Genomic DNA, 42,147 nt, shown 5'->3' with positions numbered 1-42,147 from the left:
TACACCGAGCAAGGCGAATGGTGTGGAAGGGCAGGCCAGCGTGCTGGTCAAGGATTATCGTTATGCGGCAATAGACAGTATCGTCTCCAAACGCAATAGGATACTCAGACGCAAGCTGGGCGAGTACTGGCTGGAAGTGGAGCGTGAGGGCCTGTACGAGGGTAGCTTGGAGCACGGAGAGCTGTTGAGTGAAACAAGCTACGTGTATATCCGATCGACATTGGATAACTTGCGTCATGGGCGTATCGAAAGCAAGAAGGTTGTGCGAAATAAGCATGAGACGCTGGTCACGTATGACTACGATCTTTTGACTGAACAGGCACATCCGATACTTGAAGAAACTCAGACTGTTATCGGCTATGACCATGGCGAAGCGATGGAGGGAGGGCAGTTACGCGACTCCAGCAAGGAGATTAAGGTTCAGCATTCGGTGTTGATAGGTGAACCCATGCTTAACCGTGATGATAACGACGTAAAAATCGCCTATGCGTATGATGGGTTGCGCCGCGTCGTGAAAGAGACCGTGTCACCTGATGACCCTGAGTATGTTGCCTCTCGCCGTTACGAATACTACCTCACTTCCACACTGGGCCAACAAGCCAGCCAGATTGAGTATGACGTGAAGGGCGTGGCCACGCAAACCTATGTCAATGGAAGCAACAAAGTTGTCAAAACCGAGCGGTATGACGCCGATGCGACGGAACACTCGCGTCAGGACACGTTCCGGGTCAACTATGAAGCTCACTTCGATCCGCTGGGCAATCTGATTGCCGAGGATGAATATGACTGGCTAGGGGATAAAGACCTGGTGCTTTCCAGTAAGATGCGGTTCGATGCCTGGGGCCAACAATATTGTGAAATTGGCCCTGACGACGTCTGGCATTACGAGGTGACGGACCTGATTGGCACAGTGGCATCGGGGAAAAGGCCAATCCAGACCATCTGGACGCAGACGAAAGATGGCAAGTTCAAAAGTGGCAAGAACATCACCTGGCTGAATGCGTTCGACAAACCTGTACAGGTGCAACGCGTGCGTCTGGATGGCGTTCAGGAAAGTCTGCATCGTTATTATTACGATGGCCTGGGGCGTACCGCACGCGAGGTTGATGGGCGTCAAGCGATTACACGCTTCGAGTACGATGCGTTTGATCGGCTTGTCAAGCATACACTGGCGGACAACAGTGTGGTATTGCGCGACTATGCGCTTTATACCGATGAGGATAAGCCGATCAGGATATCGGTGAATGGGAAGCTGTTGGGCGAGCAGGTGTTTGATGGGCTTGGCCGCATGATCACGTCCGTCACCGGCGGTCGTATCAAGCACTATCTGTATGAGAACGGCCAACTTAATCCTAGCCACGTGAAGACACCCAAGGGTTTTCTGATCGACTACGAGTATGTTCCACAGCTGTCTGAAGAGCCCGTCGTCCGGCGTTCGGTTGGGGTGGACGCCAGTTTTGATTACGACCCGAAGAATGCACGACTGATGAAGTGTGTTGAAAACGGTCTGGTCATGGAGCGCAAGTACTTCAGCACCGGCGAGCTTCGCTATGAAAGTCGCTCTGACGGAGGCATCGAGCCCTATGAAATGCACTATGAAAAAAGCCTGCGTGCACGTGATCTGTGCTACACCGATGTTCTGGGTGCCAGGCAGCATTATGAATACGACGCGGCGGGGCGCTTGATAAAGACGTCACTTGGCAACACGCATGCCGTGTTCACCTACGACGAATTGGGGCGCACGCGCAGCTTCAAGACCACCGAGGGTGAGCAATGGCTAGAGACGATTTTGAGTTACGACGATTTTCATCGGGAGTGTGAACGTACCTTCCGGATGCCGGGCGAAGTTCAAGTCCTGGTGCAGCGTTATGATGGCTGTGACGCACTGGTGGAGCGAAAACTGCTGGGTAATAACGCGACCTTGCGTGAGGAGCACTATGGCTATGACCCGCGCGCTCGGCTCATTAGTTATACCTGCAAGGGGGCGTTGCGGCCGGAGGATCCTTACGGCAAGACCATCAATAGCCAAGACTTTGAGTTTGACGAAGTGGACAACATCACGTTTGTCACCACGCGTTTCTTCGATGCTTCAGGTGCGGTCGAGCTCAAGAATGTGGCGAGCTATTTTTTTGAAAACTCACAGGATCCTGCGCAGCTCACGTCCTTTACCAATACGCATGAGGACTACCCATCTCATGTTGCACTTGAGTATGACGAAGATGGTAACCTCACGGTGGATGAGCAGCTTCGGAAGCTGGACTACGATGTCTTTGGGCGATTGAGTCACGTGTCGCTGCCTGATGGCCGCGTCAGCGATTATGGTTATGATGCTACAGACCGTTTGATCAGTCAGTCAGCTAATGATGCATCTGCCTGAAGTCCGCCCATCTTGACAGGCTGTGAATGAATTAGTTGACATTCTGAATGTGCCGCTATTTCTCGACTGTACGGTGTCATCATTGGATGCACTGGCAGGCGAGGGATAGCGGTTTTTTATTGTGTCATCGTTCCCGCAATGGACGTGGTGCGTTTGCTGTTGTCCAGTTTTGTCAAGCTGATAAAACTGCTAGTTGTGATAGGGGCGGAGTGGGGTCAGATTGGAGCACGTGATTCTTCAACCTCCACCACCGGAGCAATACCCATGAGTCGGTTTGGCAGAATCTTCAGTAAAGCAGAATTGAATCGCCGTGAAAATCGGAAACAGAAGCGAGACGGCATGCAGCGCAACGCCTGCGCGCTGGCTGATTCGGCACCGCGCGTGGATCCGAGCGCATTGGCGGACGCAGCGGATGGAACGCTCTGGGCAGACATTTTGAAGGACCCAGCGAAAGATCTCGTTATCGAAATCTACAAGTGGAATCTGGCGCCGCCTCCTGGTGAATTCGATGCGCTGTATGTTTATCATCAAATTGGCACTGCGGGGCCAAAAGAAGAAATTTATAGTGGGCAATTTGCAGCGGGTGATGCAAGTAAATTCCCGCTTCCTGTCAAGTTGGACAAGCATGATCAAAGTTACTTGGCCGATGGCGATCATCTGTTTTTCTATGAGATCGAACTCTATAGCGGTGTTCCGCCCCAGCCGTCAGATACCCTGAAGCTGCGTTTCGATCGCATGGGCCCGAATGAGGGGCAGCCACCCAAAGAAGTGCCATCACTCCCGGTCATCACCGACGCTAACGTGGGCAGTATTGAGCTGACGCTGCCAGATTATTCCGATAGGGCAACGGGCGATCAGGTGTTTTGGTGGATCAGCAAGGAGATCCCGGAAGGCGAGCCTACCCTGCCGCCCGAAGGCGACGCGCCAGTGACCCAAGCGGACCAAAAGCTCCCTGTGCGTCAGGCGTCCCTCCAGGCGCTTGGCGATGGAGAGGCCTGGGTGGCCTACCTGTTGATCGACAAGGCAGGGAACAAGAGTTTGCTTTCTCTGCTGACAAAGGTATCGATCACACTCGGTGCCTTGCCTACCGTCTTGCTGCCTCCAGAGGTGCCATTGGCCCAAGATGGTCTGGTCGACCGTGAAGACGCGATGCAGGGGATCATCATTGAGATCCCCGATATCACAAACTTCAAATCTACCGATGAGTTCAACCCACGTTGGGGAATTCAAGATCTGGGGTGGAGGCCCATTGGGCTTGGCGCCTTCCCGATACCTGTTTCGGTCGATTCAGCCGTTGTCCGCGAACAATACGGCCAGCCGGAAGTGGGCACAAAAGGTGTAAACGTCAGTTATCAGGTACGGCGCGGTATCGAGACTCAAGGTGATGCCTTTACCGTCGTGGATGTGAACTTTGAAATGATCGGGCCTGTTGATCCGGGGCCGGATCCAGATCCAGAATGGCCTGATCCTGTCAATCCGCGTTTGCCATTACCCCATGTATATGGGCAGGGCTCAACAACACCTGACCTCTTGGGCCCGGAACATGATCAGTTGGATGCAAGTTTGGAGTTCGAGCTCTATGAAGGGCTCATGGAAGATGATGAGGTGCAGTTCTTCTGGGGGGGCGAGCACATCGTTGGCGTCGATTATACAGTCCTCGACACCGACAAAGCCGGTGATCTGCGTTCGATAGAGATTCTGTGGGAGTATATTAATCGAACCGGCAATACGACGGTGCCGGTTCATTATGAAATCAAACGCACCACCGTGCCCAACAAGGGCATCTCAGGAAAACAGGGCGTTGTGGTTAATGCGATTGTCATTCATCCCGATGCCCCTGAATTTGTGGGCGTCAATGCAAGCGGATGGATGACGTGTAGCGCACTGGATGTACCCGCAGATCCTTCGATTCCGCCCGCTATCCTCGTCACCGTGGAAGACCTCAGCCAGTATGGATTGACGGACGGAAGTACGGTGCATCTTTACTGGTGGGCATTGCACAGTACTTCGGGTGATGACGAGGTCATCGACTGGGACGAGGAAATCACGTTGGGTGTGAATTACCCTGTCACCGGTTTCAATTGGCGAATCCCCTATGAAGACTACGTGCTGCCAATCTACGAATTCGATAGCAATGACCATAGTGGTCGCGGCTTTGTGCGTTATGAATTCGAGTCAGCCTTGACGGCTTCCGGGAAGCGAGTGCCGGTGATTTCGGACGAGGGCATGGCGAAGTTTGCAATGCATGGCACCACTGATCCTTGCGACTTGCCCTAGGTCCTTTTTGCTTAGGAGTAGCCAGTCGCAATCAGACTATTCCTACATAAACTTCGGAAATTGAGGCGTAGTTTCGCGAACTTCATTCGCCATGGGCGGCCACTTCGACACAGAGGCCGCCAGATTGAGGTAATTGCCCCATGTCTTTTTGCACCCTTGGTGTCAACATCCGTCCCCAGCGTTTCATGGCCTGGGCATTGCTGGCGCCGTTGACGCTGGCAATCGCTAGCCATGCCCAGGCGCTTTCCCAGGTTGAAGGGCAGCGCACCATTGGAGCGGGCACCCCGACCGATGACTACGAGCTGAAGCCCGGCGCCACCTTGAATGCCATTGGAGCAGACATGGGCTATGTGCTCCTGCGCTCCGGTGCCACCTTCAACATGAATGGCGGCACCGTGAACTCCGGCAGTGTGCGCAACGGGGTTGACCTGGCGGGCAGCAGCAGCGCCAGCATCAGCAACGGTGCCACGATCATCGCCGACTCCTACGGTGTGCGGCTCAACCACGATGGCAATGGCAACGGTGCGAGTGCAACCGTGAGTGATAGCCATGTGCAGGGCAACCTTGGCGCTGCCTATATCAGCCAGGACTCCACGTTGAATGTCACCCGCAGCACGCTGGTCGCTACCGGTGAAGGCCGTCCTGCGGTGGATATGTTCAAAGGCGGCACGCTCAATGCTCAGGACAGCACCATCACTGGCACTGGTGCGGGGCTGCGGGTGAATGGCTCGACGGCTACGGGTGCCGCCAGCATCAACTTGCAAGGCACGCGCGTTGAGGGCCTGGACGGTCCGGCGATTCTTGTCGGTCGTGCAGAGCTGCCAGGTGCCGAGGCTGACATTGTCGTGGGGCCTGGGTCCAGCCTGGTCGCAGGCAACGGCACCTTGCTGGAAGTGGTTGGCAGCTCACGGGCAGACATGCGCGTCGACGGTAGTCACTTCCAAGGCGACGTGCGCGCAGAAGCAGGCTCTACCGCCAATCTGACCCTGGATAACCAGGCAAGCCTGACCGGTCGGCTGGAGAACGTTGCGGGGCTTGCCCTCAACAACCAAGGGCGCTGGAACATGGTCGAGGACAGCCAGGTCGGCAGCCTGGCCATGAATGGCGGTGTGGTCAGCCTGGGCGAGCCAAAGCAGTTCCTTACCCTGGAACTGGGCACACTGAGCGGCAATGGCACGTTCATCATGGATGCGGATTTTGCCACGGGAGAAACCGACTTCCTGAAGATCGGGAATGCCACCGGTAGTCACAGTTTGCTGGTGGGAAGCAGTGGCAACGAGCCGGCAAGCGAGAACTCATTGCATATCGTGCATGCCGATGCGGGTGATGCACAGTTCTCGCTGGTCAATGGCCCGGTTGACTTGGGGGCATTTTCCTATGAGCTGCAACAGCGCGGTAACGACTGGTACCTGGATGGGTCGCGAAAGATCATCAGCCCTGGCACTGGCGCTGCGCTGGCGCTGTTCGGCACCGCCCCTACCGTTTGGTACGGCGAGCTCAGTTCGCTGCGCAGCCGCATGGGCGAGTTGCGCCTGGATGAGCGTAAATCTGGCGCCTGGATGCGCAGCTACGGCAACAAGTACAACGTATCCGAATCTTCGGGCGTGGCCTATTCGCAGAACCAGCAGGGTGTTTCGCTGGGGGCGGATGCGCCCTTGCCGTGGGGGGACGGGCAGTGGCTGGCAGGGGCCTTGGCAGGTTACAGCACGTCGGACCTCAACGTTGCGAGGGGCGCCTCTGGCGAGGTGAAAAGCTACTACCTCGGCCTTTACGCGACCTGGTTGGACGCAGTCAGTGGCTATTACTTCGACGGCGTGGTGAAACTCAACCGTTTCGACAACGATGCCAAGGTCAATCTGAGCGACGGTACGCGCACCAAGGGCAGCTACGACAACATGGGCGTAGGTGCTTCGTTGGAGTTCGGCCGTCACATTCCACTGGATGATGGTTATTTCGTCGAGCCTTTCACCCAATGGTCGGCAGTCAATATCCAGGGTGACAGTTATCGAATGAAGAACGGGCTGAAGGCCAGCAATGATGATACCCAATCACTCCTGGGCAAGGCGGGTGCCACGCTGGGGCGCAACTTCGACCTGGGTGAGGGGCGCGTGGCCCAGCCCTATGTACGCATGGCGTATGTGCATGAGTTCGCTACCAACAACCAGGTCAAGGTCAATCAGCATCGTTTCGACAACGACCTTTCCGGTTCGCGTGGAGAGCTGGGTGTGGGTGTTGCCGTTTCGCTGATGGAGCGTTGGCAGGTGCATGCCGATTTCGATTACAGCAATGGCGACAAGCTCGAGCAGCCCTGGGGGGCCAACGTGGGCGTGCACTACAGCTGGTAAGTCATCTCTTTGGCCACTGGCCCACTTGTGGAGAAGGCGTTATGAATAGTGCTTGTCGGTATTGGGTCCAGTTTCAAGCATGGGTATTTCGCCTCTTCGGGCGTCGGCCGGTTCAGCAGCGCAATGAAGTATTTGCACCTCCAAGAGTGGAGGCGATGCTGGAAGACATCACTGACGGGCAGCCTAACCTCCTTCCCGTTGACGCATTGGAAGATCCGCTGCGTGTAGAGATACCCATGTGGCCAATTTCGCTCCCCAGTGAGAATGATCCAGAAACCCTCAGGTTTTACTGGAATGGCGTTGTACACACGACGAAAACCTTCACATCGACTGTGTTGCCTGCAGATTTGATCATTGAAGTGGGAACCGAGTACCTGTTGCACGGCAGACCAACGCTTTATTACGAGGTTCAGATCTACAACGGGGAACACGGTCGATCGGGGGAATTGCAGCTGACAATCGACCGCGAAGCTCCAGTACTCGGGGGGGATGAAGGCATGTTGGTGTTCCCGGACGAGGTCGTGAACAACGGCGTTACAGCCCACTATCTGGAAGTCAATGACGATCAGTTGCAGGCCTTGGTGCCTGGCTACAAGACACCTGAAGTAGGTGACACGATCACGTACTTCTGGAACCGTAAACACAACGATGAAGAGTACGCGGGCGAGCTCACCCTGAAACAGGCGGATATTGGCGGCCCACTGACGCTGGTATTTGATGGCCAGATGATTCGTGACCGCGAGGACGGTGTGCGCTATGCGTATTACCGGATCAAGGACCGTGCGGGCAACCAAAGCCCCCGTGCACGTATTGTCGATCTTGAAGTTGCGGCAGAAATTGCTCCTCGGCAGTTACCGTGGCCGGAGCTACCGAAAGCGAGTGGAGCGGGAGCCACGCTCACGCTTGATCTGAAAAAATTGTCGGGTGACCTGGTTGGCATGTTGCCTGAAGCTGCGGAGATCTATCCGGAAGATACGCTCACGCTACAGTGGGGCGTGCCAGGTGAACTGGGTGCGGTGACTATTGCGGAGTCGGACGCCAAGGGGCAGTTCCTGATCCCTAGGGATAAGCTCGCCATGCAATCTGGCAAAACGTTGCCTTTTTATTATCAGGTAGCCACATTCGATGGTCAGGTACTTGAGTCGGTCACTCCGCATCGACAAGTGGAGGTATTGGCCTACATACCCTACTTCCCGATTCCGCAGATCAAGGAAGCGATTGTGGGTTACCTGAAATTAAGTGATGTTATTGGCAGCGCGCACTTTCGTATCGCGACGTGGACCTATGTCAGTACGGATCATCTGCTCAGGTTTGAACTCAAAGGCCATGACTTGAATGGGCAGGCGGTGGCCTATCCAGTGGAGGCCTACAAGGTGACTGAGGGTGACATCACGAGCCGACTGATTGGCGGTGATGATACGTTGTTCGTACCCAAGGCCTGGCTGGAGGCGCTCAAGGTGGGGACTCAATTGCAGCTGACTGCAACGGTCAGCTTCGATGGGGGCCATAGCTGGCCCCCTTCACCGAACCTGGGTACGCTCGATCTGCAGTTGTTGGCTTGATTTCATTCTTCGAGTTGCAGCGCAGTAGTAGTGGCGGCGCTTGCAACTCCATAGTCATTGATCGTGGAGAAGGTGAGCTGCAGCTTCGCCTGCAAGGGGTTGCTGTTCAGCCGGTAGATTTGTTCGCCGAAAGGAACGGCCATGGCCATGCTGCGCACTTTCTCGGTCTGCTCGCCGTTGGTCAATTCGAGGCGGCTGAAGGTGTAGTGGTAGGGGGAAGGATTGTTCACCACCAGATGCGGTACACCTTCAATCTTGCGTAGGGACCACTGCAGGTGCTTGGCATGGTCTTCAGGGCGGCCCTGTAGCTGGCTTGGACGATGGAACACCTTGATGCGCGTGCGCATCGCGATGTTCAGCATGTTTTCACCCTGGTCTTCTACTTGTGGAATCTCTTGCAGGTTGAAATAGAACAGGGATTCCCGGTCGGTCGGCAGGTCGTTTGGCACGTTTTGAATCTGAACAAGTTGCTCCATACCCGGGTCCAGGCGGAACAGGCCGGGGGTGGCAATCAGGGGGACAGGCGTGTCGGTATCGTCCTCTTGGGTATTGACCCACGTCTGGGCGGCGAAAACCTTGGTGCTCGGATTGGCGACCACAACCGAAGAATTGCGTGCATCGCTTGAATGAATCACGCGTGTATTACTGATAGTCAGGGCTGCCTCGGCGGCAGGTAGGCAAGCGGCCAGACAAATGCCGAGCATGGCTTGTCGCAAGCCGAGGGAGCGTTGGATGGATTTCATGTGAAGGCCCATGTGTAGCAGGTGGATCCAGGCGCACATCGTGCGGCCTGGAACGGTGTTACTTGAGGTCGAAGACGAAGCTGACGTCCGTGTTCGCGTCGCCTGCCGTGACAGGGATGGCGGTGGCGCGGTAGGCCGCGTAGAACAGCATGTCGGTCGGGTTGGCGTCGTCCAGGTCATAAGCCTTGGATTCGCTGCCGTTGGCAATCAGGGTTCCGGTATTGTCCTTGATGGCCAGCCCCAGGTTGGTTGCCCCACCTGCTTGCAGCGCGTGAAGCTCGCCAGCAGTGCCTGTATTGCCGTAGGCACCGGTGAAGGTTACATAGCCATCGTTGGTGGAGGTATCACACCCAGTGCCGGGGGTGACGCGCATGGCGAAAGGGCGAGAGTTGCCTTCGTCGTTAATTGCCTTGAAGCGCCCGTTGGCGGCATTACCCATTGGGATGCGATCCAGCTTGGCCCCGGTTGCCGGGTCGATGATGTCGATCGAGCAGGTGCCGCTGGTGATTTGGCCGTAAAAATGAATGGAGCCGGTGTTGGCAAATGCCGTGCTGCTCAGGCCCAAGGCCAGGGCGGCGGTTGCCAGTAACTTTTTCATGTCTGTTATCCCCGTTGTCTACATGAAGGCCTGACATCAAGACATGCATCAGGCCGGATCTATCGATACCGGCTGGTCTTGTGTAACCAGCCGGGACGGGGAGCTTAGGAGGGCGGAGGGGGCGGGTATGTAAGTTAAATCAGCATCTGCTGTGGATCATTCGTTTGCCTGTGAGTGCCACAGGTTTCAGTCATCGGTGGGCTGGCCTGCTTGGCTGAAAAGCTGCTTTTGCTGATGCCAGTCAAAGGGCTCACCGCGTTGCTCGGCTTCGTAGCGACGCTCTTCCAGGCTTTGATAAAGCGCCAGCTCTTCGTCAGGCATGAAGTGCAGGCAGTCGCCACCGAAGAACCACAGCAGGTCACGGGGTACCAGATGGGCAATTTGCGGGTAGCGCTGAATGACCTGGCAGATCAGGTCCTGGCCCAGATATTGGCTTTCCAGCGGGTCTTGAGGGAGCAAGGTGAGCAGTTCGTCGAAGCGTTCGAGGAACAGGGCGTGGCTTTCCTCTGGTACCTGGTCGGCTTCACCCAGGGCAACCAGAATAGTGCGCAGGTGGTGTAGCAGTTGCAGGTGATAGTCCAGGTTGGGGGTGGCCATGGTGAGGTCCTCGAAATGTTGAAACGGGCGCGAAGTATACGTGGGTTGTGGCCAGGTGGAAGGCTGACAAGGCCGCGTGGCGGCCCTGTCTGATGCCTGGTCAGCGTATCTGGCCTTGTATGGGCTGCAGCTGTTGTTTGTCGAAGGCATCCACTGCGATCACCGCTCGGCGTGCCTGCTCTGCGGCTTGCAGCTGCTGACCTTCTTGCTCTTGAAGCACGCCCGCTTGCACTGCAGCTTTGATCGGACACTGCCCTGGCGCGGGTTGCACGGCACCGTCCTTGAGTGCCTGGGACAACCGTTTGTGCAAGGGGGCAGTTTCGTCCAGTGCATCGCACGCACGCTGCAACGCAGCCACCGCATCGTCATCGGCCTCAGGCCGGAAACAGCCGGCCAGTAGCTGCTCCAGGGCGGGGTCGCCCTTGCGGCGCCCCAGCAACTCGGCCACTTCGGCATCCAGTCCGTCGCTCGGCCCGGTGTGGCGGCGTCCAAACGGGAACACCAGCACGCGCAAGGCGCAGCCGACGAAGCGGTTGGGGAAGTTGTCGAGCAAACGGTCCAAGGCGCTTTCCGCCTGCCCCAGGCTCTCCTCCATGGCCCAACGCAGCAACGGCTGCATGTAATCTGGCGAACCCAGGTCGTGGTAGCGCTTGAGTGCGGCGGACGACAGGTACAGGTAGCTCAGTACATCGCCCAGGCGGGCACTCAACCGCTCACGGCGCTTCAACGCCCCGCCCAGCAACATCATCGACAGGTCGGCCAACAGGGCGAAGGCTGCAGCCTGGCGATTCAGGGCGCGGAAGTAGCTTTGGCTCAACCTGTCGCCAGGTGCCTTTTCGAGCGCTCCAAGCCCCAGGCCAAGCACCAGTGTGCTGGCGGCGTTGCCGATTGCGAACAGGATGTGCTTCATCAACAGGTCATCGAATTCGCCAAGCGCCTGGTCATGGTCCTCACGCCCGGCGAGGGCCATTTCTTTGAGTACGAACGGGTGGCAACGAATGGCGCCCTGGCCGAAGATCATCAAGTTGCGCGAGAGAATGTTGGCGCCTTCGACCGTGATGAAAATTGGCGCGCCTTGCCAGTTTCGCCCCAAGTAGTTGTTGGGCCCCATGATGATGCCCTTGCCGCCATGCACGTCCATGGCGTGGCGGATGCATTCGCGGCCGCGCTCGGTGAGGTGGTACTTGAGGATGGCCGACAGCACCGAGGGTTTCTCACCCAGATCCACCGCCTTGGTGGTCAGCAGGCGAGCACTGTCCATCAGCCAGGCGTTACCACCGATGCGCGCCAGAGACTCCTGGATGCCCTCGAACGCGGCCAGCGGTACGTTGAACTGTTCGCGTATGCGGGCGTATTGCCCTGTCACCAGGCTGGTGTATTTGGCCGCGCCAGTGCCGACTGCCGGCAGGGAGATCGAACGGCCCACCGACAAGCAGTTCATCAGCATCATCCAGCCCTTGCCGAGCATATCCTTGCCGCCGATGAGGAAGTCCAGTGGTATGAAGACATCCTTGCCGCTGTTGGGACCATTCATGAATGCGGCACCGAGGGGCAGGTGACGTTTGCCGATTTCCACGCCCGGCGTATCGGTGGGGATCAATGCCAGGCTGATACCTAGTTCCACGCGATTACCCAGCAGGTGGTCCGGGTCGTAGGCTTTGAATGCGAGGCCCAGCAAGGTGGCGACGGGGCCCAGGGTGATATAGCGCTTCTCCCAGTTCAGGCGCAGGCCGATCACGGTTTCGCCCTGCCACTGCCCTTGGCAGATCACTCCGGTGTCGGGCATGGCGCCAGCGTCGGAGCCCGCCATGGGGCCGGTAAGGGCGAAGCAAGGGATCTCTTCGGCTCGTGCCAGGCGTGGCAGGTAGTGGTTGCGCTGCTCGTCGGTGCCGTAGTGCAGCAGCAGTTCGGCGGGGCCGAGGGAGTTGGGCACCATCACGGTAGATGCCAGGTCGCCGCTGCGGGTGGCCAGCTTCATCGCGACTTGGGAATGGGCATAGGCCGAGAAGCCTTTGCCGCCGTATTCTTTTGGGATGATCAGGGCGAAGAAGCCCTGGGACTTGATATGCGCCCAGGCCTCGGGTGGCAGGTCCAGGTCCTGGCCGATCTGCCAGTCGCTGACCATGGCGCAGAGCTGCTCGGTGGGGCCATCGATGAACGCCTGCTCTTCTTCCGTCAGCGTGGGTGACGGGTAGTCGAGCAAGGTTTGCCAGTGCGGGCGACCGCTGAACAGTTCGCCGTCCCACCACACGGTCCCGGCGTCGATTGCCTCGCGCTCGGTCTGCGACATGGGCGGCAGCGTGCGACGGAACCAGTTGAAGACAGGGCGGGTGAGCACCTGGCGGCGCCACTGCGGCAGCATGAGTAACGCGATTTTCAGCGCCAGCACCAGCGACAGCAGCGTCAACAGCCAGGCGGGTGCGTTGCCGAACAGGCCCATCAGCAGCACGTAGACCGCTACCGCGCCGAGTATCTGCAAGGGCGGCAAGCGCCGGTGAGTTAGATAGGCTGCACCTAGTACCATGACCGCCAACCACAACAGCAACATAGTCTTTTCTCCGTGACCGAGGGCTTCAAGCCGATGCAACAAGCGTAGACAGCCTTGCTGCAAAGGCCTGCTCAAAACAGTGACAGAGTATGGCTGGAGGAGTTCGCTGTGGTCCGGTGGCGCAGGCATGGTCGCCAGGTAATGTTGCTAGTCGCTGAAAAGCTCGAGCATGGCGTCTACCTCTATGAACGGGTGTGGAATGATGGTCATGGCCCAGTACCAGCTTTCTTTTTCCTCGGTCTTGTCCACATCCACGGCCATTATCACCGTGCAGAGTGACGGTGCGTCGCTGTCAGGCGTGAATAGTCCTTGGCTATTGACCTTGCCGTTGCCTGCCAGGACGTGCCAGCTGATGTTTGGCAATGGCACGGGCCTTTCAACGCCTGTCAACGAGGTGTAGTACATCGACAGCTGCAGTTTGCCCGATTTTTTCGTGGCCTTGAAATAGTGCGTTTGAGCGAAGTATTCCGATACCCAGGTGGCGTAGGCTTCACTGCTACTGGTGGTTGCCTTGACGATATCGGCCACTGCCGGCAGAGATATCTGTCGCGTGCTGCTCTTGAGCATGGCGGGGATGAGGGTCTTGCAATCGGGGTTGGCTATTGCGTTGGGGCTTAGGTCGCCTGGGGGCTGATAGTGCTGAGCGCCGTCAATGGTCTTGATGGATCCTGCGCTCGGCTGTTCGACACTCCAGCTAGGTTTGGCAGATTGCGGAGTGGCTGCCAGCTTCTGTGGCCCTGCTGTAGAGGAAATGATCGTGGCCAGCGGAACCGTTCGCAAGGGCTCAGGCGTATTGCCAAGGTTGCTGTCGCTCATGTTGTTGGGGTCGACACTAGCGAAGCTTGCCAGGAATAGATCCGTGTACATCATGCCACCACCCATATACACCCAGCCGAGGGGGGGCAAGATGATACCGGGGAACCAACCTATATCGATCGGTGGGGTGGAGGGCAATGTGTAGGCCAGCCACTGCAGGTCATCGTTTATGTTGAAATCAACGTAAATCCAAAGATTCAGTTTGCGCCTCCCCAGTGGCAGGCGGGTCAAGAGCGTTTTCTTCTGCTCTGCATAGTGTTTTTCAAAAATTGCCAAGTCCTGGGCGGCGCCGGTCCAGGACAGTCGGGGCGTCTTTTTCCAATGCCAACTCACGTCGGCGAGGTCGTTATATTCGAGTGTCAGGTAGCTGCTGTCCAGGTCGAGGATGAATGTGAGTGTGCTTTCATCTCTGGGCCCGTAGTCACTGAGTTCTTTGATGGTGCTTCCTTTCATCCCTTTGTTTTTAGTGGTCACGATACGGCTATCTTTTGCTACTCGACGGCGGATGGTGACGTTACGAAGGTAGGTGTCGTATTCATGTATTGTCGGCCCCAGGTGTATTGAGCTTCTTTCCCAGCGTTCACCTGTAATCAGGTCTCGTTTGGTGGTGATAACTTCATTATGTAGCGTGTTCGTTGAGTTGTTTTGATAAAAAGTTTTCCAACGCTGATGGACTGCGTCGATCGGGCAGAATCCATAAAGAACCCATTCTGGGTTAAGTTCTTGAGCGGGCGTGTTCATTGTGTAGTCTTCAGGTTATGTATTTCTGGAGTATTGGATTCTATGGATTGCGCGTCTACTGGCATTTTTACCAGTTAAACTCAAGCATGTGCTTTGCATGCTCTCGATTGTTGCATTCAATATCGATAATGAAGGGCGATTGCAGTACACTGCCGGCCTCTGCACTCATGCATAAGGACATTGCCATGCTGAAGATCTGGGGCCGCAAGAATTCGAGCAATGTACGCAAGGCGCTGTGGATCGCCCACGAACTGGGCCTGGATTTCGAGTCGATCGATGCCGGTGGTGCCTTCGGCGTGGTCAACGAGCCGCATTACCGTGCGCGCAACCCCAATGGCCTGGTGCCGATGCTCGAAGATGGCGACCTGACCCTCTGGGAGTCCAACACCATCGTCCGCTACCTGTGCGCTGAATACGGTGCTGAGCAGGGCTGGTATCTGGAAGACCCGCGCCAGCGCGCCCTGGCCGACAAGTGGATGGACTGGACCACCTCGTCCTTCGCCGGCCCGTTCCGCCCGCTGTTTTGGGGCCTGCTGCGTACCCCGGAAGACCAGCGCGACTGGGTGGCAATCAATGCCGCATACAAGCAATGTGCCCAGTTGCTGGCCATCGCTGACGAAACCCTGGCCAAACAGCCGTACCTCTCCGGTGACCAGATCGGCATGGGTGACATCCCACTGGGTAGCTTCGTCTACGCGTGGTTCGAAATGCCTATCGAGCGCCCGGCCATGCGCCACCTGGAAGCCTGGTACGAGCGCCTCAAGGCCCGCCCGGCCTACCAGGCTGCAGTGATGACGGCGCTGACCTGATCGAACACCTCGGCTGTTTCGATAGTCACTATCAATACACATGACTGTACTTGTGCGGCCAGGCCAAGCACCATTGGCCGCACTCACTGCGCCAGTGACTTTGCCTGGCGTGTCCTGCACCTTTTTCTTCGGTAAGTGACCCGCTATGAGTTCCGCCCTGTCCATCCGACAGCTGACCAAGACCTACGGCAACGGTTTCCAGGCCCTCAAGGGCATCGACCTGGACGTTGCCGAAGGCGACTTCTTCGCCTTGCTCGGCCCCAACGGCGCCGGCAAATCCACCACTATTGGCATCCTCTCGACCCTGGTCAACAAGACCAGCGGCACGGTCAACGTGTTCGGCCACGACCTGGACCGCGAGCCTTCGGCGCTCAAGCGTTGCCTGGGCGTGGTGCCGCAGGAGTTCAACTTCAACCAATTCGAGAAGTGCTTCGACATCGTCGTGACCCAGGCGGGCTATTACGGTATCCCGGCCAAAGTGGCCAAGGAGCGCGCCGAGCAGTACCTGACCCAGCTGGGCCTGTGGGACAAGCGTGATGTGCCTTCGCGTTCGCTGTCCGGCGGCATGAAGCGCCGTTTGATGATCGCCCGGGCGCTGATCCACGAACCGCGCCTGTTGATCCTCGACGAACCCACTGCCGGCGTGGACATCGAGCTGCGCCGTTCGATGTGGAGCTTCCTCACCGAGCTGAACCAGAAAGGTATCACCATCATCCTCACCACCCACTACCTGGAAGAGGCTGAGCAGCTGTGCCGTAACATCGGCATCATCGACCACGGCACCATCGTCGAAAACACCAGCATGCGCCAGCTGCTGGGCAAGCTGCACGTCGAAACCTTCGTGCTCGACCTCAAGCAGGACCTGACCAGCGCGCCTGTGCTGCAGGGGTACCCGTGCCGGCTGCTGACCCCGCACACGCTGGAAGTGCAAGTGGACAAGGACATCGGCATCACGGCGTTGTTCGGCCAGTTGGCGCTGCAGCACATCGAAGTGCAGAGCCTGCGCAACAAGACCAACCGACTTGAGGAGCTGTTCGTGTCCCTGGTGGAAAAAAACCTGTCGAAGGTGGCCGTATGAGTGTGGAACTGCGCACCAACTGGGTCGCCCTGCAGACCATCGTCTACCGCGAAGTGCGGCGCTTCCTGCGTATCTGGCCGCAGACCCTGCTGCCGCCGGCGATCACCATGGTCTTGTACTTCGTCATCTTCGGTAACCTGATCGGCCGGCAGATCGGCGATATGGGCGGCTTCACCTACATGCAGTACATCGTGCCGGGGCTGATCATGATGTCGGTGATCACCAACTCATACGGCAACGTGGTGTCGAGCTTTTTCGGCAGCAAGTTCCAGCGCTCGATCGAAGAGCTGATGGTGTCGCCGGTATCGCCGCACACCATCCTGGTCGGCTACGTGCTGGGTGGCGTGCTGCGCGGTCTGGCGGTGGGGGTGATCGTGACCATCCTGTCGATGTTCTTCACCGACCTGCAGGTGCATCACCTGGGCGTGACCGTGGTCGTGGTGCTGTTTACTGCCACCATCTTCTCGCTGCTGGGCTTCGTCAACGCGGTGTTTGCCCGCAACTTCGACGACATCTCGATCATTCCGACCTTCGTGCTCACGCCGCTGACCTACCTGGGCGGGGTGTTCTATTCGATCAACCTGCTGCCGCCATTCTGGCAGACCGTCTCGTTGGCCAACCCGGTGCTGCACATGGTCAACTCGTTCCGCTACGGCATCCTAGGGGTGTCGGACATCAGTATCGGCACGGCGATCACCTTCATGCTGGTGGCCACTGCGGTGCTCTACGTACTGTGCGTCCGACTGCTGGTCAGCGGCCGCGGCATGCGCGCCTGACAGCCGTTGTTTGCGCCGGCGCCACTGCCGGCCAATCCACCAGCGCCAGTACAGCAGGGTGGTGAAGTAGGCGACGATGCCCAGCACCACCCCGCATACCACCGAACCCAGTAAAAAAGGCTGCCACAAAGTGGCCAGCTGGTCGGTGATCCATTCGAAGGTCAGCTCGTCGGGCAGGGATCGCGGTGGGATCTGCATCAGCCAGGCGCCGGTCATGTAGGTGACGAAGAACACCGGTGGCATGGTCAGCGGATTGGTCAGCCAGACCAGGCTGACCGCGATCGGCAGGTTGCCGCGCACCGGGATTGCCAGTGCTGCGGCCAGCAGCATCTGCATGGGAATCGGGATCAACGCCGCGAACAGGCCCACCCCCATGGCCCGCGCCACCGAGTGGCGGTTGAGGTGCCAGAGATTCGGGTCATGCAGCAGCTTGCCGAAAAAGCGTAAGGACTTGTGTTCCCGAATGCTGGTCGGGTCCGGCATGTAGCGTTTGAAAAGACGGCGCGGCATGTAGGCTCCCGGAGCGTTGATCCGGGAAGTATGCCTTTATTCAGGTTCAGCCTCGTTTAGAGTTTGTGACAATTGTTGAGCAAGCGAGGCCAGCAATTGGGCTATGCCTCAGAAGGTGATTTGCTTTCTGGAGCTCTACCTCATGCGCACAGGGATGTTTGCGCTCGCGCTTGGGCTTTTGTGCCTGAGCTTTCTTCCCGCATTGCCATCGGTCGGATGGCTTTTGGTGCTGCTGTTTGGCGGCGTCGCCTGCTTGTGCTCGCGCCTGTGGCCACTGGGCTGTTTTCTGTTAGGGCTGTGCTGGGCCTGCTGGTCAGCGCAGCTGGCGCTCGATGATCGCCTGGCAGCGCGCCTGGATGGCCGCACGCTATGGGTGGAGGGGCGGGTGGTCGGGTTGCCGACGAGCACCGCGCAGGGCGTGCGCTTCGAGCTGGAGCGGCCGCATTCGCGTCGCGCCGAACTGCCTCGGCGTCTGCAACTGAGCTGGTTCGATGGCCCAGCCATCCGTGCTGGCGAGCATTGGCGCATAGCGGTCACGTTGCAACGCCCCGCCGGGTTGCTGAACCCCCATGGTCCGGACCGGGAGGCTCAGCTGCTGGCCCGGCGCATTGGCGGCACTGGCACCGTCAAGGCCGGCCAGCTGATGCACGCGCAGGCCCCCGGGTGGCGGGGCGCGTTGCGCGAGCGCTTGCTGAAGGTCGATGCCCAGGGGCAGCAAGCGGCCTTGGTAGCCTTGGTGCTCGGCGACGGGGCGGGCCTGGCCCGCGAACAGTGGCAGGTGTTGCAAGCGACAGGCACGGTGCACCTGCTGGTGATTTCCGGGCAACACATCGGCTTGGTCGCGGGCTTGTTGTATGCCTTGGTCGCAGGTTTGGCGCGGTGGGGGCTGTGGCCGCGTGGTTGGCCATGGTTGCCCTGGGCGTGTGGCCTGGCGCTGGCGGCGGCGTTGGGTTATGGCTGGCTGGCCGGTGCGGGCGTGCCGGTGCAACGTGCCTGTCTGATGCTGGCGGTGGTGCTGCTGTGGCGCCTGCGCTTTCGCCAGTTGGGGGCGATGTTCCCGCTGTTGCTGGCATTGAATCTGGTACTGCTGGTTGAGCCCTTGGCAGCGTTGCTCCCCGGCTTCTGGCTGTCGTTCGCGGCAGTGGCGATTCTCATCTACAGCTTTGCTGCCCGGCTTGGTGGCTGGCGACCCTGGCAGGCGTGGACGCGGGCCCAGTGGGTGATCGCCATCGGCCTGCTGCCGGTGCTGCTGGCCACGGGGTTGCCGGTCAGCTTGAGTGCGCCCGTGGCGAACGTGCTGGCGGTACCTTGGGTCAGCCTGGCGGTGTTGCCGTTGGCCTTGCTCGGAACGCTGTTGTTGCCGCTGGCGGGCATCGGTGAGGGCTTGCTATGGGTGGCGGGTGGCTTGCTGGACATGCTGTTCCACCTGCTTGGTTTGATGGCGGGGTGGCGACCGGTATGGATGCCGCCGGCCCTGCCGTTGTTGGCATGGTTACTGGTGTGTGGAGGGGCGCTGTTGCTGCTGTTGCCGCGTGGCGTGCCGTTGCGTGGGCTGGGCGGGGTCATGCTGTTGGCCCTGTGGGTGCAGCGGGCGTCCGTGCCGCATGGGCAGGTTGAGTTCTGGCAGCTGGATGTCGGCCAAGGCTTGGCGGTGCTGTTACGCACGCAGCATCACACCCTGCTGTACGACGCCGGGCCGGCCAAGGGCGAAGTCGATCTGGGCGAGCGGGTGGTGCTGCCAACCCTGCGCAAGCTGGGCGTGAGCCACCTGGACCTGATGCTGATCAGTCACGCCCATGCCGACCATGCGGGTGGCGCTGCGGCCATCCAGCGAAGCTTGCCGGTAAAGCGGGCAATGGGCGGTGAAGCGCTGGATGACCCGCAGTTGCAACCTTGTGCCACTGGCGAGCAATGGACATGGGACGGCGTGCATTTTTCGCTCTGGCGCTGGGTGGATGGGCAGAGCAGCAATGACCGTTCCTGTGTGCTGATGGTCGAGGCGCAGGGCGAACGGATGTTGCTGGCGGGGGATATGGAGGCTGGCGCCGAGCGGGCCTGGCTGGCGGACACCAAAGCCCCCCGTATCGACTGGCTGCAGGCGCCACACCATGGCAGCCGTACTTCTTCCACCGAGCCCTTCATCCGCGCTACTGCACCGCGTGGGGTGCTGATTTCGCGGGGGCGTAACAACAGCTTCGGGCATCCGCATGCAGAGGTGGTCGAGCGGTATCGGCGGCATGGGGTGGCCATTCACGATACGGCGGCAGAGGGGGCTTTGCGCTTTGTGTTGGGGAGCCAGGGTGATGTCGAGGGTGTGCGTCGGCAGCGGCGATTCTGGCGGGAGGCCGCTCCTGTCAATTGCCTGACCTCCGGCAGATGAGCCCCATGCGCTCCTGTGTTAGAGTGGCGGCCTTTTTCCAGAGGGGCGTTTACTGTGTGGGAATTGGTCAAGTCCGGTGGTTGGATGATGCTGCCGATCATTCTGAGCTCCATCGTTGCCATGGCTATCGTCGTCGAGCGCCTGTGGACCCTGCGCGCCAGCCGCGTGACCCCGCCGCACCTGCTGGGCCAGGTGTGGATGTGGATCAAGGACAAGCAACTCACCAGTGACAAGCTCAAGGCCCTGCGCGCTGACTCGCCGCTGGGCGAAATTCTCGCAGCGGGCCTGGCCAACTCGCGCCATGGCCGCGAGATCATGAAAGAGTGCATCGAGGAAGCCGCCTCGCGCGTCATCCACGAACTCGAACGCTATATCAGCACCCTCGGCACCATCGCTGCCATGGCCCCGCTGCTCGGCCTGCTGGGCACCGTGCTGGGCATGATCGACATCTTCAGCGCCTTCATGGGCTCGCAGATGACTGCCAACGCGGCCGTGCTCGCCGGTGGTATCTCCAAGGCCCTGGTCACCACTGCTGCCGGCCTGATGATCGGTATCCCGGCAGTGTTCTTCCACCGCTTCCTGCTGCGCCGCATCGATGAGTTGGTGGTGGGTATGGAGCAGGAGGCGATCAAGCTGGTGGAAGTGATCCAGGGCGACCGCGAAGTGGAAGTGGCCGGAGGCAAGGCGTGAAGTTCCGGCGCAATCGCCAGCGAGAGAACGTCGACATCAACCTCGCATCGCTGATCGATGTGGTGTTCGTGCTGCTGCTGTTCTTCGTGGTCACCACCACGTTCACCCGCGAAACCCAGTTGCGTGTCGAGCTGCCCGAAGCCGCCAGCGCCGAGCAGGCGCCGGCCGATCAGGGCAAACTGGTGGAAGTGACCATCAGCGCAGAAGGCGTGTACTCGGTGAACAACCACCTGCTGCCCAAGAGCGACCTGGCGACCCTGGCCGAGGCCATCGAGCGGGAGTCTGGCGGTGACAACAAGTTGCCGCTGGCCATCAGCGCCGACGGCAAGACCCCGCACCAGGCCGTGATCACCGCAATGGATGCTGCCGGCAAGCTCGGTTTCAGCCACCTGCGCATGACCACCGTCGAGGCTGCCCAGGGGACACCTTGATGGCGCTCGCCGACCGCTTGCTCGCTGCCTGGTACGCCGGGCATCCGGCCCTGGCGCTGCTGCGCCCGCTCGAAGCGCTGTACCGGCGCGTGGTGACGCGCAAGCGTGCGCGTTTTCTCAGTGGTGAAAGTGCCAGCTACCGGGCGCCGGTACCGGTGATCGTAGTGGGTAACATCACGGTTGGCGGCACCGGCAAGACGCCGATGATCCTCTGGCTGATCGAGCATTGCCGCCGCCAGCACCTGAAGGTCGGTGTGGTCAGCCGTGGCTATGGCGCCAAGCCGCCACACTATCCCTGGCGGGTAAACGCCAGCCAGCCAGCCGAACAGGCCGGTGACGAACCTTTGCTGATCGTCCAGCGCACCGGTGTGCCGCTGATGATCGACCCTGATCGCGCCGCTGCCGTGCAGGCGCTGCTGGCCGGCGAGCCGCTGGACCTGATCCTGTGCGACGACGGCATGCAGCACTACCGCCTGGCTCGTGACCTCGAACTGGTGCTGATCGATGCCGCCCGCGGCCTGGGCAATGGCCGCTGCCTGCCCGCAGGCCCGCTGCGCGAGCCCCGCGAGCGCCTGCAAGAGGCCGATGCCGTGCTGTTCAACGGTGCCGATAGCGACCGTGCGGACGGTTTTGGCTTCCGCCTGCAGCCGTCTGCGCTGGTCAATCTGCGCAGTGGTGAACGCCGCGAACTCGACTTTTTCCCTGCAGGCCAACGCCTGCATGCGGTGGCCGGTATCGGCAACCCGCAACGTTTCTTCAATACCCTGCTGGGGCTAAACTGGCAGCCGGTGCCGCATCCCTTTGCCGACCATGCGCAGTTCAGTGCTGAAAGCCTGGTTTTCAGCCCCGCGCTACCGTTGGTCATGACCGAGAAGGATGCGGTGAAATGCCGGGCCTTCGCCGCCGACGACTGGTGGTACCTGGCGGTCGAGGCGCAGCCCACGGCGGCCTTCAGCGCCTGGTTCGACAGCCAGCTGCAACGCTTGCTGCGCAAGCCCTGAGCCCCATTCACTTTTCGGCCTTCTGGCCTCAAGGACGCTTCCATGGACACCAAACTGCTCGATATCCTGGCCTGCCCGATCACCAAAGGCCCGCTCAAGCTCAGCGCCGACAAGACCGAGCTGATCAGCAAGGGCGCGGGCCTTGCCTACCCGATTCGCGACGGTATCCCGGTGATGCTGGAAAGCGAGGCGCGTACCCTGACCGACGATGAGCGTCTGGACAAATGAGTGTGAACTTCACCGTGGTCATTCCTGCCCGGCTGCGCTCCACGCGCCTGCCGGGCAAGCCATTGCTGCCGATAGCTGGCAAGCCGATGGTCCAGCATGTCTGGGAGCAGGCGCGCAAGAGCGGTGCCAACCGGGTGGTCATCGCCACCGATGACACCAGCATCTTCGAAGCCTGCCAGGCCTTCGGTGCCGAAGTGCTGATGACCCGCGCCGACCATGAGTCGGGCACCGACCGCCTGGCCGAAGTGGCCGCGCACCTGGGCCTGCCGGCCGATGCCATCGTGGTCAACGTGCAGGGCGACGAGCCGCTGATCCCGCCGGTGATCATCGACCAGGTGGCGGCCAACCTGGCTGCCCATTCGCAAGCCGGCATCGCCACCTTGGCCGAGCCGATCCATGAGCCGCAAACCGTGTTCAACCCCAATGCGGTCAAGGTGGTCAGCGACAAGAACGGCCTGGCCCTGAGCTTCAGCCGTGCACCGCTGCCGTGGGCCCGCGATGCCTTTGCCAAGGACCGTAACGTGCTGCCGGAGGGCGTGCCGTATCGCCGTCACATCGGCATGTACGCCTACCGCGTCGGCTTCCTGCAGGACTTCGTCAGCTGGGGCCCGTGCTGGCTTGAACAGACCGAGGCTCTGGAGCAACTGCGTGCGCTGTGGCATGGCGTGCGTATTCACGTCGAGGACGCCATCGAGGCGCCCGCGGTGGGCGTCGATACCCCTGAAGACCTGGAGCGCGTACGGCGCTTGCTGGAGGCCTGATGCGCGTCCTGTTCGTTTGCCTCGGTAACATCTGTCGCTCGCCCACCGCCGAAGGCGTGCTGCGCCATCAGTTACAGGCGGCCGGCCTGGCTGAGCAGGTGCATGTGGCATCTGCCGGTACCGGCGACTGGCATGTCGGCAAGGCCCCGGACAGCCGCACCTGCAGGGCTGCGCTGACGCGTGGTTACGATTTGTCGCGCCAGCGTGCCCAGCAGGTCAAGCCAGCGCATTTTGCCGAGTACGACCTGATCCTGGCCATGGATGAGAGCAACCTCGGCCACCTGCGTGCCATGCGCCCGCACAATGCCGCAGGCGAACTCGACCTGTTCCTGCGCCGCTACGGCGCGGCCCTGGACGAGGTACCAGACCCATACTATGGCGGCGCCGAGGGCTTCGAGCAGGTGCTCGACCTGATCGAGGCTGCGTGCCGCGAGCTGGTCGTGGAAATCAAGGGGCGGCTATGACAGCGGTTTGGCAGGAGCAGGTTTCGCTGAAGCCCTACAACACCTTCGGCCTTGATGTGAAAGCCCGCTATTTCACTCAGGCGCACAGCGATGACGAAGTGCGCGAGGCATTGGCCCAGGCGCGCCAGCGTGGGTTGGCGGTGCAGGTGATCGGCGGTGGCAGCAACCTGCTGCTGACCCGCGATATCAATGCAGTGGTGTTGCACATGGCCAGTCGTGGTCGGCGCGTGCTGAGCGACAACGGCGAGCGGGTGGTGGTCGAGGCAGAAGCTGGCGAACCCTGGCACCCATTCGTGCAATGGTCGTTAACGCAAGGCTATTGCGGCCTGGAAAACCTTAGCCTGATCCCCGGCACGGTGGGCGCTGCGCCGATGCAGAACGTCGGTGCCTATGGTGTCGAGATCAAGGATGTGTTCGCCGGGTTGACCGCGCTGGACCGGGAAACCGGAGAGCTGCGCGATTTCAGTCTTGAGGAGTGCGCGTTCGGCTACCGCGACAGCCTGTTCAAGCGCGACCCGGGCCGCTGGTTGATCTTGCGTGTACGTTTTGTGCTGAGCCATGCACTGCAGGCACATCTGGACTACGGTCCGGTGCGCCAGCGGCTGGCAGAGCAGGGCGTCGAGCAACCGACCGCGCAGGCGATCAGTGATGCCATTTGCAGCATTCGTCGCGAGAAATTGCCGGACCCGGCCGAGCTGGGCAATGCCGGGAGCTTCTTCAAGAACCCGGTGGTGGCGGCTGAAGTGGTGGAGCGCATCCGTGCCCAGTGTCCGGGGGTGGTCGCTTATCCCCAGGCTGACGGCCAGGTGAAGCTGGCAGCGGGCTGGCTGATCGAACAGGCGGGCTGGAAAGGTTATCGTGAAGGCGATGCGGGTGTGCATCGGTTGCAGTCGTTGGTGCTGGTCAATTATGGCCAGGCGAGCGGGGCGCAGGTACATGCCCTGGCGCAGCGGATCCAGGCAGATATCCTGGAGCGGTTCGGGGTTGAGCTGGAGATGGAGCCCAACCTCTACTGATTGCCGGTACTGGCAATACAGATAGCCAAGAAAAAGCCCCGCCAGTTTGCACTGGCGGGGCTTTTTCATTCAGCCTTGGCTATCAACCGTGATGAGGCTTGTGCTCATCGGCGGTTTCCAGCACGGGCTCGGCAGCTTCCTGGGCAGCCTTGGCAGCGGCCTCGGCTTCACGCTTGCGGCGACGCACTTCGCGAGGGTCGTTCGGCGCACGGCCGTTTGGCAGCATGACAGTAGCGGCTTCGACGGTTGCCGGAGCTTCTACCGAGGCTGGCTCGACAACAGACGGGGCAGCTTCGGCAGCGACAGGTTCTACCGCCACTTCTGGCTGGGCTTCGACGATAGCGACTGGCTGCTCGGCAACCGGTGCTTCTTCAGCAACAACCTGAGCCTTCTCGGCTTCACCGCCCTCGACCACTGGGGCTTGGACCGCTTCGGCTTCGACAGCAGGTGCCTCGACCGGGGCTTCGGCAATCACGACCGGCGCGACGGCAGGGGCCTCTTCAACCACTGGCTGCGGTGCAACTTCGACCACTGGCTCGATGCTGGCTTCGACCGCGGCGACCGGTTCGCTGACAGGCTGTTCGACCACTGGGGCGATGACAGCTTCTTCGGCTTGAGCGACCACTTCAACCTGTTCGGTCGGCTGGGCGACTTCGCTGTTTTCAGTGGTGACGGCTTCGGCGCTGGCGCGTTCGGCCTGCTGGTTGGCTTCAGCTTCGGCATTGGCGCTGATGTGGCTGCTGGCGACGGCGGCAGTGACGGCCAGGCCGGCAGCCAGTTCGGCGCCCAGCTCGGTGGCCTGGTGCTGCTGCGGCTGCTTTTCGCTGCCTTCTTCGTCACCTTCGATCAGCTCGCCATTGGCATTGCGCTGACGCTCGCGACGGTTGCTGCGGCGACGCTGGCCACGGGAGCGACGACGCGGACGCTCGTCATCGTTGCCTTCCTGCTCGTCCTGCAGCAGCTCTTCGTTCGGCAGTTGCTCTTCGGCGAGCTCGGCAGCCTGTTCAGTAGCGTGTTCGGCTGGACGTGGCTGACGCTCTTCGCGCGGTGGGCGAGGCTGACGCTCTTCGCGAGGTGCGCGTTCTTCACGCGGAGCACGTTCCTCGCGAGGTGCGCGTTCTTCACGTGGGGCGCGTTCTTCGCGAGGTGCACGCTCTTCGCGAGGTGCACGTTCTTCACGTGGGGCGCGTTCTTCGCGAGGAGCACGCTCTTCACGTGGAGCACGCTCTTCACGGGCTACGCGTTCTTCACGTGGCTGGCGCTCTTCGCGTTCGACAGGTGGGGTGGCATCCAGTGGCTCACGCAGTTCACGTACGCGTTCTTCACCACGGTTGCCGCGGCGGTCTTCGCGTGGCTGGCGCGGTGCACGCTCTTCACGTGGAGCGCGCTCTTCGCGAGGTGCGCGTTCTTCACGTGGCGCACGCTCCTCACGAGGTGCGCGATCTTCGCGTGGTTGACGCTCTTCGCGCGGGGCGCGCTCGGCACGCTCTTCGCGCGGCTTGCGTTCTTCATCGCGGCGGCCGTTGCGGTTGCGGCTCTGCTGGCGGCCGTTGCGGCGCTCCTCGTTGCGCGCGCTGCGCTCGGCAGCCGGCTTCTCGGCGGCGGCGACGACCGGTGCGGCGGCAGGTTCTTCCTTGCCGGCGAACAGACTGACCAGCGACTTCACCAGGCCCTTGAACAGGCTTGGCTCAGGTGCGCTCGGCGCCGGGGCGACCGGTGCGGCAGGTTGCGGCTGCTCTTCGGCGGCGCTTGGTACCGGGGCGTTGGCGCGGGCCGGGGCGGTCTTCACTGCGGCTTCCTGGCGAACCAGGGTGCGAGTGGCGGTCGGCTGCGGCGCTTCTTCGGTTTCGGAGGCGGCGATTTCGTAGCTGGACTGGTTGTTCAGCACTTCCGGGTTGTCGTCGCGCAGGCGCTGGACTTCGAAGTGCGGGGTTTCCAGGTGGTCGTTCGGCAGAATGATGATGCGCGCGCGCGTGCGCAGTTCGATCTTGGTGATCGAGTTGCGCTTCTCGTTGAGCAAGAAGGCTGCAACCGGGATTGGCACCTGGGCGCGTACCTCGGCAGTGCGGTCTTTCAGGGCTTCTTCTTCGATCAGGCGCAGGATGGCCAGCGACAGCGATTCGACATCACGGATGATGCCGGTGCCGGAGCAGCGTGGGCAGACGATGCCGCTGCTTTCGCCGAGCGAAGGGCGCAGGCGCTGACGGGACATTTCCAGCAGGCCGAAGCGCGAGATGCGGCCAACCTGTACGCGGGCGCGGTCGGCTTCCAGGCATTCACGCACGCGCTCTTCTACAGCGCGCTGGTTCTTCGCCGGGGTCATGTCGATGAAGTCGATGACGATCAGGCCGCCGATGTCACGCAGGCGCAGCTGGCGGGCGATTTCCTCGGCCGCTTCCAGGTTGGTCTGCAGGGCGGTTTCCTCGATGTCGCTGCCCTTGGTGGCGCGCGCCGAGTTGATGTCGATGGAGACCAGGGCCTCGGTCGGGTCGATCACGATCGAGCCGCCGGACGGCAGGTCGACGACGCGCTGGAAGGCGGTCTCGATCTGGCTTTCGATCTGGAAGCGGTTGAACAGCGGTACGCTGTCTTCGTACAGCTTGACCTTGCTGGCGTACTGCGGCATCACCTGGCGGATGAAGGTCAGGGCTTCTTCCTGGGCATCGATGCTGTCGATCAGCACTTCGCCGATGTCCTGGCGCAGGTAGTCACGGATGGCGCGGATGATGACGTTGCTTTCCTGGTAGATCAGGAAAGGCGCAACGCGGTCCTGGGACGCTTCCTTGATGGCGGTCCACAGCTGCAGCAGGTAGTCGAGGTCCCACTGCATTTCTTCGCTGCTGCGGCCCAGGCCTGCAGTGCGCACGATCAGGCCCATGTCACCCGGCACGGTCAGGCCGTTCAGGGCTTCACGCAGTTCGTTGCGCTCTTCGCCTTCGATGCGGCGCGAGATACCACCGGCACGCGGGTTGTTGGGCATCAGCACCAGGTAGCGGCCAGCCAGGCTGATGAAGGTGGTCAGGGCAGCGCCTTTGTTGCCGCGCTCTTCCTTCTCGACCTGGACGATGACTTCCTGGCCTTCGCTCAGGACTTCCTTGATGTTGACCCGGCCTTCAGGGGACTTCTTGAAGTATTCGCGGGAGATTTCCTTCAGCGGCAGGAAGCCGTGACGTTCGGAGCCGAAGTCGACGAAGGCGGCTTCGAGGCTGGGCTCGATCCGGGTGATCTTGCCTTTGTAGATGTTGGCCTTTTTCTGCTCGCGCGCGCCGGACTCGATGTCCAGGTCGTACAGACGTTGGCCGTCCACCAGGGCTACACGCAACTCTTCGGGTTGAGTTGCGTTAATCAGCATTCTTTTCATGTTGTACCGTCGGTTTCCGGGCTGCCGGAAACGGCGTTCGGCACACACGACTTCTCATGGTCGGTGCCAAGGTGCGCAAAGGGTGGCCGGGCCACCCCCGTGTCGAGCAACGTTCGGCACCAGCCGGTTGCCCAGCCTGCCGTTGTCGCGACGACGCGTCCTGTTTGCTGCGGTGCCTACCAGGCCCCGGTGGCTTCGAATGGGTATCCGAATCAACCAAGCGGGCCTCGTGCACTCAGTCAGGAGGAGGAATCAACCGTCAGCCGTGGACGCCCGGAGGCATCTGTTCAGGACCTTATCCGCTCGCCGGCCATTCAGTGGGCCGGTGGCCGGACGCGGTGCTACACGGTCCGAGGGCTGTGCATCTCCACCCTGCACGTATCCCTGATAATTCGGGTGCTGCCGCGCGCTGAATCCGCAACGGGTTGCATTTTTCGCCAGCTTCGAACGGGAAGCTGACGCCATTACATATCCAAGGCAGGTATTTCCGAAGCATTCGCCTTGCGTTGCGTGGAAGCGACGGGGGCGGGCAGAGGTGCAGCGAAAAGAATCGGGAAGCAGGTGAAAAACCACACTTGTCGTTTTTTTTCGGTCTTCTCTACACAGCGCTGGTGGCGATTCCAGGCAATTCGGTAAACTGGCGAAAACCCCGTAGGACGGCCTCGCGTCCTGGAGAACTGCGTAGGTCAGGAACCGGCCCAGGGCCTGGTTTCACTGGCCTGCCGCTTTTGGCGGCGTTCGCGACTATAGCAGTAATGATTAAGTGCTTCAATTCCATAAATAATTGTTATGATTCCCGCCATGACGACCAATACCCCCCCGACTTCCGGCGTTCAGCTGATCGAAGTCGCGCCGGAACTTGCCGGCCAACGCATCGATAATTTCCTCATTACAGCGCTCAAGGGCGTGCCCAAGACCTTGGTCTACCGCATCCTGCGCAAGGGTGAGGTGCGGGTCAACAAGGGCCGGGTCAAACCCGAGTACAAGATCCAGGCCGGCGATATCGTGCGCGTGCCGCCTGTCCGTTTGCCTGAGCGTGACGCGCCGGCTCCCGTGGCCCAAGGGCTGCTGCAGCGCCTGGAGGCGGCCATCGTCTACGAAGACAAGGCGCTGATCGTGATGAACAAGCCGGCCGGCATCGCCGTGCATGGTGGCAGTGGCCTGAGCTTTGGTGTGATCGAGGCGCTGCGCCAGCTACGGCCGGATGCCAAGGAGCTGGAGCTGGTGCACCGCCTGGACCGCGACACGTCAGGCCTGCTGATGATCGCCAAGAAGCGCAGCATGCTGCGCCACCTGCACGCCGCCTTGCGCGGTGATGGTGTCGACAAGCGCTACATGGCGCTGGTGCGTGGTCACTGGCCGACCGCCAAGAAGCAAGTCAATGCGCCGCTGCTCAAGAGCAACCTGCGCTCCGGCGAGCGCATGGTCGAAGTCAACGACGAAGGCAAGGAGGCGCTGACCCTGTTCCGCGTGCTGCGCCGCTTCGGCGAGTTTGCCACCATTGTCGAGGCGCGCCCGATCACCGGCCGCACTCACCAGATTCGTGTGCATACCCTGCATGCCGGGCACATGATCGCCGGTGATACCAAGTACGGTGACGAAGATTTCAGCCGGGAGATTCGCGAGCTAGGGGGCAAGCGTCTGTTCCTGCATGCCTATGCCCTGACCGTGCCGCTGCCGGATGGTGGCGAACTCAAGCTTGAGGCGCCTGTGGATGAAGTCTGGGCGAAAACCGTGGAGCGACTCAGTGCGTCGTGACTATGAGCTACTGATTTTCGATTGGGATGGCACCCTGGCCGACTCCATTGGCCGGATCGTCGAAGCAATGAATGCTGCGGCCGAACGTGCCGGCGAGGCGCCCAGCCCCGAGGATGCCGTCAAGGGCATCATCGGCCTGGCGCTGGGTGAAGCCATCTCGACGCTGTATCCACACCTTGACCCGCTGCAGGTCGAAACCTTCCGCCAGCATTACGCCGACATCTATATGGCCCTGGATCAGCAGCCTTCGCCGCTGTTCGAGGGTGTGGTCGAGTCGCTGGATGCCTTCCGTGCCGAGGGCTACCGCCTGGCGGTGGCGACCGGCAAGGCGCGCCGCGGGCTGGATCGCGTGCTCAAGGCCAATGGCTGGGAGCAGTTCTTCGACATCACCCGTGCCGCCGACGAAACCCGAGGCAAGCCGCACCCGTTGATGCTCGAAGAAATCCTCGGGCATTGCCGCGTCGAACCCGCGCGGGCGCTGATGGTCGGAGATTCGGCATTCGACCTGCAGATGGCCAGCAACGCTGGCATGCACTCGGTGGCAGTGGGCTATGGCGCCATGTCGCTGCAGGCGCTGGCCGAGTTTGGTCCGCAGGTGTGCATCGATCATTTTTCCCAGCTGCGCGAGTGGCTGGCCGGTTCCAGGCAAGTCCAATTCCAAGGTAGGTGAGCATGGCTGACGAGTGGAAAGCGCCGGTTAACGAGACCGAAGAGGAGCGCCTCGCTCGTGAAGCGCGTGAAGCGCATAACGAAGAGGTTCGTGTCGAGCAGAAAAGCTGGAAGCTACTGGAAAAGACCCTGCTGGCCGGGGTTCAGGAGCAGCGTCGGGCCCGTCGTTGGGGGATCTTCTTCAAGCTGCTGACCTTCGTCTACCTGTTCGGCATTTTTGTGTTGTTCACGCCCCTGATGGACATGGACAAGGCGGCCACGCGCAGTGGCAATCACACGGCCCTGATCGAGGTGCGCGGGGTGATCGCCGATCAGGAGGCCGCCAGCGCCGATAATCTGGTCAAGAGCCTGCGCGATGCGTTCAAAGACCCCAAGACCAAAGCGGTGGTCATGCGCATCAACAGCCCGGGTGGCAGCCCTGTGCAGGCGGGCTACGTGTATGACGAGATCCGTCGTCTGCGGGGCGAGCACCCGGATATCAAGCTGTATGCGGTCATCACTGATCTGGGCGCCTCGGGTGCCTACTACATTGCCAGTGCGGCGGATGAGATCTATGCCGACAAGGCTAGCCTGGTCGGGTCCATTGGCGTGACGGCGGCCGGTTACGGCTTCGTGGGTTCAATGGAGAAGCTGGGCGTCGAGCGCCGTACCTACACCGCCGGTGAGCACAAGGCCTTCCTTGATCCCTTCTCGCCAGAAAAGCCTGACGAGCGCGCGTTCTGGCAGGGTGTGCTGAATACCACTCATCAGCAGTTCATTGCCATGGTCAAGCAGGGGCGAGGAGAGCGCCTGAAGGACAAGGAGCATCCGGAGCTGTTCAGCGGCCTGGTCTGGTCGGGTGAGCAGGCCAAGGCGCTGGGGCTGGTGGATGGGCTGGGCAGTGCCAGCTATGTGGCGCGTGAAATTGTCGGTGAGAAGGATCTGGTCGATTACACCGTGCAGGAGTCGCCGTTCGATCGCTTCTCCAAGCGTATTGGTGCGAGCGTGGCTGAGCATCTGGCCATGTGGATGGGGTTCCAGGGGCCGCAGTTGCGCTGATTCGAGATTGCCTGGGGCGCAAAGCGCCCCCAAAAATCTCAAGGTATTACTACGCCTTCCCGAGTCAGCATATCTACCAGCCGAATCAACGGCAGCCCGATCAGGCTGGTCGCGTCGCACCCATGGGTGCTCTGAAACAGGCTCACGCCCAATCCCTCCGCCTTGAAGCTGCCTGCGCAATCCAGTGGCTGTTCCGCCGCCACATACCGCTCCACGCGCTCCCGGTCCAGTTCGCGCATCGTGACCGTAAATGGCACGCAATCGACCTGGCATAGCCCGGTAGCTGTATTGAGTAGCGCTAGCCCGGTCAGGAAGGTCACTTGCTGGCCGCTGGCTTCCAGTAATTGTTCGCAGGCGCGCTCGAAGGTGTGTGGCTTGCCAAGGATCTGCTCGCCGAGCACTGCTACCTGGTCGGAGCCGATGATCAGGTGCTGCGGGTGGCTGCCGGCAAGTGCCTCGGCTTTTTGCTGGGCCAGGCGCCTTACCAGTTCCACGGCGGGCTCGTCAGCCAGGCGCCGCTCGTCTAGATCGGGGCTTGCCCAGGTGAAAGGCAGGCGCAGGCGTGCGAGCAGTTCGCGCCGGTAGGCAGAGCTGGAAGCCAGCAACAGAGGCAGCATGATAGACTCCTGGTCAGTTGAACCTGATTCTAACATGCGAGATGCCGCTGAATTTCCTTTGACAGAGGCGGGGGGCATCCCTAGAATGCTGCGCCTATGTTGAATGACCCGATTCCACCTCACGTTGACCCGCGCAAATTAGCCGACCGAGGCGTATCCATCACTGGTACGCTGCAACTCGCTGATTTGGAAAGACTCTGCGACCCGCTTTCCGACAATGTCGGTACGGTGCAGGCGAAGTTCGATTTTGAACGAGATGAGCAGCACGTGGTGGTTATCCACAGCGAGCTGGACGTCGAAGTCAAAATGGTTTGCCAGCGTTGTCTTGAGCTGGTCACCCTGCCGATCCACAGCGAATGTACTTACGCTGTGGTAAAGGAGGGTGCGAATACCCAGTCGTTGCCGAAAGGCTATGACGTGCTGGAACTGGGCGAAGATCCATTGGATCTGCAGGCCTTGGTCGAGGAGGAGCTGCTGCTCGCCTTGCCCATCGTGCCTGCTCATCATCCGGAAGATTGCCAGCAGCCGGCGGGCGCAGACGAGCCCGAATCGAGCAAGGACGAGGTATCGCGGTCCAACCCGTTCAGTGTTTTGGCGCAGTTAAAGCGTGACCCAAACGTTTAGGAGTTAATCAATTATGGCTGTTCAGCAGAACAAAAAATCCCGCTCTGCCCGTGACATGCGCCGTTCGCACGACGCCCTGTCGGAAAACGCGCTGTCGGTAGAAAAGACCACCGGTGAAGTGCACCTGCGTCACCACGTGTCGCCAGAAGGCGTATACCGTGGTCGTAAAGTGATCGACAAGGGCGCTGACGAGTAATCCTTGTCCGCTCAGATCATCGCGATCGACGCAATGGGCGGGGACTTCGGTCCCCGCAGCATTGTCCAGGCTAGCATTGCCTGCCTTTCGGCTACCCCCTCGCTGCACCTGACCCTCGTCGGTCAACCCTCCCTCCTTGAAGATCTTGTCAGCGGCCTTGCGGCTGCGGATCGCGCGCGCCTGCAGATTGTCGCCGCCAATGAGGTGATCGGTATGGACGAGCGGCCATCCCAGGCGTTGCGTGGCAAGCCGGACTCGTCGATGCGTATCGCCCTCGAACTGGTGCGGGACGGCAAGGCCCAGGCCTGCGTCAGTGCCGGCAATACCGGGGCGCTGATGGCGCTGTCGCGTTTCGTGCTCAAGACCCTGCCGGGTATCGATCGGCCGGCCATGGTTGCGGCGATCCCGACCCAGGCGGGCTACTGCCAGCTGCTTGATCTTGGCGCCAACGTCGATTGCAGTGCCGAAAACCTCTACCAGTTCGCCGTCATGGGCTCTGTGGCTGCCCAGGCCTTGGGTGTTCATCGGCCGCGCGTGGCGCTGTTGAACATCGGTACCGAGGACATCAAGGGCAACCAGCAGGTCAAACTGGCGGCCACGTTGCTGCAGAACGCCCGTGGCCTCAATTATGTCGGCTTCGTCGAAGGTGACGGCCTGTACCGCGGCGAGGCGGATGTGGTGGTGTGTGACGGTTTCGTTGGCAACATCCTGCTCAAGTCCAGCGAAGGCCTGGCGACCATGATCGGCGAGCGTATCGAAAAGCTTTTCAAGGGTGGCGCGTTGTCGCGGCTGGCCGGGGCTGTGGCGATGCCGCTGCTCAAACGCCTGCAGGCCGACCTGGCACCGGCGCGGCACAATGGGGCCAGCTTTCTCGGCCTGCAGGGCATCGTCATCAAGAGCCACGGCTCGGCGGGTGTGCAGGGGTTCCAGAGCGCGATTCAGCGAGCGCTGATCGAGATCCAGGAAAACCTGCCGCAGCGGTTGCATGGCCGCCTCGAAGATTTGTTGCCTTAGGCATTTCGCCGATGAAATGCTTAAATGTGACCGCTTGGTCTGCGTTTCCATCCAAGTTTTCATATTCTGCGTCTAGCCTAGGGCTGGGCGCTCCCCATTCGACGACAAGATCATAAGGGCTTGTTCAATGTCTGCATCCCTCGCATTCGTCTTCCCCGGTCAAGGTTCCCAGTCGCTGGGCATGCTCGCCGAACTCGGCGCTGAAAAGCCGGTGGTCATCGAGACCTTCAAGGAGGCTTCCGAGGCTCTGGGCTATGACCTGTGGAAGCTGGTTCAGGAAGGTCCGGAAGAACAACTCAACCAGACCGACAAGACTCAGCCGGCGATCCTTACCGCTTCCATCGCGCTGTGGCGTCTGTGGCTGGAAGAGGGCGGCGCACAGCCGGCCTTCGTTTCCGGCCATAGCCTGGGTGAGTACAGCGCCCTGGTCGCTGCCGGTGCGCTGTCGCTGAAAGACGCCGTGCGCCTGGTCGAGCGTCGTGGCCAGCTGATGCAGGAAGCCGTGCCGGCCGGTCATGGCGCCATGGCTGCGATCCTCGGCCTGGATGATGCTGATGTCATCGCCATTTGTGCCGAGGCTGCCGAAGATCAAGTAGTCAGCGCAGTCAACTTCAACTCGCCAGGCCAGGTCGTTATCGCCGGTAACAAGGCTGCCGTAGAACGTGCGATGGAGCTGTGCAAGGCCAAGGGTGCCAAGCGCGCTCTGCCGCTGCCGGTCAGCGTACCGTCGCACTGCGCCCTGATGAAGCCGGCTGCCGAGCGCTTTGCCGAGTTCGTCAACGCCATTGAATGGAAGGCTCCGCAGATTCCGGTAGTGCAGAACGTCACTGCCGCCATCCCCGCCGACCTCGATACGCTGAAGCAAGACCTGCTGGCGCAGCTGTACCAGCCGGTACGCTGGGTTGAATGCGTGCAGACCCTGGCCGCCAACGGTGCGGTCAACTTGGTCGAGTGCGGCCCGGGCAAGGTGCTGGCTGGCCTGAACAAGCGTTGCGCCGACGGCGTGACCACCTACAACCTCAATACCCCTGACGCTGTCGCCGCCACCCGCGCGGCGCTAGCCTGATTTGGAGAAGCTTGCATGAGCCTGCAAGGTAAAGTTGCACTGGTCACCGGCGCCAGCCGCGGTATTGGCCAGGCCATCGCCCTCGAGCTGGGCCGCCAGGGCGCGACCGTGATCGGTACCGCTACGTCGGCGTCCGGTGCCGAGCGCATCGCCGCCACCCTGAAAGAACACGGCATCGCCGGTACCGGCATGGAGCTGAACGTTACCAGCGCCGAGTCCGTGGAAGCCGTGCTGGGCGCCATCGGCGAGCAGTTCGGGGCGCCGGCCATTCTGGTCAACAACGCCGGTATCACCCGCGACAACCTCATGCTGCGCATGAAGGATGACGAGTGGTTCGACGTGATCGACACCAACCTGAACAGCCTCTACCGTCTGTCCAAGGGCGTGCTGCGTGGCATGACCAAGGCTCGCTGGGGCCGTATCATCAGCATCGGTTCGGTCGTCGGTGCCATGGGCAACGCCGGTCAGGCCAACTACGCGGCGGCCAAGGCCGGCCTCGAAGGCTTCAGTCGCGCCCTGGCGCGTGAAGTAGGTTCGCGTGGCATCACCGTCAATTCAGTGACCCCGGGCTTCATCGACACCGACATGACCCGCGAGTTGCCAGAAGCGCAGCGCGAAGCCCTGCAGACCCAGATTCCGCTGGGCCGCCTGGGCCAGGCTGACGAAATCGCCAAGGTGGTTTCGTTCCTGGCGTCGGACGGCGCTGGCTACGTTACCGGCGCCACCGTGCCGGTCAACGGCGGGATGTACATGTAAAACTGCAACGCAATGTGACGGATTGCTTCAAAAAAGAGTCATACTGCGAGCCTAAAATCCGTTATAAAGCTGCAACCAGATTCCGGACAGAGGGTTGGGTGACTGATGGGAAGATGCGTTTAACTTGAAAAGTGAACGCCTTTCTATAAAATTGGTCACCGGCCAGCTGCCTGACATATGTCCATTAGGAGTGAAAACTAGGTATGAGCACCATCGAAGAACGCGTCAAGAAAATCGTCGCCGAGCAACTGGGCGTCAAGGAAGAGGAAGTGACCGTTGAGAAGTCCTTCGTCGATGACCTGGGTGCCGATTCGCTTGACACCGTTGAGCTGGTGATGGCTCTGGAAGAGGAATTCGAGACCGAAATCCCTGACGAAGAAGCCGAGAAGATCACTACCGTTCAAGCTGCAATCGACTACGTCAAGAACCACCAGGCTTAAGACGTTGTAGTCGACGCTTCTTGTCGAGAAGAACCGCACTGCCATTACTGGCGTGCGGTTTTTTCTTTGCGAGCCAGCGGCGTCGTTTCGCTTGCTACGAGAGCTTGTTGCCATTTCATTCCATTGCTTGAATGCAATGGCAAGAAACTCTGTGATTAGAAAAGGAGAGTACTGTGTCGCGTAGACGCGTCGTGGTCACCGGTATGGGTATGCTGTCGCCTCTGGGTACCGATGTACCGAGCACCTGGCAGGGCATTCTGGCTGGCCGCAGTGGCATTGGTCCGATCGAACACACGGACCTGTCTGCCTACTCCACCCGTTTTGGCGGCTCGGTGAAAGGCTTCGAGGTTGAGCAGTACCTGTCGGCCAAAGAGGCCCGCAAACTCGACCTGTTCATTCAGTACGGCTTGGCGGCCGGTTTTCAGGCGGTGCGTAACGCCGGCCTGGAGGTCACCGACGCCAACCGCGAGCGCATTGGCGTGGCCATGGGCTCGGGTATCGGCGGCCTGACCAACATCGAAGAAACCAGCCGGACCTTGCACGAGCAGGGCCCGCGCCGTATTTCGCCGTTCTTCGTACCGGGTTCGATCATCAACATGATCTCCGGTTTCCTGTCGATCCACCTGGGGCTGCAGGGGCCGAACTTCGCCATTGCCACCGCTTGCACCACCGGCACCCACTGTATCGGCATGGCCGCGCGCAACATCGCCTACGGTGAAGCCGACGTGATGATCGCCGGTGGCGCCGAGATGGCTGCCTGTGGCCTGGGTATGGGCGGCTTCGGTGCGTCCCGTGCGCTGTCGACCCGCAACGATGAGCCAACCCGTGCCAGCCGTCCGTGGGACAAAGGCCGTGATGGTTTCGTGCTGTCTGACGGTGCCGGTGCCCTGGTGCTCGAAGAGCTTGAGCACGCCAAGGCCCGCGGTGCCACCATCTATGCCGAGCTGGTCGGTTTCGGCATGAGCGGTGACGCCTACCACATGACGTCGCCACCCGACAGCGGTGAAGGCGCTGCCCGCTGCATGGCCAACGCCCTGCGTGATGCTGGCATCCAGCCTGAGGAGGTCAGCTACATCAATGCCCACGGCACCTCGACCCCGGCGGGTGACATCGCCGAAGTCGCGGCGATCAAGCGTGTGTTCGGTGAGCATGCCTACAAGCTGGCTGTGAGCTCGACCAAGTCGATGACCGGTCACCTGCTCGGCGCTGCCGGTGCGGTAGAGGCGATCTTCAGCGTGCTGGCAATCAACAGCCAGATGGCGCCGCCGACCATCAATCTCGACGAGCCGGACGATGGCTGCGACCTCGACTTCGTGCCGCACCAAGCGCGCAGCATGCCGATCGACGTGGTGTTGTCCAACTCGTTCGGCTTTGGCGGTACCAACGGTTCGCTGGTGTTCCGCCGGTTCGCCGATTGATGCACAGCTGGATCGACGGCCAGCCCGCGACTGCAATCAATGTGCAGAACCGCGGCCTGGCCTACGGCGATGGTGTGTTCGAGACCATCGCCGTGCGCGGTGGTCGGCCCAGTTTGCTGGACGGCCATCTGGCCCGCCTGGCGCTGGGCTGTCAGCGCCTGGCGATCGGCGCCGACCTGGCGCTGGTGCGCGATGAAATCCTGCGCTTCGCCAGTCAGCTGGGCGATGGTGTCGCCAAGCTGGTTCTCACCCGTGGCGACAGCCAGCGTGGCTACGCGCCGGTTGCCGGCGTCGCACCGCGGCGAATTCTCCAGGGCAGCCCGCTGCCCAGCTATCCTGTCGAACATGCCGAGCATGGCGTAAGGCTGTTCCCCTGCCAGACCCGGCTTGGGGAACAACCGTTGCTGGCCGGTCTCAAACACCTCAATCGCCTGGAGCAGGTGCTGGCCCGTGCCGAGTGGCAGGACAGCGAACATGCCGAAGGCCTGATGCGTGACGGCCAGGGCAGGGTGGTCGAAGGCGTATACAGCAATCTGTTCCTGGTGCTCGATGGCGTGCTGCTCACGGCTGACCTCAGTCGCTGCGGCGTTGCTGGCGTGATGCGTGGTGCCCTGCTGGAGCAGGCGCAACGGCTGGGCATGCCGGTACAGGTGCGTGATATCGCCTTCGACGAACTGCAGCAGGCGGATGAAGTGTTCGTCTGCAACAGTGTCTACGGTGTATGGCCCGTGCGTGGAATTGCCGCGTTGAACTGGTCGCCGGGCCCGCTCACCCGTAAACTGCAGGCCGTCGCCCGTACGTTACTGGATACCTGAATTCGTGAGACGCAAATTCCTGCTGCTGCTGGAAATGGGCTTGATCCTTGCCGGCCTGGCCTTGGGCTGGTCGGCCTGGAAGATCAACTCGGTGCTGGAGCAGCCTCTGCATGTGGCCGAAGAGCGCCTGCTCGACGTGCCCAGTGGCACCAACCCCAACCGCATGTTCTATCGCATGCAGGCCGACGGCCTGCTCGATGACGCCGTCTGGCTGCGCTTGTACTGGCGCTTCAACATGGCTGGCACGCAGTTGCACACAGGCGAGTACCGCCTCACCCCTGGCATGACCGTGGAAGAGCTGTTCGACGCCTGGCGTCGTGGCGATGTGGTGCAGTACAACCTGACCCTGGTCGAGGGCTGGACCTTCCGCCAAGTGCGCTCGGCAGTGGCAAAGCATGAAAAGATCAAGCACACGCTCGAAGGCCTTTCCGACTCCGAAGTGATGGACAAGCTCGGCCACACCGGGGTGTTCCCCGAAGGCCGGTTCTTCCCCGACACCTACCGTTTCGTGCGCGGCATGAGCGACGTCGAGTTGCTGCAGCAGGCGTACATGCGCCTGGACGAGGTGCTGGCCAAGGAGTGGGCAGAGCGTACCACCGACCTGCCTTACCGTGACCCGTACCAGGCCTTGATCATGGCCTCGCTGGTGGAGAAGGAAACCGGCATCCCCCAGGAGCGTGGGCAGATCGCTGGCGTCTTTGTCCGTCGCCTGCGCCTGGGCATGATGCTGCAGACCGACCCAACGGTGATCTACGGCATGGGTGAGCGCTACAACGGCAAGATTTCTCGCGCCGACCTGCGCGAACCGACGCCTTACAACACTTACACCATGACCGGCCTGCCACCGACCCCGATCGCCATGGTCGGGCGCGAGGCGATCCATGCCGCGCTCAATCCATCCGATGGCACCAGCCTGTACTTCGTCGCCCGAGGCGATGGCAGCCACGTGTTCTCCGATGACCTGGACGATCACAACTCGGCGGTGCGCGAATTTCAGCTCAAGCGTCGCGCGGACTACCGGTCCAGCCCGGCACCAAGTGCACCTGCGGACGCGGCCGAGCCTGCTGAGCAAGACCCCGCCAGCGAAACCGCACCGGCTGATACGCCGACGCTTGACGAACAACATTAAGGACTGCCTGTGAGCGGCTTGTTTATTACCCTGGAAGGCCCCGAAGGTGCGGGCAAGAGCACCAACCGCGATTACCTGGCCACGCGCTTGCGCGAACAGGGGCTGGACGTGGTGCTGACCCGTGAGCCCGGTGGTACCCCGCTGGCAGAGAAAGTTCGCGAGCTGTTGCTGGCACCGAGTGACGAAGTGATGGCGGCCGATACCGAGCTTCTGCTGGTATTCGCCGCCCGCGCCCAGCACCTGGCCCAAGTGATTCGCCCGGCGCTGGCTCGTGGTGCAGTGGTCCTGTGCGACCGCTTCACAGATGCCACCTATGCCTATCAGGGTGGCGGTCGCGGCCTGTCCGTGGAGCGCATCGCTACCCTCGAGCAATTCGTCCAGGGTGATCTGCGCCCGGACCTGACCCTGGTCTTCGACTTGCCGGTGGAAGTCGGCCTGGCCCGCGCCGCCGCGCGCGGTCGCCTGGACCGTTTCGAGCAGGAAGGCCAGGCCTTCTTCGAGGCCGTGCGCCAAGCCTATCTGCAACGCGCCCAGCGCGAACCGCAGCGCTACAGCCTGCTCGATGCCGCGCAGCCGCTTGAGGCCGTGCAGCGTTCCATCGATGGGCTGCTGCCGGCCATTGTGGGGCGTAGCCGTGGCTGAGGCCTACCCTTGGCAGCAGGCGCTCTGGCAGCAACTGGCCGGGCGCGCCCGGCATGCCCACGCCTATCTGCTGCATGGCCCGCAGGGCATCGGCAAGCGCGCTATGGCCGAACGGCTGATGGCGCGCCTGCTGTGCCAGCAGCCGCAGGGGATGGAGGCTTGCGGACAATGCAAGTCGTGCCTACTGCTCAACGCCGGTAGCCACCCGGACAACTTCGTGCTGGAGCCGGAAGAGGCCGACAAGCCGATCAAGGTCGACCAAGTGCGCGAACTGGTGTCGTTCGTGGTGCAGACGGCACAGCTGGGCGGGCGTAAAGTGGTGTTGATCGAGCCGGTCGAGGCGATGAACGTCAACGCGTCCAACGCCTTGCTCAAGAGTCTTGAGGAGCCTGCGGGCGATACCGTGCTGTTGTTGGTCAGCCACCAGCCCAGCCGCCTGCTGCCGACCATCAAGAGCCGCTGCCAGCAAGTCGCCTGCCCACAGCCGAGCTTGGCGCAAAGCCGAGCCTGGTTGGCCACGGCATTGCCCGAAAGCCACGAGGCCGAGCGTGAGGAACTGCTGACCTTAGCTGCCGGTTCGCCGCTGATGGCCGTGAGCCTGCAGGCACAAGGTGTGCGTGAGCAGCGTGCGCTGGTGACTGACGGGGTCAAGAAGCTGCTCAAGCAGCAGCAATCGCCCAGCCAGTTGGCCGAGGCCTGGAGCGGTGTGCCGTTGTTGTTGTTGTTCGACTGGTTCTGCGACTGGTCGCATCTTATTTTGCGCTACCAATTGACGCAGGATGAAGAAGGCCTGGGTCTGGCCGACATGCGCAAGGTGGTGCAGTACCTTGCGCAGAAGGCCCGCCAGGGCAAGGTGCTGGAGGTCCAGGCATGGATTCTCGAACAGCGCCAGAAGGTGCTCGGTAAAGCCAACCTCAATCGCGTCTTGCTGCTGGAAGCCTTGCTGGCCCATTGGGTACAGCTGCCGGGTTCCCGCTGATTTTCCATCTTTTCATGTGTGCCGCCTGCCATGCTCGTAGATTCCCATTGCCACCTCGACCGTCTTGACCTGAGTGCCCACCAGGGCTCCCTCGATGCCGCCCTGCAGGCGGCGCGTGAGCGCGGGGTCGGGCATTTCCTGTGCATTGGCGTCAGCGCCGAAAACGCCGGGGCGGTGAAGGCGCTGAGCGAGCAGTACGCCGATGTCGACTGCTCGGTGGGCGTGCATCCGCTGGATCTCGCGCCGGGCGAGACGCCAGCGCTGGAGTGGTTACTGCGCGAGCTGGCGCACCCGCATGTTGTTGCGATTGGCGAAACCGGCCTGGACTACCACTACGAGCCGGAAGCCGCCGAGTTGCAGCAGGCGTCCTTCCGCTTGCACCTGGAGGCCTCGCGCCAGACTGGCAAGCCGGTGATCGTGCATACCCGTGCGGCGCGGGCCGATACCCTGGCGTTGCTGCGTGAAGCGAATCTGCCGCAGGCGGGCGTGCTGCATTGCTTCACCGAAGACTGGGACATGGCCAAGGCGGCACTGGACCTGGGCTATTACATTTCGCTGTCCGGCATCGTCACCTTCCGCAATGCCGAAGCCCTGCGCGAGGTGGCGCGGCAGGTACCGGTTGATCGCCTGCTGGTGGAAACCGACTCACCTTACCTTGCACCGATCCCGCATCGTGGCAAGCCGAACCTGCCGCAGTATGTGCGGGAGGTGGCGGAGTATGTGGCTTCGTTGCGTGGGGTCAGCTACGCGCAGCTGGCCGAGCAGACCACCGGCAACTTCAAGCGCCTGTTCCCGCTGGCGCGGGTGGCCTGAATCCAGTCCAATCGCTTTTGCTTTGCTTTTGCTTCTAAGTGCGCGGTAGTGCAGGCGACGCAAA

At 61.1% G+C, this 42,147-nt stretch carries 38 protein-coding genes; 30 read left to right on the top strand and 8 right to left on the bottom strand.

Translation table 11 applies throughout. The annotated features are described in order from the left end of the window. The 4 genes from APH28_RS24885 to APH28_RS24870 form a co-directional block, all read left to right on the top strand. Positions 1 to 2,377, top strand: a 2,377-nt coding sequence (locus APH28_RS24885) for an RHS repeat domain-containing protein (RefSeq protein ID WP_177334295.1), incomplete at its 5' end; no start/stop codon positions are given. A gap of 264 nt (positions 2,378 to 2,641) precedes the next feature. Further along, positions 2,642 to 4,654 carry a hypothetical protein gene (locus APH28_RS24880; protein WP_060513122.1) on the top strand — a complete coding sequence of 671 codons (2,013 nt, stop codon included), beginning with the start codon at positions 2,642 to 2,644 and terminating at the stop codon, positions 4,652 to 4,654. 140 nt (positions 4,655 to 4,794) lie between these two features. Continuing rightward, complete coding sequence (locus tag APH28_RS24875) at positions 4,795 to 6,999, top strand: autotransporter outer membrane beta-barrel domain-containing protein (protein WP_060513121.1); 2,205 nt, start codon at positions 4,795 to 4,797, stop codon at positions 6,997 to 6,999. Between the two features lie 155 nt (positions 7,000 to 7,154). Next, positions 7,155 to 8,561 (top strand): hypothetical protein, encoded by a 1,407-nt coding sequence (locus tag APH28_RS24870; RefSeq protein WP_060513120.1) that lies wholly within the window; start codon positions 7,155 to 7,157, stop codon positions 8,559 to 8,561. Positions 8,562 to 8,563: 2 nt separating this feature from the next. Here APH28_RS24870 and APH28_RS24865 read toward each other — a convergent pair whose 3' ends face one another. The 5 genes from APH28_RS24865 to APH28_RS24845 form a co-directional block, all read right to left on the bottom strand. Further along, entirely contained in the window at positions 8,564 to 9,304 is a 741-nt protein-coding gene (locus APH28_RS24865; protein ID WP_082432391.1) for a molecular chaperone, read from the bottom strand. Positions 9,305 to 9,362: 58 nt separating this feature from the next. Next, positions 9,363 to 9,902, bottom strand: a complete 540-nt coding sequence (locus APH28_RS24860) for a fimbrial protein (protein ID WP_060513119.1) — start codon at positions 9,900 to 9,902, stop codon at positions 9,363 to 9,365. Positions 9,903 to 10,088: 186 nt separating this feature from the next. After that, the gene (locus tag APH28_RS24855) at positions 10,089 to 10,499 is read right to left on the bottom strand and encodes a PA2817 family protein (RefSeq protein ID WP_060513118.1); all 411 of its coding nucleotides are present in this window, start codon (positions 10,497 to 10,499) and stop codon (positions 10,089 to 10,091) included. Positions 10,500 to 10,599: 100 nt separating this feature from the next. After that, on the bottom strand, positions 10,600 to 13,047 hold the full coding sequence (locus APH28_RS24850; protein WP_060513117.1) for an acyl-CoA dehydrogenase: 2,448 nt from the start codon (positions 13,045 to 13,047) through the stop codon (positions 10,600 to 10,602). 147 nt (positions 13,048 to 13,194) lie between these two features. Then, the gene (locus APH28_RS24845; protein WP_156340945.1) at positions 13,195 to 14,604 is read right to left on the bottom strand and encodes a hypothetical protein; all 1,410 of its coding nucleotides are present in this window, start codon (positions 14,602 to 14,604) and stop codon (positions 13,195 to 13,197) included. 185 nt (positions 14,605 to 14,789) lie between these two features. On the opposite strand from APH28_RS24845, the gene APH28_RS24840 reads away from it, so the two are divergent. The 3 genes from APH28_RS24840 (at position 14,790) to APH28_RS24830 (ending at position 17,267) form a co-directional block, all read left to right on the top strand. Beyond that, entirely contained in the window at positions 14,790 to 15,413 is a 624-nt protein-coding gene (locus tag APH28_RS24840; protein ID WP_060513115.1) for a glutathione S-transferase, read from the top strand. Between the two features lie 145 nt (positions 15,414 to 15,558). Beyond that, the gene (locus tag APH28_RS24835) at positions 15,559 to 16,491 is read left to right on the top strand and encodes an ABC transporter ATP-binding protein (protein WP_060513114.1); all 933 of its coding nucleotides are present in this window, start codon (positions 15,559 to 15,561) and stop codon (positions 16,489 to 16,491) included. Then, positions 16,488 to 17,267: an ABC transporter permease gene (locus APH28_RS24830; protein ID WP_060513113.1), complete on the top strand. Its 780-nt coding sequence runs from the start codon at positions 16,488 to 16,490 to the stop codon at positions 17,265 to 17,267. The genes APH28_RS24835 and APH28_RS24830 overlap by 4 nt, the downstream gene beginning before the upstream one ends. On the opposite strand, the gene APH28_RS28420 is transcribed toward APH28_RS24830, so the two are convergent. Then, a complete protein-coding gene (locus APH28_RS28420) occupies positions 17,151 to 17,777 on the bottom strand; it encodes a DUF2062 domain-containing protein (protein ID WP_156340944.1) in 627 nt (208 codons plus the stop codon). The genes APH28_RS24830 and APH28_RS28420 overlap by 117 nt on opposite strands. A gap of 142 nt (positions 17,778 to 17,919) precedes the next feature. Between APH28_RS28420 and APH28_RS24825 the strand changes: the two genes are divergently transcribed. From APH28_RS24825 to murB, 8 genes are read left to right on the top strand one after another with little or no spacing between them, the layout of a single operon-like run. Beyond that, a complete protein-coding gene (locus APH28_RS24825; protein ID WP_060513125.1) occupies positions 17,920 to 20,157 on the top strand; it encodes a DNA internalization-related competence protein ComEC/Rec2 in 2,238 nt (745 codons plus the stop codon). Positions 20,158 to 20,211: 54 nt separating this feature from the next. Then, complete coding sequence (locus tag APH28_RS24820) at positions 20,212 to 20,847, top strand: MotA/TolQ/ExbB proton channel family protein (RefSeq protein ID WP_027596066.1); 636 nt, start codon at positions 20,212 to 20,214, stop codon at positions 20,845 to 20,847. Next, positions 20,844 to 21,278: a biopolymer transporter ExbD gene (locus APH28_RS24815; RefSeq protein WP_060513112.1), complete on the top strand. Its 435-nt coding sequence runs from the start codon at positions 20,844 to 20,846 to the stop codon at positions 21,276 to 21,278. Before APH28_RS24820 ends, APH28_RS24815 begins: the two co-directional genes overlap by 4 nt. Further along, entirely contained in the window at positions 21,278 to 22,279 is a 1,002-nt protein-coding gene (lpxK, locus tag APH28_RS24810) for a tetraacyldisaccharide 4'-kinase (protein WP_060513111.1), read from the top strand. Before APH28_RS24815 ends, lpxK begins: the two co-directional genes overlap by 1 nt. Positions 22,280 to 22,321: 42 nt before the next feature. Then, a complete protein-coding gene (locus APH28_RS24805) occupies positions 22,322 to 22,507 on the top strand; it encodes a Trm112 family protein (RefSeq protein WP_003247142.1) in 186 nt (61 codons plus the stop codon). Beyond that, positions 22,504 to 23,268: a 3-deoxy-manno-octulosonate cytidylyltransferase gene (gene kdsB / locus APH28_RS24800; RefSeq protein WP_060513110.1), complete on the top strand. Its 765-nt coding sequence runs from the start codon at positions 22,504 to 22,506 to the stop codon at positions 23,266 to 23,268. The genes APH28_RS24805 and kdsB overlap by 4 nt, the downstream gene beginning before the upstream one ends. After that, the gene (locus APH28_RS24795; RefSeq protein ID WP_060513109.1) at positions 23,268 to 23,732 is read left to right on the top strand and encodes a low molecular weight protein-tyrosine-phosphatase; all 465 of its coding nucleotides are present in this window, start codon (positions 23,268 to 23,270) and stop codon (positions 23,730 to 23,732) included. The genes kdsB and APH28_RS24795 overlap by 1 nt, the downstream gene beginning before the upstream one ends. Continuing rightward, positions 23,729 to 24,748, top strand: a complete 1,020-nt coding sequence (murB, locus tag APH28_RS24790) for a UDP-N-acetylmuramate dehydrogenase (RefSeq protein WP_060513108.1) — start codon at positions 23,729 to 23,731, stop codon at positions 24,746 to 24,748. The genes APH28_RS24795 and murB overlap by 4 nt, the downstream gene beginning before the upstream one ends. Positions 24,749 to 24,830: 82 nt before the next feature. On the opposite strand, the gene rne is transcribed toward murB, so the two are convergent. Then, positions 24,831 to 28,109, bottom strand: a complete 3,279-nt coding sequence (gene rne, locus APH28_RS24785) for a ribonuclease E (RefSeq protein ID WP_060513107.1) — start codon at positions 28,107 to 28,109, stop codon at positions 24,831 to 24,833. An 801-nt stretch (positions 28,110 to 28,910) separates the two neighbouring features. On the opposite strand from rne, the gene rluC reads away from it, so the two are divergent. The 3 genes from rluC to APH28_RS24770 are packed head-to-tail and all read left to right on the top strand — an operon-like array spanning position 28,911 to position 31,574. Then, entirely contained in the window at positions 28,911 to 29,867 is a 957-nt protein-coding gene (gene rluC / locus APH28_RS24780) for a 23S rRNA pseudouridine(955/2504/2580) synthase RluC (protein ID WP_060513106.1), read from the top strand. Beyond that, on the top strand, positions 29,857 to 30,537 hold the full coding sequence (locus tag APH28_RS24775) for an HAD family hydrolase (RefSeq protein ID WP_060513105.1): 681 nt from the start codon (positions 29,857 to 29,859) through the stop codon (positions 30,535 to 30,537). The genes rluC and APH28_RS24775 overlap by 11 nt, the downstream gene beginning before the upstream one ends. 2 nt (positions 30,538 to 30,539) lie before the next feature. Then, complete coding sequence (locus APH28_RS24770) at positions 30,540 to 31,574, top strand: S49 family peptidase (protein ID WP_060513104.1); 1,035 nt, start codon at positions 30,540 to 30,542, stop codon at positions 31,572 to 31,574. Positions 31,575 to 31,612: 38 nt separating this feature from the next. Here APH28_RS24770 and APH28_RS24765 read toward each other — a convergent pair whose 3' ends face one another. Continuing rightward, a complete protein-coding gene (locus tag APH28_RS24765; RefSeq protein WP_060513103.1) occupies positions 31,613 to 32,191 on the bottom strand; it encodes a nucleoside triphosphate pyrophosphatase in 579 nt (192 codons plus the stop codon). A 96-nt stretch (positions 32,192 to 32,287) separates the two neighbouring features. Between APH28_RS24765 and APH28_RS28410 the strand changes: the two genes are divergently transcribed. The 12 genes from APH28_RS28410 (at position 32,288) to APH28_RS24705 (ending at position 42,083) form a co-directional block, all read left to right on the top strand. After that, positions 32,288 to 32,815: a YceD family protein gene (locus APH28_RS28410; protein WP_082432390.1), complete on the top strand. Its 528-nt coding sequence runs from the start codon at positions 32,288 to 32,290 to the stop codon at positions 32,813 to 32,815. A 13-nt stretch (positions 32,816 to 32,828) separates the two neighbouring features. After that, positions 32,829 to 33,011 carry a 50S ribosomal protein L32 gene (gene rpmF / locus APH28_RS24755; protein WP_010223221.1) on the top strand — a complete coding sequence of 61 codons (183 nt, stop codon included), beginning with the start codon at positions 32,829 to 32,831 and terminating at the stop codon, positions 33,009 to 33,011. Between the two features lie 3 nt (positions 33,012 to 33,014). Further along, complete coding sequence (gene plsX, locus APH28_RS24750; protein WP_082432389.1) at positions 33,015 to 34,025, top strand: phosphate acyltransferase PlsX; 1,011 nt, start codon at positions 33,015 to 33,017, stop codon at positions 34,023 to 34,025. Between the two features lie 127 nt (positions 34,026 to 34,152). Beyond that, complete coding sequence (gene fabD, locus APH28_RS24745; protein WP_060513101.1) at positions 34,153 to 35,091, top strand: ACP S-malonyltransferase; 939 nt, start codon at positions 34,153 to 34,155, stop codon at positions 35,089 to 35,091. A 15-nt stretch (positions 35,092 to 35,106) separates the two neighbouring features. After that, on the top strand, positions 35,107 to 35,847 hold the full coding sequence (fabG, locus tag APH28_RS24740) for a 3-oxoacyl-ACP reductase FabG (protein WP_060513100.1): 741 nt from the start codon (positions 35,107 to 35,109) through the stop codon (positions 35,845 to 35,847). 203 nt (positions 35,848 to 36,050) lie between these two features. After that, positions 36,051 to 36,287, top strand: coding sequence for an acyl carrier protein (gene acpP, locus APH28_RS24735; protein WP_060513099.1), 237 nt, complete (start codon positions 36,051 to 36,053; stop codon positions 36,285 to 36,287). 173 nt (positions 36,288 to 36,460) lie between these two features. Then, a complete protein-coding gene (fabF, locus tag APH28_RS24730) occupies positions 36,461 to 37,705 on the top strand; it encodes a beta-ketoacyl-ACP synthase II (protein WP_060513098.1) in 1,245 nt (414 codons plus the stop codon). Continuing rightward, positions 37,705 to 38,520, top strand: a complete 816-nt coding sequence (pabC, locus tag APH28_RS24725) for an aminodeoxychorismate lyase (RefSeq protein ID WP_060513097.1) — start codon at positions 37,705 to 37,707, stop codon at positions 38,518 to 38,520. Before fabF ends, pabC begins: the two co-directional genes overlap by 1 nt. A 4-nt stretch (positions 38,521 to 38,524) precedes the next feature. Continuing rightward, complete coding sequence (gene mltG, locus APH28_RS24720) at positions 38,525 to 39,649, top strand: endolytic transglycosylase MltG (RefSeq protein WP_060513096.1); 1,125 nt, start codon at positions 38,525 to 38,527, stop codon at positions 39,647 to 39,649. Positions 39,650 to 39,658: 9 nt separating this feature from the next. Further along, positions 39,659 to 40,291, top strand: coding sequence for a dTMP kinase (gene tmk / locus APH28_RS24715; protein WP_060513095.1), 633 nt, complete (start codon positions 39,659 to 39,661; stop codon positions 40,289 to 40,291). After that, entirely contained in the window at positions 40,284 to 41,270 is a 987-nt protein-coding gene (locus tag APH28_RS24710; protein WP_060513094.1) for a DNA polymerase III subunit delta', read from the top strand. Before tmk ends, APH28_RS24710 begins: the two co-directional genes overlap by 8 nt. Before the next feature lie 30 nt (positions 41,271 to 41,300). Next, positions 41,301 to 42,083, top strand: coding sequence for a TatD family hydrolase (locus APH28_RS24705; RefSeq protein ID WP_060513093.1), 783 nt, complete (start codon positions 41,301 to 41,303; stop codon positions 42,081 to 42,083). Positions 42,084 to 42,147 lie beyond the last annotated feature (64 nt).

Origin of the sequence: Pseudomonas sp. NBRC 111124 (genome assembly GCF_001320245.1) — a bacterium.
In the GTDB taxonomy this organism is placed as follows: domain Bacteria; phylum Pseudomonadota; class Gammaproteobacteria; order Pseudomonadales; family Pseudomonadaceae; genus Aquipseudomonas.
This window is presented reverse-complemented; position numbering and strand designations above follow the sequence as displayed.

What these genes read in the sequence shown, in the direction of transcription:
- APH28_RS24795 (WP_060513109.1), top strand. Translation starts at nt 23,268, where the DNA reads ATGCGCGTCCTGTTCGTTTGCCTCGGTAACATCTGTCGCTCGCCCACC.
- APH28_RS24825 (WP_060513125.1), top strand. Translation starts at nt 17,920, where the DNA reads ATGCGCACAGGGATGTTTGCGCTCGCGCTTGGGCTTTTGTGCCTGAGC.
- rluC (WP_060513106.1), top strand. Translation starts at nt 28,911, where the DNA reads ATGACGACCAATACCCCCCCGACTTCCGGCGTTCAGCTGATCGAAGTC.
- APH28_RS24860 (WP_060513119.1), bottom strand. Translation starts at nt 9,902, where the DNA reads ATGAAAAAGTTACTGGCAACCGCCGCCCTGGCCTTGGGCCTGAGCAGC.
- APH28_RS24870 (WP_060513120.1), top strand. Translation starts at nt 7,155, where the DNA reads ATGCTGGAAGACATCACTGACGGGCAGCCTAACCTCCTTCCCGTTGAC.
- APH28_RS24805 (WP_003247142.1), top strand. Translation starts at nt 22,322, where the DNA reads ATGGACACCAAACTGCTCGATATCCTGGCCTGCCCGATCACCAAAGGC.
- murB (WP_060513108.1), top strand. Translation starts at nt 23,729, where the DNA reads ATGACAGCGGTTTGGCAGGAGCAGGTTTCGCTGAAGCCCTACAACACC.
- APH28_RS24845 (WP_156340945.1), bottom strand. Translation starts at nt 14,604, where the DNA reads ATGAACACGCCCGCTCAAGAACTTAACCCAGAATGGGTTCTTTATGGA.
- APH28_RS24830 (WP_060513113.1), top strand. Translation starts at nt 16,488, where the DNA reads ATGAGTGTGGAACTGCGCACCAACTGGGTCGCCCTGCAGACCATCGTC.
- APH28_RS24835 (WP_060513114.1), top strand. Translation starts at nt 15,559, where the DNA reads ATGAGTTCCGCCCTGTCCATCCGACAGCTGACCAAGACCTACGGCAAC.
- APH28_RS24855 (WP_060513118.1), bottom strand. Translation starts at nt 10,499, where the DNA reads ATGGCCACCCCCAACCTGGACTATCACCTGCAACTGCTACACCACCTG.
- rne (WP_060513107.1), bottom strand. Translation starts at nt 28,109, where the DNA reads ATGAAAAGAATGCTGATTAACGCAACTCAACCCGAAGAGTTGCGTGTA.
- lpxK (WP_060513111.1), top strand. Translation starts at nt 21,278, where the DNA reads ATGGCGCTCGCCGACCGCTTGCTCGCTGCCTGGTACGCCGGGCATCCG.
- fabG (WP_060513100.1), top strand. Translation starts at nt 35,107, where the DNA reads ATGAGCCTGCAAGGTAAAGTTGCACTGGTCACCGGCGCCAGCCGCGGT.
- APH28_RS24705 (WP_060513093.1), top strand. Translation starts at nt 41,301, where the DNA reads ATGCTCGTAGATTCCCATTGCCACCTCGACCGTCTTGACCTGAGTGCC.
- kdsB (WP_060513110.1), top strand. Translation starts at nt 22,504, where the DNA reads ATGAGTGTGAACTTCACCGTGGTCATTCCTGCCCGGCTGCGCTCCACG.
- APH28_RS24840 (WP_060513115.1), top strand. Translation starts at nt 14,790, where the DNA reads ATGCTGAAGATCTGGGGCCGCAAGAATTCGAGCAATGTACGCAAGGCG.
- APH28_RS24770 (WP_060513104.1), top strand. Translation starts at nt 30,540, where the DNA reads ATGGCTGACGAGTGGAAAGCGCCGGTTAACGAGACCGAAGAGGAGCGC.
- fabD (WP_060513101.1), top strand. Translation starts at nt 34,153, where the DNA reads ATGTCTGCATCCCTCGCATTCGTCTTCCCCGGTCAAGGTTCCCAGTCG.
- APH28_RS24875 (WP_060513121.1), top strand. Translation starts at nt 4,795, where the DNA reads ATGTCTTTTTGCACCCTTGGTGTCAACATCCGTCCCCAGCGTTTCATG.
- APH28_RS24765 (WP_060513103.1), bottom strand. Translation starts at nt 32,191, where the DNA reads ATGCTGCCTCTGTTGCTGGCTTCCAGCTCTGCCTACCGGCGCGAACTG.
- APH28_RS24850 (WP_060513117.1), bottom strand. Translation starts at nt 13,047, where the DNA reads ATGTTGCTGTTGTGGTTGGCGGTCATGGTACTAGGTGCAGCCTATCTA.
- APH28_RS24880 (WP_060513122.1), top strand. Translation starts at nt 2,642, where the DNA reads ATGAGTCGGTTTGGCAGAATCTTCAGTAAAGCAGAATTGAATCGCCGT.
- APH28_RS28410 (WP_082432390.1), top strand. Translation starts at nt 32,288, where the DNA reads ATGTTGAATGACCCGATTCCACCTCACGTTGACCCGCGCAAATTAGCC.
- pabC (WP_060513097.1), top strand. Translation starts at nt 37,705, where the DNA reads ATGCACAGCTGGATCGACGGCCAGCCCGCGACTGCAATCAATGTGCAG.
- APH28_RS28420 (WP_156340944.1), bottom strand. Translation starts at nt 17,777, where the DNA reads ATGCCGCGCCGTCTTTTCAAACGCTACATGCCGGACCCGACCAGCATT.
- rpmF (WP_010223221.1), top strand. Translation starts at nt 32,829, where the DNA reads ATGGCTGTTCAGCAGAACAAAAAATCCCGCTCTGCCCGTGACATGCGC.
- APH28_RS24865 (WP_082432391.1), bottom strand. Translation starts at nt 9,304, where the DNA reads ATGAAATCCATCCAACGCTCCCTCGGCTTGCGACAAGCCATGCTCGGC.
- acpP (WP_060513099.1), top strand. Translation starts at nt 36,051, where the DNA reads ATGAGCACCATCGAAGAACGCGTCAAGAAAATCGTCGCCGAGCAACTG.